Origin of the sequence: Nocardia sp. Root136, assembly GCF_001427185.1 — a bacterium.
Classification (GTDB): domain Bacteria; phylum Actinomycetota; class Actinomycetes; order Mycobacteriales; family Mycobacteriaceae; genus Nocardia; species Nocardia salmonicida.
Map to the genome: position 1 here is coordinate 171,061 of NZ_LMFE01000014.1, position 52,141 is coordinate 223,201.

Genomic DNA, 52,141 nt, shown 5'->3' on the forward strand with positions numbered 1-52,141 from the left:
CGGCTATCCGCTCCAGGCCGTCGGTATCCAGACCTTCGTCGGCGAGCACTGGTCGCTGACCGACGGCGGCCTGATCGACACCAGCGGCAAGTAGTCGCCCCTCGACGTTGCGCAGCGCAGCCCAGCGTGCGCGGCTTTTCGAAATATCCGAACGATGAGGATCCGAATATGAAGTTGTCAACCACTCTGGCCACGGCGGCCATGACCGCGCTGGCGCTGTGCGTCAGCACCGGGACCGGTAACGCCGATCCGGCACCGCAGACCGAGGTGCGCTACGAGGTGAGCAGGCAGGGTGACTCCGCGGTGCTGTCCACCGACGGCAAACTGCACATCGTCGACGGCCAGCTGCTGCTCACCACCGGCGCCGACACCCCGGTCGCCGCCCTGCCGCTGACCTACCGCATGGACGACAAGGTGTTCCCGATCGCGGCCACCATCGACGGCGGCACCGCGACCCTGACACCGTCCAAGGAGAACGGCGCACCGGTGGCCGCGGCCACGAACGTGATCACCCAGGATGTGGCCGCGCAGCAGATCGCCGAGTCCTTCACCCCGCGTGATCAAGCCGCGCTCGGCGTGCTCAGCCAGCGCCTCGGCGTCGGCGGCGCCGTGGCGGCCATCGTCGGCGCGGTGGTCGGCGGCGGCATCGGCTGCCTGGTCGGCGGCGCCGCGGGTGCGGCCATCGCCAGCCCGGTGATCGTGCTGCTGGTGCCGTGGGTCGGCGCCACGGTGGCCGGTTGTGTGCTCGGCGCGGCCACGCTCGGCGCGGTCGGCACGATGCTCGGCCTGGTCACCGTCGGTGGCCCGCTGGCGGTCTTCTCCGCCTACCAGTACTTCTCCACCATTCTCGCGCCGTGCCCGGCCGAGCTCGGAGCGTACTGCAAGGACCCCGCGGTTCCCACGCCGCCGAAGTAGTCTCCCACCGCCGTTCTCGCCGGCCTGCCCGATGAACTCGTCGGGCGGGCCGGCTCGTGGCCGTTACCGGCCGGTTAGGAATCTCATGCGCAGAACAGTTTTCGATGCCGAGCACCGCGCCTTCCGGGCGTCGATGCGCGCGTTCATCGAGGACGAAGTCGTGCCGAGTTTCGGCAAGTGGTACGACGAGGGACGGGTGCCGCGCGAATTCTATTACCGGCTGGGCGAACTCGGGATCCTGGGCTTGGAGGTGCCCGTCGAGTACGGCGGCTCCGGCCTCGAGTCGATCCGCTACCGCGCGGTGCTCGCCGAGGAGATCGCGCGTGCCGCAGTATCTTTCGGTGGTTCGAGCGCCCATGTGTCGCGCTGTCTGCCGCTGCTCGACGAGCTGGCGACCGCCGAACAGCGGCAGCGCTGGCTGCCGGGATTCGTCACCGGTGAAATGATGTTCGCGCTCGCGGTCGCCGAACCGGGGACCGACACGGAGCCCGCCGGCATGCGCACCACCGCGCCGTTGTCGCTGGACGGCACCGAATACCTGCTCAATGGTTCGAAGACCTTCGTCATCGGTGGGGTACACGCCGACCGCGTCATCGTGTGCGCGCGCACCGCGTCCCCGAATTCCGCGGACCCCTCCTACGGCCTGTCGCTGCTGGTCGTCGATGCCACGGCGCCCGGTTACCGGGTGGGCCGCGCGCTCGACACCCTCGGCCGAAAGGTCTCCGACACAGCCGAACTCACCTTCACCGATGTGCGGGTGCCGGTGAGTGATCGCCTAGGCCAGGCGCACCGCGGCCAGGCCCATCTCGCCGCGCAGCTGCCACGGGAACGTCTGACCATCGCCGTCGGTGCCCACGCGCAAGCTAGGGCGGCAGTGCGATTCGCCCACCGCTTCACCACCGAGCGCACCGCGTCAGCGCATTCGGTGGCGAGTTTCCAGAACACCGGGTTCGAACTGGCCGCCTGCCGCGCCGAGGTCGATGCCGTCGAGTCGGTCGTCGACCGTGCGCTGGCCGCCCACGACCGCGGCGACCTGACTCCCGCCGACGCGGCCTCGGCCAAACTGTTCTGCACCGAGTCGGCGGGGCGGGTGATCGACCGTTGCCTCCAATTGCACGGCGGCATCGGCTATCTCGCGGACTCCCCCATCGCCCGCCTCTACGCCGACCACCGGATCGACCGCATCATGGGCGGCACCAGCGACGTCCTTCGCACGATCATCGCCGCCGAGATGGGCCTGTGAGGCCGGGTCAGCGGGCGCGGTTCAGCTCACCGAGCGGCCGCCAGGTGCGCCGCTGGTCTTCGGGCGTGGTCAGCTCGGTCTGCGAGAACACCACATCGGTGGCGCCCGCGGCGAAGTAGTCGGCCACCCGTGCGGCGACCGTCTCCTCGTCGCCGATCACCACCAGTTCGGCGGCCCGCTGCGCGCCCGAGAGCGCGACCACACGCTGATAGGACGGAATCGTGTCGTAGAAGGCGGTTTTCGCCGCGGCGATGTCGCGCGCCTCGGCGACGTCGGCGGTGACGACACCGGGAACCGTCGACATCGCGAGTCATCGCGATCGACGCACAGTGATTCCAGCGTCGGAAGAGTCTCGGCGTCCGGCGAATTCGGCCGGAGCTCGCGTCAGCGAACGGTGATGCCGTCCGCGCGCATCGCGTCCTTCACCTGACCGATGGTGAGGTCGCCGAAGTGGAACACGCTCGCGGCCAGCACCGCGTCGGCGCCGGCGTGCACGGCGGGCGGAAAGTGTTCGACCGCGCCCGCCCCGCCGCTGGCGATCACCGGCACCCGCACCGCCGCGCGCACCGCCGTGATCATCGGCAGATCGAAACCGGCCTTGGTGCCGTCGGCGTCCATCGAGTTCAGCAGGATCTCGCCCACGCCGAGTTCGGCGCCGCGGATGGCCCATTCGACGGCGTCGATACCGGTGCCGCGTTTGCCGCCGTGGGTGGTGACCTCCCAGCCGGACGGGGTGTCGGGCGCACCGTCGGGCACGGTGCGCGCGTCGACCGAGAGCACGATGCACTGGGCGCCGAAGCGCTGCGACATCTCGAACAGCACTTCCGGGCGCGCGATGGCGGCGGTGTTCACCGACACCTTGTCCGCGCCGGCGCGCAGCAGCCGGTCGACGTCTTCGACCGTGCGCACGCCGCCGCCGACGGTGAGCGGGATGAAGATCTGTTCGGCGGTGCGGGTCACCACGTCGAGCATGGTGCCGCGGTCGCCGGTGGAGGCGGTGACGTCGAGGAAGGTCAGCTCGTCGGCGCCCTGGGCGTCGTAGGTCGCGGCCAGTTCCACCGGATCGCCCGCGTCGCGCAGGTTCTGGAAGTTCACGCCCTTGACCACACGGCCCGCGTCGACGTCAAGGCACGGGATCACGCGGACCGCCAGGGTGCTCGGCGCCGTGGTGCTCGCTCGTTCGTCGGTGCGCGGTGTCATGCGGTTCACCCTCGTTCTTCTTCGCTGACGGTGCAAATCATTTCCAGCAGTTCCTCGTGCACGCCCGGCGCGGCGGCCAGCACCGAACCGGAGGTGATGGTCCACGGCGCGCCGGCGAGGTCGGTGACCACGCCACCCGCGGCGCGCACCAGCGCGACCCCGGCCGCGTTGTCCCACGGATGGTGCCCGAACACGACCGCGCCGCCGAGCGCCCCGGACGCGGTGAACGCCAGGTCGATGCCGGTCGCGCCGTGCATCCGCACCCGCGAGGACAACCGGCTCAGCGCACCGAGCAGGTCGAACCGGAACTGGCCGGGGATGCGGCCCGCCGAGTCGAGGTTGAAGGCGCCGAAGCCGATCATCGCGTCGGCGAGCCTGCCCGGCGCCAGCGGCGGCAACGCCACACCGTCGAGGTACACCGGCCCACCGGTCACCGCGGCGTAGCGGCGGCCGAGCATGGGCAGCCAGGTCAGGCCGATCACCGGTTCGCCCTCGTGCACCAGTGCCAGCAGCGTGCCCGACATGGGATGGCCGGAGGAGTAGTTGAAGGTGCCGTCGATCGGATCGAGCACCCAGGCCGTGCCCGAGGTGAGCGCGGGCCCGCCGAATTCCTCGCCGTGCACCGCGATCCCGGTGCGTTGCTGGAGTTCGGCGGAGATGGTGCGTTCCAGCTCGAGATCGAGTTCGGTGGCGAAGTCGTTGCGGCCCTTGGTCACCGCGCTCGGCGCGCCGAGTCCTTCGACGAAACGCGGCACCACGCCGTCCAGGATCTGGGTGGCGACGGTCAGCAGGTCGGTCAGTTCGGCAGTGCTCGGCGTGGCGGTCATCAGTGGTGTCAGCGCACCGCGGCCAGCGCTTGCGGCAGCGTGAACCGGCCCGCGTACAACGCCTTGCCGATGATCGCGCCCTCCACACCGTCGTCGGCCAGGCCCGCGATGGCGACGAGGTCGTCGAGCACCGAGATACCGCCGGAGGCGACCACCGGCGCCTCGGCGGCGTTGGCGACCTCGCTCAGCAGTTCCAGGTTCGGCCCGGTCAGCGTGCCGTCCTTGGAAACGTCGGTGACGACATAGCGCGCGCACCCGTCACGCTCGAGGCGTTCGAGCACCTCCCACAGGTCGCCGCCGTCGGTGACCCAGCCGCGGCCGCGCAGGCGCCACTGCCCGTCGATCTGCTTGACGTCGAGCCCGACCGCGATCCGGTCGCCGTATTCGCCGAGTACCCGGGCACACCACTGCGGGTTCTCGATCGCCGCGGTGCCGATGTTCACCCGCGCGCACCCGGTCGCCAGCGCCGCCTTCAGCGAGTCGTCGTCACGGATACCACCGGACAGTTCGACCTTCACATCGAGCTCGCCGACGACCTGGGCGATCAGTTCGCGATTGCTTCCCTTGCCGAAGGCCGCGTCCAGATCGACCAGATGCACCCATTCGGCCCCCGCTTGCTGCCACGCCAACGCCGCGTCCCGAGGCGACCCATAGCTCGTTTCGCTACCGGCCTCCCCTTGCACAAGGCGCACGGCCTCACCATTGGCGACATCGACAGCGGGCAACAGCACAAGACTCACCCATTCAGACTAGTAGGTCTGTGTCCGCGTTCCCGCAACGGTCCGCGGCGGTGAGGCCCGTGTCACGCGAACCCCGCCGTGCGCGCTCAGTCGGCCGCGGCGTCGAACATGCCGGGCCCATAGGAGCCGCCCTGCTGACGCAGGATCACCCCGAGCCGGTTGGCCGCGTTGATCTGCGCCGCGATGACCGTCGAACCGGCCCAGCACAACGGCCACCCGGCCCTGATCCTGCGACTCGACGGCACGATCGACACGGTGTTCGCGGTGCGCGTCGACGACGGTCTGATCACCGGGCTCTACTCCGTGCGCAATCCCGACAAGCTGTCGCGGACTGATACAGCGATCACGCTGCGCCGTTGACCTGGCCGGCCTTCGCCACAACGCCGCTGCTGCACCGAATCCTGTTGAGCGGGCGTCGATTACAGCTCATGTCGGTGGTCCTGGATACAGTTCGTTGCGACGCGCGGATCCGCGTCGGCTGGACCGATCAGAGGAAAATTGTGTTCCGTACAGGTGTAGTGGGCAGTTTGCTGGGTTCGATCGCGATTGCGGCGGTGATCGTAGCGCCGAATGCGGCAGCGGACGCCCCGGATGCGGCGCGGCTCGCGGGCTGCGATTTCGGCCGTGAAGTGTCGACCTACGACCACGCACACGACCTCGATGGCTACTTCGAGCGTGTCCTCGCCCGGAGCACGGGCGCATTCCATGCCGAGTTCACCGAGTCCAGGGGCGCGCTGGCAGCAGCCATGCGTCAAGCGGAGGTTCGCTCCACCGTAGAAAACATCACCTGCGGCGTGGTGAGCGGCGACTTCCTCAACGCGGACGTTCTGGTGACGATGACACAGGTCCGTTCCAACGCGAACACTCCCGAACCCGAGCGCCTGAACATGGTCATCAACGTCAAGCTGACCAATGTATGGGGCCGTTGGCTCGCGCACGAACTCGATTCCCCGCTGCTGAAGTAGTCAGTCGAGGCGGCGGCGGAGTTCGAGGAGTCCGTCGCCGGTGAGATCGTCGAGCGCGACGGTGCGGCCGACCACGGCCAGGGCGATGGCCTCGCCTGGGCCGCGCACTTCCGGGCCCTTGCCCGAGGACCACGACACGTCGGTGGCGACGAAACGCAGGCCCTTGGTGAATCTGCCGGGGAAGGCGAAGGGATCGGGGTAGGACAGGACCGCGATGAGGCGGTCGGCGGGAATGGTGCGAGGACGACCCAGCGGGCGTCGGATGTCCTGGTGATGGACCACGAGGTCGGAGAGCATGAGCCGGGGCGAATACTTCGACAGCCGACCCGACTCCCTGTCGAGTTTGTCCACCAACTGCTCGGTCGAGAGCTCCGAGAACGACTGCGCGAGAGCATTATTGGTGCGATTCACCGAGCCGCGACTCTTCAGCACCACCCCCGCGTAGCTCAGCGGACTCAGCGTGTCCTGCATCAGGTGTCCCACAACATCGCGAACCCGCCACCCCGCGCACAGCGACGGCGTCTCCCATTCCTGCTCGGTCAGACCCCGCAGCAGTTCGACCAGTTCGGCCCGTTCGTCGACCAGCATCCCCCGATAACTCATACCGCCACCTTAATCGGGCCGACCGTCTCGGCGAATCCTTCCACGGTCGGATTCTCCTGGGTGAGGAGGGATTACGATCCGTGATCCGTCCAGGGCGGCTGACCTGGACCGACGCGTCGAAGCCGACCGTGCGGCGATGCGCGACAATGAACGCCGCGAACTTCTCCTCCGCTGTCCGCTTTCACCTCCACGAACAGGATCGGCGCATACCTTGGCCAAGCAGAATCGTCGGCGCCGGACCGGTCGTAAGCCGACAGCCGCTCCCGGACTCCCGATCGATGCCGCGTTGTCGGGCGATCCGTCGCAGGTCGCCGACGCGATCGCGACCGTCGCCTTCCTCGCCGCGCAGGGCGACAAGATCGCGATCACGAGGTTCGTCGAACAGGTAGCGGGCGCGGAGTCGGCCGCCGGGGTCCAGCTCGCCGCGCGACGAATCATCGCCCGCGCCTTCGAGTTCGGCTGGTTGCCCAGGGATGTGCACGAGGCCGCGCGCAGGCGGGTCGACGAGTTCGCGGTCGGCTATCTGACCGATCTGCTGGCCGACCACCGGGTCGGCTTCACGCCCGAGTCGGTCGACGAGATCTGGCAGTCCCAACTGGACGAACTGGACGCCACGGTGTGGTGGACAGCCGAGCGCCCCCACCTCCACCAGTGGGCCGACCGTGCACTGCTCACCGACGACGAGGCCCTCGAGTCGGCCCTCACCGCCCTGTCCCTGCTCATCCAACTCCCGAAACTCGAGCAGATCGTTCCCCTCCCCGGCACCCGCGGGCAGACCGTCACCCACCACCATGTCGACGAGAGAACCCTCGGCCGAGTCCGCGGTCTCCTGGCCAAAGCCGAGTCGACGTCCTTCGCCGAGGAAGCCGAAACCCTGTCCGCCAAGGCGCAGGAACTCATGACCAAGTACGCGATCGACCGTGCCCTGATCGATTCCCAGCGCACCGACCCCGACCTCCCCGCCGCCCGCCGTATCTGGCTCGAAACCCCCTACACCGACGCCAAAGCCCTGCTCATCGATATGGTCACCCGAGCCAACCGCTCCCGCGCGATCTTCGTCGCCGACTGGGGTTTCGTCACGATCGTCGGCGACGATCCCGACCTCGACGCCGTGGAAATCCTGTCGACGTCCCTGCTCGTCCAAGCCACCCGCACCATGATCGACAACGCCGCCACCGAGGAATCCCGCTCCCGCCACTACCGCAAGGCCTTCCTCACCGCCTACGCCACCCGCATCGGCGAACGCCTCGCCGAGGCCGCCGAAGCGACCATCGCCGACTCCCCCGACCCCACCCACCTACTCCCGGTCCTGGCCACCCACCAGCAACGAGTGGACAAAGCCTTCGACGCCTACTTCCCCACCGTCCGCACCCGCGGCATCACCATCCGCAGCGCCGAAGGCTGGACCGCGGGCACCGAAGCCGCCGACCGAGCCGACGTCGACAAACCCTGACCCGCTCGAGCTACAGCGAGCCGATCCAGTTGCGCAGCAGCTGCGCACCCGCGTCGCCGGACTTCTCCGGGTGGAACTGAGTAGCCGACAGCGGCCCGTTCTCTACCGCGGCGAGGAACGGCACGCCGTGCTCGGCCCAGGTGAGCTTCGGGGAGGCGATGTGTTCGTTCTCGGGCAGTTCCCACTGCTGGGCCGCGTAGGAGTGGACGAAATAGAAGCGGGTGTCGGCGTCCATGCCGGCGAACAGGGTGCTGTCGGCGGGGGCCTTCACCGTGTTCCAGCCCATGTGCGGCAGGACGGGGGCGTCCAGGCCCGCGACCGTGCCGGGCCATTCGCCGCAGCCTTCGGTCTCGACGCCGAACTCGACGCCGCGGTCGAACATGACCTGCATGCCGACGCAGATGCCGAGCACGGGACGCCCACCGGCGAGGCGCTGGCCGATGATCCGGTCACCGCGCACCGCGAGCAGCCCGGCCATGCAGGCCGCGTACGCGCCGACGCCGGGAACGACGAGTCCGTCGGCCGCCAACGCGGCCTGCGGATCGGCGGTGACCTCTACCTGCGCTCCCGCACGCACCAGCGCGCGTTCGGCGGAGTGCAGGTTGCCGGAACCGTAGTCGAGCAGAACAACGGATCTCACAGCACACCCTTCGTGGACGGCACACCGCTGACCCGCGGGTCGATCTCGACGGCGGCGCGCAGAGCCCGCGCGACAGCCTTGAATTCGGCCTCGGTGATGTGGTGCTGGTCGCGGCCGTAGAGCACCCGCACGTGCAGGGCGATACGGGCGTTCTGCGCGATCGACTCGAAGACGTGCTTGTTGAGCACGGTCGAGTACGAGGCGCCGGGGCCCGCGCTGGGAATGATGGTGTGCACCAGGTGTTCCGGCTCGCCGGTGAACACGCAGTAGGGGCGACCGGACACGTCGACGGCGGCGTGCGCGAGGGTCTCGTCCATCGGGATGAACGCGTCGCCGAAGCGGCGGATGCCCTTCTTGTCGCCCAGCGCCTGGCCGAGTGCCTGACCCAGCACGATCGCGGTGTCCTCGACCGTGTGGTGGGCTTCGATCTCGATGTCGCCCTCTGCCCGCACGACCAGGTCGAACCCGGCGTGCGCGCCCAGTGCGGTCAGCATGTGGTCGTAGAACGGCACCCCGGTGGAGATCTCGGTCTGCCCGGTGCCGTCGAGGTTCAGCTCCACCAGAATCGAGGACTCTTTGGTGACGCGTTCCACCCGCGCTGTTCTGCTCATGATGTGTTCCTCCACAGGTGGATTCAGTGAGTAAGGTCGGTGCCCGCGATATCGCGGCTCACGCGCAGGAATTCGTCGTTCTCGGCGGCCAGGCCGATGGTGGCGCGCAGGTAACCGGGGATACCGACGTCGCGGATCAGCACGCCCGCGTCGAGGTAGTGCTGCCACGCCGCGCCCGCATCGGTGAACCGGCCGAACAGCACGAAGTTGGCGTCGCTGGGGATCACGTCGAAGCCGACCGCCGCCAGCGCGGCGGCGACCCGGTCACGCTGAGCCGCCAGTTCCGCGACGCTGCCGAGGGTTTCGTCGGCATGGCGCAGCGCGGCGCGCGCCGCGGCCTGGGTGACGACCGACAGGTGATACGGCAACCGCACCAACAGAATCGCGTCGATCACCGCGGGCGAGGCGGCCAGGTAACCCAGGCGCCCACCCGCGAAGGCGAACGCCTTGCTCATGGTCCGAGTGACCACGAGCTTGGTCGGGAACCGGTCGATCAACGTGATCGCGCTCGGAGCCGCCGAGAACTCGCCATAGGCCTCGTCCACGACGACGATGCCGGGCGCGACATCGAGAATCCGCTCGAGCTCGTCGATCGGAATGCTGTGCCCGGTCGGGTTGTTCGGGCTCGTCACGAACACCACATCCGGGCGGCGTTCGACGATCTGGGCCACCGCGTAGTCGATGTCGAGCGAGAAGTCACCGCTGCGCTTGGCCTCGACCCACTCGGTGTCGATGCCCTCCGAGATGATCGGGTGCATCGAGTACGACGGCACGAAACCCAGCGCGCTGCGGCCGGGCCCGCCGAAGGCCTGCAACAGCTGCTGCAGAATCTCGTTGGAGCCGTTGGCCGCCCACACGTTCGCGGTGTCGACAGCGACGCCGGTCTGGCGGGTCAGGTACTCGGCCAGGTCGTGACGCAGTGCGACGGCGTCGCGATCCGGGTACCGGTGCAGGTCCGCGGCGGCGGCCCGCACCGATTCGGCGACATCATCGATCAGCGCCTTGCTCGGCGGGTGCGGGTTCTCGTTGGTATTGAGCTGGACGGGCACCGTCAATTGCGGTGCGCCATAAGGCGATTTGCCCCGCAGGTTGTCGCGCAGCGGCAGTTGGTCCAGGGTCGCCGAGGCGCCGGGCACGGTGGGAGTGCTCACGACAGCGCCTCGAAACGCGCCTGCACAGCCTGACCGTGCGCGGGCAGATCCTCCGCATTGGCCAGGGCGACAACGTGTCCGGCCACATCCTTCAACGCCGCCTCGGTGTACTCCACGATGTGGATGCCACGCAGGAACGTCTGCACGCTCAGCCCCGAGGAATGCCGCGCGCAACCCGCGGTCGGCAGCACGTGATTGGAGCCCGCACAGTAGTCACCCAGGCTGACGGGCGCCCACGGCCCGACGAAGATCGCGCCCGCGCTGCGCACCCGCGCGGCGACCGCGGCGGCGTCGACGGTCTGGATCTCGAGGTGCTCGGCGGCATAGGCGTCGACCACCCGAAGGCCCTGCGCGATGTCGTCGACGAGCACGGTCCCGGACTGCTTGCCGCTCAACGCTTCCCGCACGCGATCGTTGTGCTTGACCACGGCGAGTTGAGCATTCAGCGCGGCGTCGACCGCGTCGGCCAGCGCTACGGAATCGGTGACGAGCACACTGGCCGCGAGCACGTCGTGCTCGGCCTGGCTGATCAGATCAGCGGCCACATGCACCGGATCGGCCGTGGCGTCGGCCAGCACCGCGATCTCGGTCGGGCCCGCCTCGGCGTCGATGCCGACCAGCCCACGGCACAGTCGCTTGGCCGCGGTGACATAGATATTGCCGGGGCCGGTGATGAGATCGACGGGCTCGAGCGCCCCACCGTCGGTATCGACACCGCCGTACGACAGCAATGCCACCGCCTGCGCGCCACCGACAGCCCACACCTCGTCGACCCCGAGCAGCGCGGCGGCCGCCATGATCGTCGGGTGCGGCAGCCCGCCGAACTGCGCCTGCGGCGGCGAGGCCACCACCAGCGATTCGACACCGGCGGCCTGCGCGGGCACCACGTTCATCACGACCGAGGACGGATACACCGCGTTGCCGCCGGGCACATACAGCCCGACCCGCTCCACCGGCAGCCACTTCTCGGTGACGGTGCCGCCGGGCACGACCTCGGTCACCGTGTCGGTGCGCCGCTGATCAGCGTGTACCTTCCTGGTCCGCTCGATCGCCACCTCGAGTGCGGCGCGCACGGCCGGGTCCAACTCGGCCAGCGCCTTGGTCAGCTCGCCGACCGGCACCCGCACCACGGCGGGCCGCACACCGTCGAACTTCTCGCTGTAGTCCAGCGCCGCCGCGGCGCCCCGATCGCGGATGTCCTCGACGACCGGCCGCACGTGATGCAGCACCGAGTCCACGTCGACCCCTCCGCGCGGCAGCGCGGTGCGCAGCTCGGCAGCGGAAGGAGTACGACCGCGCAGATCGACGCGGGCGAGCTCGATGCGGGAAGTCATATCGGGGTACGGTCCTGTTCTGTGGTGGGGCTCAGGTCAGGTACCAGCCTAATGGTCGCCCGCCATCGCTTTTCCACCCACATCCCGCCGAGGCGACGGACCCGTCCTACGGATCCGTCGCACGTACCACCTAGCGGGTGTCTCCGTCGATGCGCAGACTGCCACCCGAGCTCACCACGCGCATGACCATGGCCTTCGTCGAGCCGTTGATGGTGATGCTGGCCAGGCGCATATTCGTGGAGCCGTCGGCATTGTTGCCGCTGACCGCGGTGATGCTGGCGAAGTTCTCGACAGTGCGGTCGTTCCAGTATTCGCGGAACGCGGACTCACTCCCGTACACCTCTTGTGCGGCGGGGGTGAGCAGCGACCACGAACCGCCCGGGTTGCTGAAGAAGTTCTCGACCAGCAGACCGGCCGAACCGATGTCCACCGTCCCGACATTGCCGGCCTGACCGAGCGGCGGAACCGCCGCGCTCGGCTTGGGAGCCGCCGAGGCCTGCACCGAGGTCGGCGGACTCGCCTGCACCCGCGGTGAATCGGAATCGGAGCTGCTCAGCGCGCTGACGGCGACGGCGATCGCAGCGACGAGCGCGCCGACACCGGATCCGATCAGCACCGCACGCCCCTTGCCTGCCTGCTTGCGCGGGGCGGGCATGGGATGAGCCTGGGTCTGCGGGTGCGCCGCGGTGTCCTGCCGGACCTGCGGACGCGGATTCGAGCGGATCTGGCGGGTCGTGGCCGTGGACGCGCCCGCGTGGGAGGCCCGGCGACCGGACTGCCGGATCACCTGGGTGGTCGCCGCGGAGTTGCGACGATTGAAAGCCTCACTGGCAGGCACGAATCCGGCGGGGACCGCGTTCTCGTCCTCGGCGAACGAGGCCAGCGCGTCGCGGGCTTCGGTCATCGTCGGACGGTCGAGGGGGTCCGGGCTGAGCAGGTCGAGCAGGAAGTCGGTGGCCGGGCCCGCGTTGTGGGGCTCGCGCACCTGTCCGTTGGCGGCGGCGTAGAGCACCGCGAGGGGGTTGGCGTTGGCGCCGTAGGGCGGTTCGCCTTCCAGCGCGTGGAAAAGCGTTGCGCCGAGGGCGAATACGTCGGCGGCGGGCGTGGGATCGGAGCCGCGCGCCACCTCGGGCGCCAGATAGGCGGCAGTACCGCAGATCAGCCCGGTCTCGGTGAGCGTCACGTCGCCGGCCGCACGGGAGATGCCGAAGTCGGTGATCTTCACCTCACCGTGGTCGCCGAGCAGGATATTGCCCGGTTTCACGTCGCGGTGCACCAGACCCGCCTGGTGGGCGGCGATCAGGGAGGAAGCCACCTTCTCACCGATGCGGGCGACCTCGAGCAGCGGCAGCGGGCCCTTCTGACCCAGCTCCCCCGCGAGGCTGACCGACTTGAGGTACTCCATCACCAGGCACGGATCACCGTTGTGCTCGGTGATGTCGAATACCACGATGGCATTGGGATGCTGGAAGCGCGCCGCATTGCGGGCCTCCCGAATCGCGCGCTGGCGCAACACATCCCGCTCGCCCTCGGGCAAGCTGGGTTTGATGTGGATCTGCTTCACTGCCACGGAGCGTTGGAGGCGTTCGTCGACAGCACGCCATACAACGCCTGTGCCGCCGCTACCAATACGCTCGACCAGGCGGTAATGCTCCGCGATCTTCTGACCGGTATCGATGGCGCCTACTCCGAACCTTCTCGAAATTGTGACATCCCGCGTATTGACCATGGGTATGGTCCGCCGCCGAGTGTAGCTGGCGCAGTGATGACCGCGTGCGGCAGCGGGGGGATTGCTCGCCTGCGGGGGGAAAGACGACTCATGGTGTCACACGTAGCATCCGTCCCGCTGCCTCGACCGCCGGTCCGGAGCTTCCGGCGTCCGCGACGAACACCGCGAACGCCAGATCACCCTCGATGCCGACGAACCAGCCGTGGGCGTGGGTGTCGTCGAGATACTCCGCGGTGCCGGTCTTGCCGAGCAGACCGGGGATGTCGCGCAGCGCGGTGGCTGTGCCCGCACTCACCGTCTCCCCCATCATGGTCTCTAGCTGCGACGTCACCGTCGCGGGCACCGGCGGCGAAGTCCGATCCGGGGTGCCGGGACGGCCGCGGATGAGGCTCGGCGCGGGCGCGGAACCGTGCACGAGGGAGGCCGCGACGAGCGCCATCCCGAACGGCGAGGCGGTCACCGTGCCCTGTCCGATGCTCGATTCGACCCGTTGCGCCGGATTTTCGGCGGGTGGAACTTTCCCTGTGACAGTCGTCAAGCCGGGTGTCACATAATCCACCCCGAGGCCCAACTGTTGGGCGGCCGCGGTCAATCCGTCGGCGGGCAATTGCACTCCCAACTCGGCCATCGTGGTGTTGCACGAACGCGCGAACGCGGTGTGCAGGGGCACCATACCCAGGTCGAAGCCGTTGTCGTTGGGAATCGTGCGGCCCTCGATGGTGGCGCGGCCCGGGCAGGGCAGCACGGTGTCGGGGGTGACGCCGCCCGCTTGCAGGGCCGCCGAGACCGTGACGGTCTTGAACGTGGAGCCCGGCGGGTAGAGCCCGGTCAGCGCGATCGGGCCCTGGGCGTCGGCGGGCGCGTTCTGCGCGACGGCCAGCACCTCGCCGGTCGAGGGCCGCAGCGCGACGATGGCGGACGGGGTGGCGATCGGGGTCAGCGCGTCCTCCGCCGCGTGCTGGAGGTCGATGTCGAGGGTGCTGGCGATGTCGGGGGTCGGCTTCGCGTCGGGTCCGGCGATGCGCTGGGTCCCCTCGGCGGTCTGCGCGCGGATCGCCCAGCCCGCGGCGGTGTCGGCTTGGTCCTGCCAGACCTCGGCGAGCCCGCCGATGGTGGGTCCGGCCAGCGTCTTGTCGACGGTGAGCAGCCGGGTCTGTGGCGCGAGCGTCACCCCACGCACGCCGGTGAGCCCCTGCTGCACCGGCGCGATGTCGGCATCGCGCAGAGCGACGGCGGTGATCGGTTTGCCCTGTGCCGCAGCCAGATCCGTCCGTAAGGTGGCCTCGCTGACGCCCTGCGGCGCGAGGAGCGCCGCGACGGCAGGCAGGTCGGCATCGGGTGCGACGTTCACCAGCGTGACCACCTGCTGGGTCATCAGGTCACCACCGGAGGCGTCGAGCACTCTGGCCGGTTTCGCGGCGACCGGGCTGTAGCTGAGCGCGCCGAGGTCGAGGCCGGGCGCGACCGTGGTCGGCTGCCAGGCGATCTTCCACCCGTCGGCGCCGGTGGTGGTTCCGGCACTCGAGTAGGTCCACGCGTTGCGGCCGTCGGGGCCGAATCTCCAGGTGGATTCCAGCGTGAACGACTTGTCGTCGGTGGACGACACCCGGACCGTGTCGTTCTTGCCGAGGTTGTCGAACAGCGCCGTCAGGACCGGGCGGGCTGCCTCGGGCGCGTCGGTGAGTTCGGCAGCGGCGGCAGCGTCTCCGCTGGTCAGCGCGGCGGCGAACGATTCGGCGACAGTCTGGGGTTGGTCGGGTCCGGACGAGCAGGCCAGGGGCAGCGCCGCGAGCGCGACGAGTAGGACCGATGCCTTCCGTGGAGTGCGCACGGGTCCGAGACTAGCTCGATCCGTGGTGCCGGTGGGGTTGTCGTTTCTGCTGTGACGAGCCCATCCCTTACCACCACCCGGTGATCGCCCCGATCTGGCGGCCGAGTTCGGGAGCGAGCGAGCGGGCATAACTGGCGGTCAGGTGGTGCTCGTCGCGATAGATGAGCACATTGCCCTCGACCACCCGGCAGCGCTGCGGTCGGCAGACGGCATCGGACAGGTCCAGCGGATGGATATTCGGGTAGCCGGCCGCCGGTTCCTCGGCGGGATCGTGCGGGTCGAGGACCTCGCCGCGATCGAGGCCGCAGCTGTCGGGGTCGCCGCGGTGGGCCAGGCAATCGGTGGCGCGGTAGAGGACGCCGTCGCGGCGCAGCCGTGGGGTGTCACGCAGCGCGAGCACGTTGAAGCCCCGATCCTGCATCGCCGTCCACACCTCGAGGTATTCGGCGGGCACCTCGTCGCCCACGCCGTTCATGCGGTATCGGGTGGACAGGGTCAGCACCCAGTCCGGCGGTTCGGCCGACAGCCGGTCGAGCACCTCCACCGACCATTCGTGACACTCCGGGAACGGCCACTCGGCATAGGACGGCTGATCGGCGAGGACCACCGGGCACCCTTCCTTGAGATAGGAGACCACCCGGAACCCGTGTTCGACGGCGAGCGGTTCCAGCGCGGGCAGCCAGTGCTCGGAGTGCGAGCCGCCGACCAGCGCGATCGAGCGGGTCGCGGTGGGGTCGCCGTAGGTACAGACGCGGACTTCGCGGTTGGGCGTGATACAGCCGTCGGTGGTCGGCGACGGGGTGTCGGCCTGGCCTTCGAAGACCGTGGGGCGCATGGGTTCCGGCGAGTACTCGGCGCCGGTGAACAGGGCGGCGGCGCCCGGATAGCGGTGGGTGTCCAGTGCCTGCGGCGGCACCGCCGGGTTGGCCACCAGCACCACCTGCCACCCCACCGAGGCGATCAGGACCGCCACCGCGGTGGCGGTGACCAGGGCGCCGGCCGCCTTGCGGGTTTCCGGCCGCTCGCCCCGAGGCGGCATGCGCAGCGGCGTCTCGATCAGCCGAGTGGTCGCGTAGGCCAGCGCCAGCGAGGCGCCGATCACCACCAGCCCGTCGACGATCCCGGCATTCGCGCGCCCGGTCTCGCCCAGATAGAAGATCAGGATCGGCCAGTGCCACAGGTACAGCGGGTAGGCCAGCGCGCCGAGTTCGGTACAGAACCGGCCGGCCAGCAGCCGATTCGGCCACGCCTGCGTTGCCGCCGCGAACCCCGAGGCGATCACCAGGCAGGCGGCCGCCACCGGCCACAGCGCCGCGACACCGGGGAACTGATTCGCGCCGTCGAACAGCGGCCCGCACGACAGCACCATCGCCAGCCCGAGCGCGGCCGCGAGCCCACGCAGCCGATTCGGCAACCGCAACCAGGGTGCCGCGACGGCCAGCATCGCACCGGCGAGCAACTCCCAGCCGCGCGCGACGCTGTCGTAGTAGGTCCACGCCTGGTGCTGCCCGGTCCCCGAAGCGGCGTACCAGAACGACAGCGACGCCAGCCCGCCCAGCACGATCACCAGGGTGAGCCGCCCGGCCGAACCGCGTCCGCGCAACCAGGCCCACCCCGCCAGCAGCGCGAGGATCACCAGGTAGAACTGCCCCTGCACCGACATCGACCACAGGTGCTGCAACGGGCTCACCGAGGGATCGGGTGAGAGGTAGTCGAGCTCGGCGGTGGCCAGATACCAGTTCTGGCCGTAGAACATCGAGGCCAACGTCTGCGCCGCGGCCTCACCCAGCTGGGTATACGGCCGCATCACCACCGTGGCGAGCAGAATCGCCCCTAACACCACGACCAACGATGGCATCAGCCTGCGCACGGTCCGTCGCGCCGTCTCCTTGGCCGACACCCCGCCGCTGCGCTCCACCCCGCGCACCACCGCGCCGGTGAAGAAGAATCCCGACAGCACGAGGAAAATGTCGACTCCGCCGGATACGCGGCCCGCCCACACGTGGAACGCCACCACGAGCGCGATCGCTACCCCGCGCAGTCCGTCCAGATCCTGGCGCCGTTCGACGGTGCCGCGAACCGCCGCACCCGGCACGAGCGGCGATGCGGTCCGGATATTCGGCACCAACGACCCCACAGAATCGGCCCCCACAACAGATTTGTTTCCCGGCAAGTAACCATCAATTTGCCGTAGGGACACCCAGGAAGCAAACCGCCGTGCCGCGCGGAGAGGGTGCTATCGGGTTCGCCAGGGCGTGGTCGCCAGGGTGGCCGCGTCGGCTTCGTCGAGGTCGATGTCGAACACTTCGGCCAGCACTTTGGTCAGCTCGCTGGGATCGAGGTCACGCGAAGTGGCGGTGCCGTCGGGGTATTCCGAGCTCAGCGTCAGGTCGTCGAGCACATGGTGGACCTCGGGCAGGAATCGCTGGAGGAAGGGGCGGGTGGTGAACGGCGAGCGTGGCGAGGTCGACACGAAGTGGTTGCCGACCGCGTAGTCGATGCGGAACTGTGGGTTCTCGGTGAAGGTATAGCGGTCCGTCCAGCCGTCGCGGCTGAACTGGTACAGCACCCACAGGCCACCGGCCCGGTGCTCCAGCCGGTAGCGCCAGTCGCCGAGCGCGAATTCGCCGCCGCTGTCGACCAGTTCGAACGGTTCCAGCGGTCCGAAACCGAAACCGACATCGCAGATCCAGACGCGATCGTCGTCAGGGGTGCTCACGCGCAGCAGGGCGTGGGTCGCCGGCCGCAGCACGCCGGTATCGGCCACACCGTAGGTGACCCGCCCGCTGAGTCCGCTGACGCCGAAACCGAACCGTTCGAGCGCGGCGGCGAACACCCCGACGTTCTCGTAGCAGTAGCCACCGCGACGCTGACGGATCAGCTTGCTCTGCAGCGAGTCGATGTCGAGCGGGATGCCCCGTCCGAGGATGATCTCGAGATTCTCGAAGGGGATCGAGGTCGTGTGGGCGCGCACGAGTGCGCGCAGGGTGTCGACCGAGGCGGTGCGTGGCCCGGCATAGCCGATTCGGGCCAGGTAGGCGTCCAGGTCGAGCTCGGCGCCCCGCCAGCCGTGATCCTCGGGCACTGGGTCGGTCATCGCATCCTCGTTCCGGTCGGTGTCTTTCGCACAACCGCGGTCCGGCGAACGTTGTTCCCTGGCGCCTCAGGCCGCGCACTTCGCGCCCGCGGGCGCCGGGGGCGCGGTGACCAGGTCGTGCCCGACATCGACGACATAGTCGCTGACCTGCGGCGCGAGCGGCTCGGTCCCCGCGAGCAGCCGCAACACCACACACCCGCCCTCGAACAGCGCGGGCCCGACAGCGTGATCACCGGGGACGATCGCGCCGGTCAGATCGCGCCCGCTGACAACCGTGTAGAAGGAGAACGGTTTGCCCGCCGCGGTCAGCGCCGCGCGCAATTCCACACTGGTAGCGAAGGGCACGACGGCATCGGCGGTGCCGTGGATCAGGAAGGCCCTGCGCATGCTCATCCGGTCGGCGAGCAGCGCGGGCGAGCGCTCGATGTAGGCGAGCGGGCAGATCATCGGCGTGCAGCCGCCCGCGTCACGTTCGATCTGTCGCGGCAGCGCCGGGTTCACCGACCCGCTGGCCGCCCACATGGTGAAATCGTCGGAGGGACCGTAGTTGTCGACCCAGTAGTCGAACAGCCCGGGCGGACCGTGCGCCACCGCGAGCCCGCTGGTGATGCCGCCCTGACTCCATCCCCACAGGACGGTGGACGCGATATCGGGATGTTCGCCGCGATACCACTGCGTCGCCGCCACCAGGTCGTGCCAGCCCGCCCACAGATTCCAGTCACCGGTGCGCCACGGTCCGTCGGCGCTGCGCAGATCCATGAGCAGAATCGGCGACCCGCCCGTGCGGGCGAGCGCGGACATATACGGCGCGAAATCGGCCGAGGACCCGCCGTGACCGTGGACCGCGACCACCAACTTCGTGGCCGGGATATCACCGGGGACACAGCGATACGGCTCGTATACGCGCCCGGTCGCACGCTCACCGTCCACCGTGATCGCGACCTGTCGCAGATCGACGCCCGCCGTGCACGGCGGTTGCGCACGCAAGGCGGGTCCGACCGCGGCCGCCATCGCGAACAGCAACGCGCACACCGCCACGACGACTCCGACCCGCTTCATGCCGCGATTGTCCGCCACCGGTCGGCGGGGGTCCAGCACATCCTCGCGCGTTCCCGCGCTCACCTGACACGGTCCTCGCGACCTCTACCAGTCGTAGTGGTCGCGAGGACCGCCCGAACCCGCATGTCGGCGCGGGTCCGTCCGAGGTGACCTCAGCGCAGCGCGACCTCCGACCCGCGATGCAACTGCACCGGCGCGGTCTTGCTCGCGGTGTCGGCGTTGATCCCCTTGGCCGCCGGATTCGCTTGTTCCAGTTGGGGTTTGCGATCCAGCAACGTTGTCGTGAGCACGCAGGCCAGGTTCGCGTCGAGGTCCTCGCGCACCACCAGCAGGTTGGGCACCACGATGGTCGGCGTGTCGGCGGACAGGCCGTAGGTGGCGGCCGGGATCGAGCCCGTCTCGTAGACCGGGTTGATCTCCTTCAGTTTCGGCAGCACCCCGGTGATGTCGAGGAAGCGGACCTTGTCCTTGGCGGTGGTGAACAGGTCGGTGATGCCCGGCGTCGGCAATCCACCGGACCAGAACATGGCGTCGATGGACCCGTCCTTGAGCCCGTCGACGGTCTTGGTCAGGTCGAGGCGCTGGGCGGAGACATCGCTGTCCGGGTTGAGCCCCGCGGCTTGCAGCACGCGTTGGGCGATCACCTCCGTGCCCGATTTCGGCGAGCCGGTGGAGACCCGTTTGCCGCGCAGGTCGGCGAGGGAGTTGATGCCCGCGTCGGTGCGCACGATGACCTGGGTGTAATTGTCGTAGAGCCGGGCCAGTGCGCGAATCGGCTGCTCGCTGGTGAAGCTGCCCTTGCCCGCGACCGCGTCGGCCGCGGAGTCGGCGAGCGAGAAGCCGACCTGATAGGTGCCGCCGACGACCTGCTGGATGTTCTGTACCGAGGCGCCGGTCTCGGCCGCGGTCGCCTTCACGGTGCCGCCGGTGGCGGAGGAGATCTGCTCGGCATAGGCGTTGCCCAGCGCGAAGTACACCCCGGTCGCGTTGCCGGTGGCGATGCCGATCCTGGTGTCCTGCTTCACCTCACAGCTCACCTCACCACCCGCGTCGGCCGTCGGGGTGTCCTGGCGCCCACCGCAGCCGGTGAGTAACGCGGCGGCCGCGACCACGGCGACAATTGTTCTGACCATGAGGTCCCCTTTCGTCGACGGCGAGGCCGCCTGCCTGTTCCCGCGGTTCACGGTGTGTCCGCGGATGTTCTGTTCGCCCGTTCGACCAGGCCCGCCACCGCAGCGAGGACCAGCAGTCCGAGCCCGATCCCGGTGGCGACCGGATGCGGGTACAGCAATGTCAGACCCGCCGCGGCGGCGATCGCACGCGCGATCGGGCCGATCGCCCCGATCCCGAACAACCATCCGCCCGTCGCCGCGGCCAGCGCCGCGACACCCACGCAGGCGGCCGCGCTGACCCACAGCACGTCGAGCACCGCGCCGAGTCCGAGCAGATGCTGTCCGGAGTCGGTGAGCACGAACATCAGCGGCACCAGGAACGCGGGCAGCGCGTACCGCAGGGCGTGCCACATCGTCGGCATGGCCTTCGCGCCGGTCACGGCGGCCGCGCCGACGGCGGCGAGCGCGGTCGGCGGCGTCACCTCCGAGAGCACCGAGAAGTAGAAGACGAACATGGCGGCGGCGGGTGCGGCCACGTGCAGGTCGAGCAGCGCGGGCCCGATGATCACCCAGCCGATGACGAACGACGCCGTCACCGGCACCGCGAGGCCGAGCAGCGACAACGCGATCGCCGCCAGCACCGCGGTGGTCGCCAGCACCACGGCGGGATCGTCGGACAGTGCCGATCCGGCCTTGACCAGCAGCGCGGCCAGTTGCGCTCCGAGTCCGGTCTTGGTGGTCATCGCGGTGATCACGCCGGCGGCGGCACACACCGCGACCACGGGGAGCGCCGAGCGCATGCCATACGACAGCGCGCGCAATGCCTCGATCACGAACTGCCCCAAGCTCTTCCGTGACCAGCTGAACCCACCCACCTTCGGAGCCGAGCCACGGTCGGTGATCGCACTGTCAGCCGATTCCGCAACCCCCTGTCCGGCGGACGTTTTCGTCAGATCGGCGGGGCTCGCACTCTCGTCGGAGGCGGTCCGCAGCATCCGGTCCGGGATCGCGAGCAGCAGCGCGAGCACCGTCGCGTAGACGACGGCGCGGGTCGCGCTCACACCGGCCAGCAAGAGCACGACGATCACGAGCAGCGACGAGAAGTGATACCCGAAGCGCCCCAGCAGCTTCCACCACGGCGTCGGCAGCGGACCATCGGCCAGATCCGCGGGCGCGCGGCCGTCCGCGTGGATGCGGCGCGCGTCGATCTCGACCGACAGCAGGATGCCGAGGTAGTACAGCAGTGTCGGGATCAGTGCCCACCCGAGCACCGTCACATACGACACGTCGAGATACTCGGCGACGATGAACGCCGCGACGCCCAGCGTCGGCGGCGACAGAATCGCACCGACGCCCGCCGCGGCCAGCATCCCGCCCGCCTGCTCGGGCCGGTATCCGGCCTTGCGCAGAATCGGCCAGGTCACCGCGCCGGTACTCACCGCGGTCGCGGTCCCCGACCCCGAGACGGTCCCGAGCAGAAATCCCGACGCCACCGCTGTCCGCCCCGCCGCACTGTGCGAGCGACGGAACAACGACACCGAAAGATCGACGAAGAACCTCGCGGCACCGGAGAATTCGAGCACGGCCCCGTACAGCGTGAACAACACGATGTAACTGGCGGCCACGTCCAGCGGCGTGCCGTAGAAGCCACTGCCGGAGTTGTAGAGCGCGTCGACGATCTGATCGACATCGAGCCCCGCGTGCGCGATCGACCAGTCCTGCGGCAACAGCCCGCCGTAGTACCCGTACCCGAGGAACACCAGACACACGATCGGCAAGATCACCCCGGTGGTACGCCTGCACGCCTCGAGCACCAGCACCAGCAGCAGCCCGCCCATCACCACATCGAGCGGCGCCAGCATCCCCTGGCGATCGAGGAACGCGTCGTATCCCCCGCCCGCGTCACCGATCCGGATCGGCAGCACCGGATACAGACACACCACCACCGTGATTCCGGCCAGCACCCAGTCGAGCACCGAGGGCCCGTCCGCCCGATCGAGTGGACCCCACCACGACCGGTAGCTCAGATACACCAGCGGCAGCGCGACAGCCAGAAAAATGACCAGGTAGTACTGACTGCCCTGCGCCAACGGCCGAAACACCTGCCACACCGACAACAGCGCGAGCCCGAGCGCGACAACACCGACCAGCCGACCGGGAAATCCGGAGAGCACCCGCGCGGGCCGCTCGTCGTCGTCCACCCCCAGCTCAGCCGCAGTGACAACAGGTGGCGCCGCGTTCATGAGCGGACGATAGCAACGAGATTCCTGCCCGGTGACGAAATCGACAACCGCACAGTCTGTACAAAATGGACACTACGCACGGGTGGCGATCACCCTTGCCCCACAACACGTTCCACCTCCGTGCCCCGGCGCAGCGCGAAGGTGGCACCCACGAGGGCCGCGATCGCGACGACGGCCGCGAACACCTTTGTGGCCGTGGCCAGCCCGGTCGCGTCGCCGAGAAATCCGGCCGTTAGCGGCAATACCGCGGCGGGGAGGTATCCGCCCACGTTCTGCGCGGCGTTGGCCTCGGCCAACCGATCCGCCGGCACCGTCGACCCGATCGCGGTCAATCCGCCCAGCTGCCCGAGTCCCTGCCCCATCCCCGCCAGTACCGCGGCGACACCGAACACCGGCACCGACGCCGTCGCGACCGCACCGGCCAGCGCGACAGTGCTCGCTGTCGTCGCCACCGAGCTGCCGACCAAGATCGCGCGAACACCCCTGTGCCGCACCGCGAACTGAATCCCGGTCGCGGCCAGGAACATCACGAAGGCCGTCCCGCCCGCCACGACCCGATTCGCCGATCCGAGCAACCCGAGCACCGAGGGGCCGAGCGACAGGACGAAGGAAGTGGCAGTGATGCCAGGAGCGAAGGCAGCGATCCCGAACAGCACCGCTGTCCGGCCCTGCGCGGGCACCGCGGGCAACCGGATCCACGGGCCACGCCCGCCCGTGCCGCTCGGCAGATCCATCCGCAGTACCACCACGAAAGCGACGGCAAGCAGCACGATTTCGACGACGAACACCGTCACCGTCGCGCCGGGCGCCAGCTCCGACAGCACCCCGGACAGCAGCGGACCCAGCCCGGCGCCGAGCGCCATGGCCACCGAAGCCGCCAAGGCACCCTTCGCCGTCCGGCCCCGGCCGGCGATATCGGTTACCGCCGCCATACCGGCCGAGACCGCGCAGCCCACGGCGATGCCGGTGAGCAACCGCGCCAGGGCGAGCACGAGCACCGAACCAGCACAGGCGAACAGCACACACGCCACCATCGCCAGCACGATCGCGGGCAGCAGCACCGGTTTGCGCCCCACCCGGTCGGAGACCACCCCCGCGACGGTCAGCGCCCCGAGCAATCCCGCGATATAGCTGGCGAACACGAGAGTGAGCGTGCCGGAGGAGAATCCCATCTCCCGCTGCCACACGACATAGAGCGGGGTCGCCGCGTTCGAAAGTACGAACACCGCGAGCACCGGCCACGCCGCCGCCCATATCGCCCCATCGCGCACTCGTGGTGCCACGGCCTGAATCGTCATGCCCACTCCCTAGTTCGACTTCTCTCGTACTAGTACGAGAGAAGTCGAACATACTCAGTACGATAAGATTCGTACAACCCCCGACGTGGAAGGTGTCCGATGCAGGCAGCGATCGAAGCCGAACGACTCCCCGAGCCCGCGCGCGCAGACCTGCGCCTCGATGTCGTCCTGGGCGCACTCAGCGATCCACTCCGCCTCGGGATCGTGCACAAGCTCCTCATCGAATCCCCCGACCTCGACCGCCCCTGCAGCTGGTTCGGCATCGACCGCCCCAAGTCGACGCTCACCCACCACTTCCGCGCTCTCCGCGAAGCAGGCATCACCCGCCAGCACCGCTATGGCCTCGAACGCCGCAGCCAGGTCCGAGTCGCCGACCTCGACACCCGCTTCCCCGGCCTCCTCGACCTCGTCCGCAGCTGGCGCCCCGAATAACCCCTCGAACCCTGCCGAACCCGGGTGGATACTGTCGTGGTGGCTGGGATGCGACGAATCGTCGTGGTGGGGACATCGGGGTCGGGCAAGAGCACGCTGGCCCGGCAGATCTCGGCCCAGCTCGAGATCCCGCACATCGAACTGGACGCGATCCACCATCAACCGAACTGGACGCCGATGCCCGCGCCCGACTTCCGGGCCGCCGTCGCCGAGCGGATCACCGGGGATGCCTGGGTGGTCGACGGCGGCTACCGAAGCAAACTCGGCGATCTGGTGTGGCGACGGGCCGATACGGTGGCCTGGTTCGATCTGCCCCGGTCGCTGGTCATGCGCCAGATCGTCCGCCGGACGGTGGGCCGCGCACTGACCGGGCGCGAGCTGTGGAACGGCAATCGAGAACTCTGGAGCCAGATGTTCTCGCTCGACCCGCAACGATCGGTGATCGTGTGGGCCTGGACGACCCATGCGAGGAACCGGGCGAATTATCTTGCGGCACAATCCGACCCGGCATTTCAGAACCTCACCTTCGTTCGGCTCGGCTCGCATCGCGAGGCCGCGGCGTTCCTCGACGGTCTCACCCCCGCACCGCCGCCGAGCTGACGTGCCCTCACCGTCACTGCCGAGCCGAACCCGCTCCCGCCGCACATGCGCGTGGTTGTCGGTGTCCCCGCATACCATCCGCTCATGCTCTCGATCGATACCGCGCAGCGTCGCGCCAGATTGGCGGCCAGGCATCGCCTCGCGCCGTCGGCCCGCTCGAACGACCCGGTCGACATCGCGCGCTCGATGGTGGTTCTGCACGCCACCGACCCGGCGACGGTGTTCCTTTCGGTCGGCGCCCGTGGCATCGAACTCACCCCGGCCGATGTCGAGAAGGCCCTGTACGACGACCGCGCCCTGATTCGCATGCTCGCCATGCGCCGCACGATGTTCGTCGCGCCGACCGAGTTGCTCCCTGTTCTGCAGGCCTCCACCTGCGATGCGCTGGCCCACAAGCAACGCCGCACCTACGGTCGCTTCATCGAACAAGCCGGCGTGGTCGACGGCGACATCTCGACCTGGCTCGCCGAGGTGGAAGCCGAGACCCACGCGGCATTGCTGACCCGCGGCGCGGCGACCGGCGTCCAGCTGAGCAAAGATGTGCCACGCCTGCGCACCCAGATAGACACCGCGCCCGGCAAGTCCTATTCCAAACCGACCAGCATCACCACCTGGGTCCTGGTCGTCCTCGGCGCCGAAGGTCGCATCGTGCGCGGCCGCCCGAACGGCAGCTGGACCAGCAGCCAGTACACCTGGGCCCCCGTGGAAACCTGGCTACCCGAAGGGTTTTCACCGTTGCCCGCCGCACAGGCCCGCGTCGAACTGGTACGTCAGTGGTTGCGCACCTTCGGACCGGCCCCGGTCACCGACCTGAAATGGTGGACCGGCTGGACGCTCGGTGAAGTCCGGAAAACCTTGGCAGAACTCGACACAGTCGAGGTAGACCTCGACGGCACCCCCGGCATAATCCTCGCCGACGACCTCGCCCCCGTCCCCACCCCCGAACCCTGGGCAGCCCTACTCCCCGCCCTCGACCCGACCCCCATGGGCTGGCAATCCCGAGCATGGTTCCTCGGCCCCCACACCCCTGCACTTTTCGACACCAACGGCAATATCGGCCCCACCATCTGGGCCGACGGTCGCATAGTGGGCGGCTGGGCCCAACGCTCCGACGGCGAAGTAGTGACCCGTCTACTCGAAGATGTCGGCTCCGACACCGAAAAACTCATTGACGCCGAAATCGCCCGCACCACAACCTGGTTCGGCGAAGTCCGAGCCATCCCCCGCTTCCGCACCCCGTTGCAACGCGAGCTCACCGCCTGAGGGCGAATCAACCCACGACGAAGCTCGAACGGCGGAAAACTACGTGCAGCAGTTGGGATCGAGCACCGTGCACAGCGCGGACAGTGCGTCGCGGCGGGCGCGATGGATGGTGTTCATCCCCCGCCGTTCGGACTCCACCAGGCCCGCTTTGCGCAACTGGCCGAGATGGTGAGAGACCGTGGACTCGCTCAGACCGACCGCGGCGGCGAGGTCGCCGCCGTTCTCCTCACCGAGCGGGCTGGTCAGCAGCAGTGACAGCAATCTGACCCTGGCCGGGTCGGCGATCGCCTTGAGCCGCAACGCCACCTCCAGCGCGGCGGCGTCGTCGACGGGCCCCGCCGCCACGGGCGCGCAGCAGACGGGGGCGGACATATCGATCATCGGTAGCGCCTTCGGCATGACATCGACCTTACCCGCGGTATTGACATATGTCGAAAAGGTGGGCAGACTCGGCCTCACAAGTTCTTCGATATATGTCACACAAGTGGAGGTTCGATCATGTCTCGTATCCAGCTGGCCCTCAATGTCGACGACCTCGACACCGCCGTGCGGTTCTATTCCACTCTGTTCGCCACCGAACCGGCCAAGCGCAAGCCCGGCTACGCCAACTTCGCGATCGCCGAGCCCCCGCTCAAGCTCGTACTGATCGAGAACGCCGGCCAAGGCGGGTCCCTCAACCACCTCGGAGTCGAGGTCGAATCCTCCGAGCAGGTACACGGCGAGATCGCCCGACTCTCGCAAGCGGGCCTGTTCACCGAGGAGCAGATCGCGACCACCTGTTGCTTCGCCACCCAGGACAAGGTGTGGGTGACCGGGCCGGGCGCCGAACGGTGGGAGGTCTACACGGTGCTGTCCGACAGCGAAACCTTCGGCACCGCACCCGAACTCGGCCGCACCGACGCCGAAGCGGTCGACGTCTGCTGCGGCACCGCCGCCGAAGCCGAGGCCGAAGGCGCCTGCTGCGGCACCGAGGCCAAGGCGAAGGCGGTCGACTCCGGCGCGAGCTGCTGCGGCTGACCGGCCCCTACCGCGAGCAAGTTCACACAGTGTTCGCTTGCCTTCTTGATTAGACATCGATCAATATCGACGTATGTCGAATCAGGATCTGCCGCTGAGTGTGGCCGCACCCTCGTGTGCGGCCACACTCAGCACCCGCGCACCGATGACCGGCGAGACCGCCACCGAGCTGGCCGTGCTGTTCAAGGCGCTCGCCGACCCGGTTCGACTGCGGCTGCTCTCGGCGATCGCGTCCCGCGCCGGCGGCGAGGCCTGCGTCTGCGACCTGTCGACGGGGATCGACGTGACCCAACCGACCATCTCCCACCACCTGAAGGTGCTGCGCGAAGCCGGTCTGCTGACCAGCGAACGCCGCGCGTCCTGGGTGTACTACCGGGTCGTCCCGCACGCGTTGGCGCGGCTGTCGGAGGTACTCGCGACCGAGGCCGGAGCAGTGACCCTATGAGCACCGCGACCGAGCATCCCGCCGTCGTGGGCAAATTGTCCACGCTCGACCGCTTCCTTCCGGTCTGGATCGGGGTGGCGATGGCCGCCGGGTTGCTGCTCGGACGCATGATCCCCGGCCTCGGCGACGCGTTGAGCGCGGTCGAGATCGACGGCGTCTCCCTGCCGATCGCACTCGGCCTGCTGATCATGATGTACCCGGTGCTGGCCAAGGTGCGCTACGACCGCCTCGACTCGGTCACCGGCGACCGCAAGCTGCTGATCGGCTCGCTGGTCCTGAACTGGGTGCTCGGCCCCGCGCTGATGTTCGCCCTGGCCTGGTTGTTTCTGCCCGACCTGCCCGAATACCGCACCGGCCTGATCATCGTCGGCCTGGCCCGCTGCATCGCCATGGTGATCATCTGGAACGACCTGGCCTGCGGCGATCGCGAAGCCGCCGCCGTACTGGTCGCCCTGAACTCGGTCTTCCAGGTCCTCATGTTCGCCGTGCTCGGCTGGTTCTACCTGTCGGTCCTGCCCGGGTGGCTCGGCCTCGAGCAGACAACGATCGACGTCTCCCCCTGGCAGATCGCGAAATCGGTCCTGATCTTCCTCGGCATCCCGCTGCTCGCCGGTTTCCTCTCCCGCCGCCTGGGCGAACGCGCCAAGGGCCGCGACTGGTACGAGGAGAGATTCCTGCCCCGGATCGGCCCATGGGCGCTCTACGGCCTGCTGTTCACCATCGTGATCCTGTTCGCCCTGCAGGGCGAACAGATCACCGCCCATCCCGTCGACGTCGTGCGCATCGCCCTGCCCTTGCTGGTGTACTTCGCCGTGATGTGGGGCGGCGGCTACGCCCTCGGCGCCGCCATGGGCCTCGGCTACGCCCGCACCACCACCCTCGCCTTCACCGCCGCGGGCAACAACTTCGAACTCGCCATCGCGGTGGCGATCGCCACCTTCGGCGCTACCTCGGGCCAAGCACTTGCCGGAGTCGTCGGCCCTCTGATCGAGGTCCCCGTCCTCGTCGCGCTGGTCTATGTCTCACTGGCACTGCGTCGACGATTTCCCACCACCACGCCCTCGGCCTCCCCGGCCCACTGAAAGGCGTTGCCCCACATGACCACCAAGCCCAGCGTGTTGTTCGTCTGCGTCCACAACGCCGGTCGCTCCCAGATGGCCGCCGGTTTCCTCACCCACCTCGCCGGTGACGCCGTCGAGGTCAGGTCCGCGGGCAGCGCGCCCGCCGAGACGATCAACCCGGCCGCGGTCGCGGCGATGGCCGAACTCGGCATCGACATCGCCGACCAGACGCCGAAGATCCTCACCTACGACGCCGTGGAAACCTCCGACGTCGTCATCACCATGGGCTGCGGCGACACGTGTCCCGTATTCCCCGGCGTGAGTTATCGCGACTGGGTCCTGGAAGACCCGGCGGGCAAGGGCATGGAGTCGGTGCGCCCGATCCGCGACGAGATCAGGTCCCGCATCGAAGCCCTTGTCGCCGAATTGGTGCCGACCCGCGCCTGAGTCTCGCTCTCAGCCCGGTGGCCGTAGCGCGGCGAATTCGTCGGTGACGCGCAGGCCGGAGTCGGTGAAGCGGTACAGCGCCGCGGGCCGACCTCCCGCCCGCCCGGAGGGAGCGGTATCGCCGGTGGGCGTGATCACCTTGCGGCGGGTGAGAACTCGTTGGAGGTTGGTGGTATCGACGTCGTAGCCGAGTGCGGCGCAATAGATTTCGCGCAACGTCGACATGGTGAACGTGTCGGGAGCCAGTGCGTAGGCGATGTTGGTATAGGAGAGCTTGGCGGCCAGGCGGGTGCGGGCGTGGTCGACGACGGTGCGGTGATCGAAGGACATGTCGGGCAGGTTCGAGACCGGGTGCCAGGTGGTGTCGGAGGGGAGTTCGGGTTCGGTGGTGAGGGGGACGAGGCCGAGGTAGGCCGAGGCGATGCGGCGCGGAGCGGGGACCCGGTCGGGGTCGCTGAACACCGATACCTGCTCGAGGTGATGCAGATCGCGCACGTCGACCTTCTCGGCGAGCTGGCGCCGGGCGGAGGTGTCGAGGTCTTCGTCGTCGCGCAGGCGGCCGCCGGGTAGCGACCACGTGCCTTTCTGCGGATCGAGCGCACGTTCCCACAGCAGCACCGCCAACTCCGGGTGCTTGGCGCCTCTACCTGCGGAAATGCTCGGAGGGAAGCGGCGTACCTGGAACACCGCGGTGAGCGATTCGTGGATGGTGTTACTATGGGGCACGTTTTCGATTATAAGTCGAAAACCTGGTCAGGTGCGAATCGCGGCGATGGAGCCGCTCGCACGATGAAGGGAGCCACCATGGCGACGACGACTGCACAGCGGACGCTGATGGATTCCGTCTTCGACGGACCCACGGGCTACGCGGGTGTCGAGGCGACGCCGGAATGGGCGCAGGAGGTGCGCCGCCTGGCGCGCGAACGCAATGCGACCATCCTCGCGCACAACTACCAGCTGCCCGAGATCCAGGACGTGGCCGACCACGTCGGCGACTCGCTGGCGCTCTCGCGCATCGCGGCCGAGGCCGAAGAGGACACCATCGTGTTCTGCGGCGTGCACTTCATGGCCGAGACCGCCAAGATCCTGAGCCCGGCCAAGACCGTGCTCATCCCGGATCAGCGCGCGGGCTGCTCGCTGGCCGATTCGATCTCCGCCGAGGAACTGCGTGCCTGGAAGGCCGAGCACCCCGAGGCGATGGTGGTGTCGTACGTGAACACCACCGCCGAGGTGAAGGCGCTCACCGACATCTGCTGCACCTCCTCCAACGCCGTCGACGTGGTCGACTCGATCGACCGCGACCGTGAGGTGCTGTTCCTGCCCGACCAGTTCCTCGGCGCGCACGTCAAGCGCGAGACGGGCCGCGAGAACATGCACATCTGGGCGGGCGAATGCCACGTGCACGCCGGTATCAACGGCGACGAGCTCACCGAACAGGCCCGCACCCACCCCGATGCCGAGCTGTTCGTGCACCCGGAGTGCGGTTGCGCCACCTCGGCGCTGTACCTGGCCGGCGAGGGCGCGTTCCCGGCCGAGCGGGTGCACATCCTGTCGACCGGCGGGATGATCGACGCGGCGAAGGCCTCGCACTCCACCCAGGTACTGGTGGCGACCGAGATCGGCATGCTGCACCAGCTGCGCAAGGCGGCGCCCGGAATCGACTTCCAGGCCGTCAACGATCGCGCGTCCTGCAAGTACATGAAGATGATCACCCCGGCCGCGCTGCTGCGCTGCCTGGTCGAGGGCGCCGACGAGGTGCACGTCGACCTGGCGATGGCCGAGGCCGGTCGCGCCTCGGTGCAGCGCATGATCGCCATCGGCAACTCCGGCGGTGGCGAATGACCGCCGCCGCGGGGCCGAGCCGGTAACGACCATGACGGTTCCGGTTTCCTGGGAGGCCGAGGTCGACCTGGTCGTCATCGGCGGGGGCGTGGCCGGTCTCACCGCGGCACGGACGGCGTCGTTGCGTGGGCTGCGGGTGCTCATCCTCAGCAAGGGTGGCCCGACCGATACCTCGACCCAGTACGCGCAAGGCGGCATCGCTGTCGTCGCACCGCTCGGCGACTCGGTGGACTCGCACGTGCTCGACACGGTCGAGGCAGGCGCCGGGTTGTGCGAGGTCGACGCGGTGCGTTCGATCGTCGAGGGCGGCCAAGCCGCGGTGGCCGCGCTCACCGACCTCGGCGCGGTCTTCGACCTCGGTCGTGACGGGCAGATCTCGCGCACTCGCGAGGGCGGGCACAGCACACGTCGCATCATCCACGCCGGCGGCGACGCCACCGGCGCCGAGGTGCAGCGCGCGCTCAACGCGGCGGGACTGCCGGTGATCTTCGGCGCCGCCGCACTGCGCGTGGTGACCGGCGCCGACGGTGTGCAGGGCGTTATCGCGGTGTCGGACAACGGTTTCGGTGTCGTGCACACGCCCGCCGTCCTGCTGGCCACCGGCGGACTCGGGCAGCTCTACGCGCTCAGTACCAATCCGCCGGGAGCGACCGGTGACGGTGTGGCGCTGGCCTTGTGGGCCGGGGCGGCGGTGGCCGATCTCGAGTTCGTGCAGTTCCATCCGACCGTGCTCTACACCCCGGGCGGGGTGGGCAGGCGGCCGTTGATCAGCGAGGCGGTTCGTGGCGAAGGCGCGATACTCGTGGATTCCCACGGGCACTCGGTGACCGAAGGGGTGCATCCGCGAGGCGACCTGGCTCCCCGGGATGTGGTGTCGCGCGCGATCGCGGAGCGCATGCGGGCGTCGGGCACCGACCATGTCTTCCTCGACGCGCGCACCGTCGACGGATTCGCCCAGCGGTTCCCGACGATCACCGCGTCGTGCCTGGCGGCGGGGATCGACCCTGCGGCGCAACTGATCCCGGTCGCGCCCGCCGCGCACTACCAGTGCGGTGGCGTCGTCACCGATACGCACGGGCGCACCGGCGTCGCGGGGCTCTACGCCGCGGGCGAGGTCGCCAGAACGGGACTGCACGGCGCGAACCGACTGGCCTCCAACAGTTTGCTCGAAGGGCTGGTGGTGGGCGAGCGGGCAGGCGCGGCGGCGGCCGAACGTGTCGGGACGCGCGCTCGAGTCGACGAGATATCTTCGTGGACACTGGAATTCGCTGATCGCTCGGTGGTACAGCAGGCGATGACCGAACACGCTTCCGTCGTGCGTGACGGCGCCGGGCTCACCGAGGCGCGGACGCGTATCGATGCGGCGAGTTCGATCGTGCCGATGCTCGACACTGCCGAGGATTCGGTGACCGCGGCCCCGCACCTGCGCCGTATCGAGGACGCGGCGCTCACCGTGACGGCGCGCGCCCTGCTGCTCGCGGCGGCGGCACGTCAGGAGAGTCGCGGCTGCCACACCCGCTCGGAGTATCCGGGGCCCGTCGACGGGCAGCGGCACAGCATCGCGGTCGCTCTCGACGCGCGCGGCGCACTCGAGCTATCCACCGCGACAGTCGATTTCGCGCCCTTGCCGACCGGGGTGCGGTGACATCGCCCGCCCGGTCTGTTGTTCAAGAAATTCCGGCGGAGCGAGACTCGCCCCGCCCGATCGACGCGGCGCACAGTCGCCCGGAGAACAGGAGTGCAGTAATGGCTCTGGACGCCACCCTGGACCGTGATGAGCTGCTGACGCTGATCCGTACCGCTCTCGACGAGGACCTGCGCTACGGGCCCGACGTCACCACGGTCGCCACCGTCGCCGAAGACGCCGTGAGCAAGGCCTCGGTGGTCTCACGCCAGCACGGCACCGTCGCGGGCATCGACGTCGGGCTGCTCGTGCTCGACGAGGTGCTCGGCGCTGATGCCTACGAGATCACCGCGCGAGTCCCCGACGGCACCCGGGTGGAGCCGGGCACGTCGGTGCTGAGCGTCGTCGCGCCCACCCGCGGCCTGCTCACCGCCGAACGGACCATGCTCAACCTGGTCTGCCACCTCTCCGGCATCGCCACCGCGACCGCCTCCTGGGTCGACGCGGTCGACGGCACCGAGTGCAAGATCCGCGACAGCCGGAAAACGTTGCCCGGCCTGCGCGCCCTGCAGAAGTACGCGGTCCGCGTCGGTGGCGGCGTGAACCATCGGATGGGGCTCGGCGATGCCGCGCTGATCAAGGACAACCACGTGGTCGCCGCGGGTTCGGTCGTCAACGCCCTGCGCGCGGTCCGCGAATTGGCCCCTGAAATCGCCTGCGAGGTCGAGGTCGACAGCCTCGAACAACTCGACGCGGTACTCGCCGAGAACGTCGAACTGGTGCTGCTGGACAACTTCGCGCTCTGGCAGACGCAGGCCGCCGTCCAGCGCCGCAACGCAGCAGCTCCCGAGACGAAACTCGAGTCCTCCGGCGGACTTTCGCTCGATCAAGCCGCCGAGTACGCGGGCACCGGCGTCGACTACCTCGCCATCGGCGCCCTGACGCACTCCGTGCGCGTACTCGATCTCGGGCTCGATATGTGAGACCGAAGCCCAGTCCCGGCGGTCCGTACAGTCGGAACATGGCCTTGCAGTGCGACATCCAGCCCGCCCCGCCGTTGCAGCTGACACCGGGCTGCACCGTCTACACCGGCGTGGTGCGGCTCGCCGTCACGGGGAAGTTCCTCCAGTCTCTTCGTGCACCGGCCGACGAGTTCGGCGTCTTCGTCCCCGATGTGGCGCCCTTGCGCGATATCGCGGCCGAACCCCGGGTGTGGGCTGAGGCGTATGTCATGAGCACCGTGTCCTCCCCCGCCGGCGGATTCCCCGCCGGCGTCGACTACGTGCGTGCCGCGTTCCTGGCTGATCCGCGCGGCGGCACCGACCGTTGGCTCCACCTCGGCGGCGCCGCGTACATCGGCAAGGGGATCGGCCTCGGCTACCGGATCACCGTGCAGACCGCGTAGCCGTGGCGGCAGGACGAACCGGAAAAGCCCGGCCCCGTTCAGGAATCGTGGCGACGAGCGCGATGCTTCGACGAGCGCCGATAGGTGCGACCGCTGGGTACCGCGGTGGCGGCCGACGAACTGCGCAGGGCATGGCGGCGGCGCCAGGCGACCAGATCGGGTCGCTCGGCGGGCTGCGCTGCGACCTGCTCGGCTGCGGTCTTCATGGTCAAGGTCCTCCCCCGAAAATCACGATGCCGCCAGGATAGGGAGCGGGTACGACCACATTCCACTGGTTTTCCGGTGAACCGATAAACGGCGCCCGCTATTCCTTGTCCACCGCCGTCTCGGGCTGTGCGGGCTTGTCCGGTTTCTCGCGCGGCGCGGGCTTTTTCTCCATGGGCGCACCGAGCAACACGTCCGCCCATCGCGTTGTCGGATCGATGTCGAACAGCAGCGCCTTCACCAGCAACGTCAGCGGAATCGCCAGCAGCGCACCGAGCGCACCGAGCACCCATGCCCAGAACACCAACGACACGAACGTGATGGTCACCCCGAGGCCGACGGCATCACCGACGAACTTGGGTTGAATGATCGACTGGATCACGAAGTTGATCCCCGAATAGACCACGATCACCCAGATCATCAGCTCCGGCCCGCTGTCGAGCAGGGCGAGCAGCGCGGGCGGAATGACGCCGATGACGAACCCGACGTTCGGAATGTAGTTGGTGATGAACGATAGCAAGGCCCACAGGATCGGCAGCGGCACGCCCATCAACCACAGTGCGCCACCATCGATCACGGCCACGATGGCGCCGAACACCGTGGAGACGATGAGGTATTTGCGTGTCCCGGCAACGAAATCGCCCAGTGCCTGCGCGATCGCGGGCCGCTCGTGAGCCACCATCGCCAGCCGACGGTTCATCGTCATCCCGTCGACGGCCATGAACAGCAGCAGTGCCAGGACGAAGAACAGATTCGAGAAGACCCCGAGCACGCCGCCGAGTACCTCCTCGATCACACCGGCGGCCTTGCCCACATCGATCCCGCTCAGCGCCTTGTGGATCTGATCGGAACTCACCCCCGCACTCGACAGCCAGTCGCGCCCATGGTCGAGCAATCTGTTGAGTTCGTCGGCATAGTTGGGCAGCAGCGAGGCCAGCTGCGCCGCCGACAGTGCCAGCGCACCACCGATTCCGAACAGAATCGCGACCACCGCCACCAGCGCCGCCGCCATGCCGAGCCAGGCGGGCCAGCCCTTGCGCAGTGCCCAGGTCTGGATCGGCTGCACCGCGATGGTCAGCATGAGCGCGAGGAAGACCGGTCCGACCACGCCGGAGAAGGCCTCCAGTCCGGCGATGGTGACCACCATGGCCGCGAGCGACAACAGCACGATCAGTCCGCGCGGAATCGACCATTCGACAGGCGGGGCCGCGGTCGCGGGTTCGGTGCTCGGCTCGGACATGCGCCGAACGGTAGCCACGCGAAGGTGGGGCCGCCTCCCCCATTCCGGGTGAGATCCGGGCTCAGGCCGTTTTCATCTGGGGCTTCGGCGGGGGTGCCGCGGTACTGCGCGTGATCCGACCCAGGGCCCAGAACCCCAGCTCGACCACCCAGAACACCAGCAGCGCAGCGGTCACCACCAGTACCGGGACCGCGAGAAAGACCAGCGAGGGCACCGCGATCAGCAACCAGCCGAGCATGTCGACCGCACGCGCTCCGCGCAACCGGCTACCGAGGCGAACGGCCGTCCACATCATCCAGCGTCGCGGCACCGACACCCCGGCCTCGTGCAGGCTGCGCCGGAATATCCCGTCCGCGTCGGCGGGCCCGACTTCGGCTGTGCGGCACAGATAGTCGTGCAGGATCGCGGCTCTGGTGTAGGCGCCGTAGCGCGGGATCAGCCACACCAACGCGCGCGGCACCGAGGCGAAGTCGGTGCGGAATCCGGCAGGCACCGTGAAGGTTTCGACCGCGCCCTCATAGGTGAGCGGTTCGGTGAGCCGCCAGAATTTCGCGTCGAGTTCCTCGACGACCGGACCACCACCGATGAATGCCACGACCGTTCCTCTCGCACCGCAGCAAGGTATCTACCTGCTGTTATGCAGAAATGGTATCGCGCAATGATCGCTCAGCCGCGTGGTTGCGAACTCGGATCGAAATCGCCGCTGGGCCGATACTGTTCGACTCCGTACGGCAGGCGGTAGGCGTCGGGATCGTCGCCGAAATCGGCCGGGCGCAGGTCACCGAGCAGCCCGCCGGCACCGGAACCGAGATCGACGGACGGGTGCAGCGCGGCGAGAAACAACAGCACGAGGGCAGCGAGGAACGGCTGTACCAGCAGGGCGAGATCGGTGCCGACTTCCGCTGGCAGCGCGATGATCTGGCCGATCGCCGGATCGTCCGGACGCGGATGCCGCACGCCCGCAACCCATTCCCCGATCCACATCATCAGCGCCGCGCCGAGCCCCGAGGCGACCAGCATGCCGAGCACGAGAGCGGGCCCGCGGGTGATCCGGACCCGCCAGGCACCGACCGCACTCAGCACCGCGACCACCGCGCCGATGCACAGGAACATCCCGACCGCGTCGAACAGGTGCAGGCTCTCGCCGGTGAGCACGGCCGCGCGGCCGGGCTGGGTCACCCGCAACCGCTCGGTCGGCGCGAGCAGACCCCACACCACCCCGGCCGCCACGCTCGCGACCAGCACCGCCGCGAGGACGATGCCGACGCCGACGGCCTCACGACGCAATACCTCAGGGCGCTCCCCGCGGCCGAGCACTACCGACGTTCCAACCGTGCCGATTCGATGACACCGTGGCGCGAGCACTTGGCCCACCAGCCGTCGGGACTGATCTGCACGACCATCCGGCGACCGCACTGCTCGCAGAATCGCGGCGGTTCGAGACCGAGCGCGGCCGACACGGGCATCGCGTCGTCGAGCCCGGGCACGATCCGCTTACCCGTGAACGGGTTGTAGCGCTCGTCCAATGCTGTTACCGCCTCTGCGAAGTGCGACTCGACGGCCGCGACCTGGGTCGATACTCGATCGTACACAGCGTTTTACAGGGTGTCGTTGAGCGCCTTGATCGGCATGCTCAGCTCACCGAGCAGATCGAGATCGGACTCGGCGGGGCGGCCGAGAGTGGTGAGGTAGTTGCCGACGATGACGGCGTTGATCCCGCCGAGCATGCCCTGCTTGGCGCCCAGGTCGCCGAGGGTGATCTCACGACCACCGGCGAAACGCAGGATGGTGCGCGGCATCGCGAGCCGGAACGTGGCGATCGCACGCAGCGCGTCGGCGGCGGGCAGCACCTCGAGGTCGCCGAACGGGGTGCCGGGCCGCGGGTTGAGGAAGTTCAACGGAACCTCGTCGGGGTTCAGCGAGGCCAGCTGCGCGGCGAACTCGGCGCGCTGCTCGATGGTCTCGCCCATACCGAGGATGCCGCCGCAGCACACCTCCATGCCCGCTTCGCGCACCATCCGCAGGGTTTCGAAGCGCTCCTCGTAGGAGTGGGTGGTGACCACCTTGGGGAAGTGCGACTTGGCGGTCTCGAGATTGTGGTTGTAGCGGTGCACGCCCATCGCCGCGAGCTGGTCGACCTGCTCCTGGTTCAGCATGCCCAGCGAGCACGCGACCTGGATGTCCACCTCGTTGCGGATGGCCTCCACACCGGCGGCGACCTGCGCCATCAGGCGCTCGTCGGGACCACGCACCGCGGCGACGATGCAGAACTCGGTGGCGCCGGTCTTTGCGGTCTGCTTGGCCGCCTCGACCAGGCTGGGGATGTCGAGCCAGGCCGCGCGCACGGGCGACTGGAACAGGCCCGACTGTGAGCAGAAGTGGCAGTCCTCGGGGCAACCGCCGGTCTTGAGGCTGATGATGCCCTCCACCTCGACCTCGGGGCCGCACCACTTCATCCGCACGTCGTGGGCCAGCTCGAGCAGCGCTTCCAGGTGCTCGTCACCCAGGCGCAGCACCTCGACGGCCTGCTGCTCGGTGAGGCCCTCGCCGCGCTCGAGCACCTGCTCACGGGCGATGGCCAGAATATCGGTCTGGACGGGTGCCTGCGTCACGACGTGATGTCCCTTCGACGGGGGTGTGCGCACGAGCCGTGGGTGTGATCCACCCGGCGTGGCCGTGCAACTTGAACGGTGTTCAGGATAGGGTAGCGGCTGCGAGTGAGTCACGACACTCGGGTCGGAAAATCGGACGGAAGGACGCGCGTGCAACTGCGGAAGACGGATGTGGTCGATGCCGCCGTCGCGATTCTCGATCAGTACGGGCTCGCCGACCTGACGATGCGCCGGCTCGCCGGCTCGCTGCAGGTGCAGCCGGGGGCGCTGTACTGGCACGTCAAGGACAAGCAGTCCCTGCTCGGCGCGGTGGCCGACCGGATTCTCGCTCCGATGGACGAGCCGATCACGGCCACCGAATGGCCCGCGCAGCTCACCGAGCTCGCCCACCGACTGCGCGACTGTCTGCTCGCCTATCGCGACGGCGCCGAACTGGTCTCGGCCACCTACGCCTCGCGTCTGACCACGAGCAAGGCGCGTGAACGCCTGGCGGGCATTGTCATCCGTGCCGGAATGACCAGGGAGGAAGCCGATCTCACGGCCTACACCCTGCTCTACTACGTGCTCGGCCAGACCGTCGACGAACAGTCGCGCATGCAGATGGATTCCGTCGGCGCGCTGCCCGAGGACAACACCCCCTTGGTCGACACTCCCGACCCGACAGCTCGATTCGACTTCGGTTTGCAACTGTTCATCGCGGGCGTGCGCACCATCCTCGGAGCCCGCGTGCGCTGATCAGGGCGGATCATTGCGATTGGCCTCCTGATAGCGGCGCACGAACGGCAGTACCTGCGCTTCGATGACCTCGTTGTATTCACGCGGTCGCTGAATCGGATTCGCGTGCTCGGTCCGAGTCGGCCGCACCACCGAGAGAGTGCCGTTGACGCCGCCGGACTGTTCGATCAGCACCCTGTGCGAATACTCCACGTCCACCACGTCATCGCGCGACGCCTCGCGGGGCCGGATGAACACGATCGCCGGGTTTCGCTTGTCCGGATGCGGCTTGCCGAGCGCCCGCAGATCCGCCGTGCCGCCGCCTGCCACGATCGCCAGGAACTGCGCCTCGATCAACCCGTTGCTGGCGGCATCACGAGAGAAGATCTTGTCGCGCAATACCTCTGAGGCCGCCTGCCCCATGGCGCGGTAGTCGATATCGAAGAACAGTCCGTCCCGCTGCGCGAAACGTTCACGCCGAGCCGACATCTCGACCACGAAGCGCAGGAGCCTGCTCTCCCGCGCCCCGGGCAACCAGCCCACCCACCGCACCAGATCGGCACCGCGGCTGCGACTCTCGGGTCGGACCGCGTCCAGGTCCATCGGCGTGCAGTCCAGCACGACGGCCACCAATCGCCGATCGCTGCCCAGGTGGATATGGCGCGCCACCTCGAGCGCGATGATCCCACCCATGCTGTGACCGACCAGCACGATATTGCGCACATTGCCGTACCGCGCGGCCCGCACGATCATCTCGGCGATGACCTTGGTGTCGATACCCGCGTTGTCGTAGCGCACCGCCCACACCACCCCGAGGCGACTGAGCGCGGGCAGGGCTTTGGCTGTCGGTGCCGCGTTGACTCCCCCGAGCCCCACCATGTCGACGACCGCGGTATCCCAATCCCGCGCGTCCGCGGGCAGATTCGCGGGCAGCAACTCCGGCGTGGTCTGTGCCAGCCGATCGCGTTCGGGAGCCACATCGTGCACCCAGTACTGCCCGAACACGATCATCGCGACCAGCAGCACCCCGAGAATTCGCAGCACCGCCAGCCTGGTCCGGCGCCAACCGCGCCACCCGTGTCCCAGCCTGGTTTCACGCAACCGATCCCGCCGACGCGCATCGTCGAAGTCCGCGACGGTGGACGGATGCCGATCGAATGACGACATCACTCCACTGTAGGGGCGCCCGCGCGGTGCCCCGCTCTACCTGTCGCGCCGGCTACCGCTCGTACCGCTGTGCGTAGCTGGTCGGTGGCTCACCGAAGATCTTGCGGAAATCGCGGCTGAGGTGCGGCTGGTCCGCGTACCCGAGGTCGGCGGCGAGTACCGCCCAATCGATGTCGACGCCGTCGGCGAGCCGCTCGGTGATCTCGTGCAGGCGGTAGCGGCGGATCACCCACTTGGGCCCGATGCCGACATGTTCGGCGAACAACCGCTGCACCCGGCGGACACTCGTCCCGCAGCGCCCCGCGAGCGCGTCGACCGTGGTGATGCCCGTGTCGTCGGCGATCATCGCCACCATCCGCCCCGCGCACTCGGCCTCCGGGTCGGCGACGGGCAGGTGCGCGCGAAGGTGACCCTCGACCGAGCCGACATCGACCGGGTCAGGCGATTCCGGGCCGAAAACCGTTGCCGCATCGATCGTTCGATCCCGCAGATCTGCCACCGGACCGTTCAGGAACGGGCGGAACGCCCCGGGCCGGAAGGCTACCCCGAATACCGAACCCGAGCCGGTGAGCTCGCGGTAGACGTGCGAGGACGAGGGACCGTGGAGTTCGGCGCGACCGTCGCGGAAGGTCAGGTGCACGTTCGGCAGCGGCACCACCAACTGCCGAAACGGATGCTCGTAATCCCAGGTGACGGCCCAGTACCGGTCGACATACCGCGCCAGGTCAGCCGAGGGTGCGATGAACCGGTGGCGCTGCGACATCTGCCAGGCACCGCCCAGTTCACGGGGGTCGCGTTCCACCCGGCGAGTCTATGTCGCGTTTGTTCAAGACAGCGCGGCGTCGCGGTGGTTACCTCGGTACATGTCCGAAACCGAACGCGTAGCGCACGCCGCGACACCGCTGTCGAAGCTCCTCCACACGGTCGATCCCGCCCGACTGTCCGACCCCACCCCCTGCGCCGAGTTCGATATCCGAGCCCTGCTCAACCACCTGCTCTTCTGGGGTCCGTCGCTGGTCGGCGCCGCACGCAAGGAGGCGGTCGCACCCCCGGCAGCCGCCGAAGCCGATATCGACCTGACCGCGGGCGACTGGGCCGCGGCCCTCGACGCGCACCTCGACGCACTCGCCACCGCGTGGACCGACCCCGCCGCGTGGCGGGGAGTCACCCACATGGGCGGGCCGACGGAACTGCCCGCACCGCTGGTCGGCGGGATGGTGGTCGGCGAACTGATCGTCCACGGCTGGGACCTCGCCCGTGCCGTCGGCGCCACGCCACACTGGGACGACGATTTCCTGCGCACCACCTACGACGAGACGGCCGCCACCGCCGAACAGGGTCGCCAGATGGGCATCTACGGCCCCGAAGTCCCCGTCGATGCCACCGCTCCCCTGCTCGACCGCATCCTCGGCCTCACCGGACGCGACCCCTCCTGGCCGTAGGCGACCGACCGGGCGTGCGAGGTCAGTTGCTGTCCACCGACTCCCGGGGCTCGCGTAGACCCGCGGTCTTCTGTTCGGGCACCGCGATCGGGGCCACCGGGCGTCCGGGGAACCAGCGATACATCGCGGCCGCTCCACCGAGACCCGCCACCGCGAGCGCGCCCGCCGCCGCGCCGAGCACCGTTACCGCGCTGATCGCGCCGACCGCGATCGGACCCGCGAACATGCCGATGTCATGGGTGAGCCGCCAGGCGCCGAGGAACTCCGCGCGCTGACCTGGCGGCGCGACATCGGCGCCGACAGTCATGATCACGCCGTTGCTCAACCCGTTGGCGAAGCCGAGCAGCACGGCGACAGCGGTCAGCCCGACCACCGACCCCGCCAACGGCAACAGGGCGTACCCCGCGGCGAAGGCGATCATCGCGGGAACGCCGATCGCCCTGCGACCGTAGCGATCCAGCCAGATTCCGGCCGGATACGACATCAGCACGTCCACCGCGCCCGCGATACCGAACACGATGCTGGTGGTCGCCGCGTCGGCACCGATGTGCACCGCCCACAACGGCAGCAGCGATTGTCGTGCCGCCCGTGCCGCGCCCATGAGCAGAGCGCCGAGCCCGAGCGTGCTGAGCAGTTTGCGATGCTCGACCACCACCGAGCGAATCGTGTTGTCGCTGACCACAGTCGGCGAACCCTCGGTCTCCGGCATGGCGAACACCAGCGCACCCGCGACGAGCATGGCGACGAGCTGGATCCACAGCCCACCGATCGGGCCGAGCCAGTGCACCGCGCCCGCCCCGAGGAAGGGTCCGGCGAAGAACCCGAACCGCATCCACCCGGCCAGCGCCGAAAAGGCCCGTCCCCGATCGGCACTCGGCACCACGGCCACGATGTAGGTCTGTCTGGCCAGCCCCCACACCGCGCCCGAGGCGCCGTTGATCAGCAGCCCGACCGCGAATACGCCGATATTCGGCGCGAGGATTGCCACGAGCAGACCTAAGGCGCAGGTGAAGGAACCGAGCGCGATCGCCTTGCGCTCCCCCGTGCGCGCCACCAGCCAGCCCGCGGGCAGATCTCCGAGGATGAGACCGAAGCCCATCATGGCGACGACCACGCCCGCGGTTCCGACCGACGCGCCGAGTTCGAGTGCGCGCAGCGGCAGCATGGGAGCAGCTGCGCCCGAACCGATTCCGTAGATGGCGGACGGAACGAAGACCGCCAGCGCCATGGATCGCAGCTGAGTCACGACGCCGCCACCGACCGGCGAGTGCCGTGCCGGCTGCTACAGCCCACCGTCATCCGGCTAGAGCGGCACTGCGGGCGAACTGACTCTCCGGGCGCGCGAGCCCGAAGTGGTCGCGCAACGTGGTCCCGGTGTACTCGGTGCGGAACAGCCCGCGCTCCTGCAGGATCGGCACCACCGTTTCGGCGAATACCTCGAGCCCACCGGGGTAGTACGGCGGCATCACGTTGAAGCCGTCCGCCGCGCCCTGGGTGAACCACTCTTCGATGGTGTCGGCCACTTGCTCGGGCGTTCCCGCGAACACCCGGTGTCCGCGCGCGCCTGCCAGCCGGTGCAGCAGCCCACGCAGGGTCGGCCGTTCCCGCTCGACGATGCCCGCCACCACCTGCAACCTGCTGCGCCCGTTGTCGGTGACATCGCCTGCCCCCGCGAACGTTTCGACGGGCACCAGCTCGTCGAGCGCGAGGCTGCGCAGCGAGGTACCGGTGATCGATTCCAGCTGCTTGAGCCCGTATTCGGGCACCGTCAGCTCGTTGAACTCGCGCTCCAACCGCAGAGCCGCGGCCTCGGTGTCGGCGATGAACGGGCTGATCCCGGGCAGGATCTTCACCTCGTCGGCGGTACGGCCGAACTCGGTGGCCTTGGACTTGATATCGGCGTAGAAGGACTGCGCGTCCGACAGTCGCTGATGGGCCGTGAAGATCGCCTCCGCGTACTTGCCCGCGAAGGCACGGCCCTCGTTCGACGCCCCGGCCTGCACCAGCACCGGACGTCCCTGCGGGGTCCGCGCCGAGTTGAACGGTCCACGCACACTGAGATGTTCGCCGACGAAGTCGATCGGATGGATCTTGTCCGGATCGGCGTACACACCGGCGGCGCGGTCGAGCACGATCGCGTCGTCCTCCCAGCTGTCCCACAGCCCGACCACCGCGTCGACGAATTCCCGTGCGCGGGCATAGCGTTCGGCGTGGTCCGGGTGGCGTTCGAGCCCGAAGTTGGCCGCGGCCAGATCGGTGCCGGTGGTGACGATGTTCCAGCCCGCGCGTCCACCGGAGATGTGGTCGAGCGAGGAGAACAACCGCGCCAGGTTGTAGGGCTCGTAGTAGGTGGTCGACGCGGTCGCGATCAGGCCGAGATGTGTTGTCGCCGCGGCGATCGCGGTGAGCAGCGTGATCGGCTCCAAGCCGGGCGCGGCGTTGTGACGAACATCGGTGCGCAGGGCGGGCCCGTCGGCGAAGAACACCGCGTCGAGCTTCGCCGCCTCCGCGGTACGCCCGATCTCCTGGTAGTAGGAGACGTCGTAGATGCGGTCGGGCCTGCTGTCGGGATGCCGCCAGGCGGCCTCATGGTGCCCGGACGGGTAGATGAACGCGTTCAGACTCAATTGACGCGGTGCACTCATGACGCCTGTTTCACTTTCTCTGAATCTGTTGTGTCGACGCCGAGCCCGTTCAACAGCACTTCCCGCAGCCGGACGAACTCCGGGTGCGCGTGCCTGCGCGGGCGCGGGGTCTCGATGCGCTGATCGATAGTGATCCGGCCCTCGTCGAGGACCAGCACCCGATCGGCGAGCAGCACGGCCTCGTCCACATCGTGGGTCACCAGCAGCACGGCGGGCCGATGCCGCGCGCACAGAGCCTGGAGCAGGGCGTGCATCCGAATCCGGGTCAGCGCGTCGAGCGCGCCGAACGGCTCGTCGGCCAGGAGCAGTTCCGGCTCACGCACCAGCGACCTGGCCAAGGCCACCCGCTGCTGTTCACCGCCGGAAAGTTCTCGCGGCCAAGCCTTCTCGCGTCCGGCCAACCCGACCTCGGCCAGTGCGGAACGCCCGCGCTGCTGCGCGTCGCGCCCGGTCAGCCCGAGCACCACATTGTCGAGGACGCGCGACCACGGCAGCAGCCGCGAATCCTGGAACACCACCGCGCGTTGTGTCGGCACCGTCAGCTCGCCGGATCCCGGTACCTCGGAATCGAGTTCGGCCAGCGCCCGCAGCAGCGTGCTCTTACCGGACCCGCTGCGCCCGAGCAGCGCGACGAACTCACCGCGCCGGATCTCGATATCGATGCCGTTCAAGACGATTCGCTCGCCGAAGCCGCGGGTCAGAGCGCGGGTGCGTACGACGACCCGCTCGTCGGAGCTCAGTCGCCCAGTGTCTGTCGCCATGCCAGCACCTTTCGTTCCGTTGCCCGCACGGCGAGATCACCGAACAGTCCGAGCAGCCCGTAGATCACCAGACCGACGACGATCACGTCGATCTGGCCGTAGGTGCGCGCCTGGGTCATCAGGTAGCCGATGCCGCTGGTCGCGTTGACCTGTTCGACCACCACCAGCGCCAACCAGGAAATGGTCACCGCCAGCCGCAGCCCCAGGAAGAAGCCCGGCAACGAGCCCGGCAACGCGATGCGACGCAGAAATCCCCACCGCGACAGCCCGACGGTCTCGGCCAGTTCCACATAGCGCGCGTCGACACTGCGCAGGTAAGCGTGGGTATTGATGTAGATCGGAATGAGCACGCTGGTGGTGATCACGATCAGCTTCATCTGCTCGCCGATCCCGAACCAGACGATGAACAACGGGATCAGCGCCAGCGTCGGGATCGCCCGCTTGATCTGCACGGGACCGTCGACCACCGCCTCACCGATCCGGCTCAGCCCCGCGACCAGCGCGAGCACCACGCCGATCGCCACACCGAGAACGAGGCCGATCACGGCACGCTGCAACGAGGTCAGCAGGTTCGACTGCAACCGCCCGTCGGCGATCAGGTCGCCCGCGGTCTGCGCGACCGTCCACGGCGCGGGCAGGGTCTCCGGGTCGATGGCACCGATCGCGGAACCGATCACCCAGGTGCCGATGAGCAGCACCGGACCGAGAGCGAAACCGAACGGGATCGGCTTGCCCGGTCCCAGTTTGCGCCGACCCCGCCCACGCGGGGCGAGCGCCTCGACCGGGGCGGTGCTGTTCCTGAGCTTGCGCAGTGCCCCCGCGTCGATGGTGGCCATCAGCTCACCGCCGGTGCGAACGCGGCCCCGCTGGCAGTGACGGCCTCGGTGACCGCGGCATCGAAGCGCAGGTCGAAACCGTCCACAGCCTTGATCTTCTTCGGCAGCTCGCCCACGGCGTCGATCGCGTCGATCGTGGTCTGCTGCCGGGCGATCAACTGCTGGTCGAGGTGCGGGAAGGTGTAGGTGCCCAGCGATTCGACGATCCGCTTGGCGTCGTCGGCGCTGACCTTCTGGCTTCCGACGTAGTAGCGGGTGGCCCATTCCTCGCGGTGGGTGTTGGTCCACTGCCAGGCCCGCACGAACGCGCCGACCAGAGCACGGGTCGCGGCGGCCTTCGCCGGATCCTGGACCACCGCCCGGCGCGCGTACACGTAGGCGAGGCCGCTGTAGATGCCCGTGGTCTCCGAGTCCGGGATCAGCGAGGCGCCCTCGGTGCGGAGGAACCGGGTCACGTTGGGTTCGATCAGCGGCGCGACATCGACCTGAGCGGTGCGGACCGCGTCAGGGAACTCGGCCAGCTGCAGCCGGACCAGCTCCACATCGGTGGGCTTCAGACCCGCCTTGGTGAGCGCCTTCAACACCGCCGCCTGCTGGGCGGTGCCCTCGGCGTAGGCGATCTTCTTGCCCTTCAGATCCGCGAGCTTGCTGATCGAACGGCCCGGCGCCACAGCGAGTTTCAGGGCTTGGGGGTTGGTCTGGTAGGAGCCGACGATCGGCACGTCCTGGCCCGCGGCCAGCGCATGGATCGGTGGCACATCGCCGACCTGACCCACGTCGGCCGCGCCCGCCCGGAAGGCCTCGAGGATGGCCGGGCCACCGACGAAGTTCGCGAACTCGATCTTGAACGGCAGCTTGTCCAGTTCGCCGGACAGCCGCAGCGCCGATTGCAGACGTTCCGACTGATCGGCGACGACGAGCGTGGTCCCCGGTGGAACCTCGGTGGGTAGTGGCGCGTCGGGGGTGCCGACCGGTGTGTCGTTGCCTTGCGCGCAGCCGGTCAGGCCGAGCGTCGCAACGGTTGCCATCGCGAGAAGTGCGGCGGTGGCGCGGCCACGCAGGCCGGGTCGAAAGGTGTTCGGTCGGTGCATAGAAGGATTCAAGCAACCGCGATCACCCCCGAACACCATTAGCCTTGCCATGATTTGAAGTGCTCGGCTACTTCTCGGCATCGAGTACCGCGTCGGAGTCGGGCGTCATCCCCGGCGGGTACGGGAGCCGGTGCGGCTCCGAACGGCGCCACGCAAGCTGCCAGCAGCGGTGGTTCGGCACCAGTCGTTGCGGCGCACCGTGTTTCAGTCGATCGTGCCCCGCTCCGCCAGCGAGGCCAGCTTGGTCAACGCTATCTGCCAGGTCCCCTCGTTGTCGGCGAGACCGAGTCCCGGCGGAACCCCTTCGTGCAGGACATCGAGGAGGGTGCCACCGTCAACGTCGGTCAGTGTGAAGGTGACCGACTGTGCGCCGGTCATCTCCGGCCGCACCGTGACGAACTCCAGCACCTCGACCACCTGTTCGTCCGGAACCAGCGATCGGAACGTCCCGAAGTAGGCATCGTGCTGCAGATCTGTATCGCCCGCGTCGGTGGAGGCGTCGTAGGTGATGGTGATCGAGAACGATCCGCCCTCGACCGGCTCGAACCGATGCACCTCGCTGGTCATCCCGTCGGGCACCATCCAGGCACCTACCGCGTCGCCGTCGAGCAACAGGCGGTAGACGGTGGAGCGAGGCGCATTGATGTGCGTACCGATCCTGGTGGTCGCCATGACTTCACGATAGTCGCCACACCGGCGCCGATCGATCAACTGCCGCAGGCGCGTGCCAGTGTCTGCAGCGGGTCGGTCAGCACGTCGACGAACGCCAGTTCCGCGGCCCCGATGAGCGGGGCGTCGTCGGCCAGCGCGGAGGTCCGGAGCCGGACGCGCTCACGGACCGCCAACAGCCCGTTCACAACCAACCGGCTCCGGACCTGCGCGGCCGAGGCGAGGTAGATCTCGCGCAGTACCCCGCCGAACACGACCATCGTCGGGTTGAAGATATTGACCAGGTTGGCCACCCCGAACCCGAGCCAGTCGCCGACCTGGTGCAGCGCATCGCGGGCGGTCGCGTCACCGCGGGCCGCCGCGTCGACGATCGCCTCGACCGCAGCCCGGCCGGTGAGGTCGGCCCGGCCCACCAGCGCGATCAGCGCCAACTCCCCCGCCTCTGCCTCCAGGCAACCGTGCGAACCACACCTGCACGCCCGTCCGCCCGGGTTCACGATCATGTGCCCGACCTCGCCGCCGTAGCCGCCCTCGCCGCCGAGCAGCTCGCCGCCCATGATGACGCCACCACCGATGCCGACTTCACCGTGCAGATAGATCAGATCCGACACCCCGGCGCCGACACCGCGCTCACGCTCTGCCAGCGCACCCAGGTTGGCATTGTTGCCGACCACGACCCGGACACCGAGCCGCTCGGACAGTTTCGCACCGACCGGCACATCCACCCAGCCGATATTCGGCCCGTACCGCACCACGCCGTCGCCCTCGCGCACCATTCCACAGAACGCGAGCCCGACACCCACACAGACACTGTCGGACCCGGCCGAGCCGATCATCGTCTCGGCCATCACCGCCAGTGATTCGATCACCTCGTCGGGATCGAATGCCGTACTGTCACGCGGTGTTTCGCGCCGGTCGAGAATCACGCCGCCGAGACCCACCCGCGCCACCGCGAGCCGGTCGGCACCGACATCCAACGCGAGCACATACACCCGTTCCGATTCGGGCCGCACCACCAGCGACGGTCGTCCGGCCCGGCCCGTCTGGCGTGGCAGTTCCTCACTCACCAGCCCGGCAGCGGCGAGATCGGTGGTCAGGGCCAGAATCGTGCTGCGGTTCAAGCCCATTCGCTCGGCCAGCTCCGCCCGCGAGACCGGGCCACTCACATGGACGTGGCGCAGCAGCGCGGCGAGATTGCGGGTTCGGATCTCGTCCGGGGCGGGTGCAGCCCTCATTCGGCCCAGCCTTCCCGGTCGATGGTCAACTTCCTGGCAGCGAACGCTTGCGCGACAGTGCGTCCACCCCCGCCGCGAGCAGCAGGACAAATCCTGTCACAACGAATTTCGTGCCCGCGCTGTAGCCCATCAGCCCCATCCCGTTGTTGATCACCGCGACCACCGCGGCGCCGAGCACCGCGTCGAGCATCCGGCCGCGACCACCGAACAGGCTGGTGCCACCGATCACCGCCGCACCGACCGCGGTGAGCAACACATCGGAACCGCCGGTGTTCGGATCCACGGAGTTGGCCCGCGAGGCCGCGATCAACCCGCCGACGGCGGCCATCGTCGAACAGAGCACGAACGCGCTGATCTTGATCCGATCGACCGGAATGCCCGCGCGCCGAGCGGCTTCCACACTGCCGCCGACCGCGTAGACATGCCTGCCGAACGAGGTGCGATTGAGCACGAAGGTCCACAGCAGCAGCAGCGCGATGATGATCGGCACCACGATCGGCATGCCCTGCAGCGAGTTGACCTCCGGGTTACGGCTGCGCTCGTCATTGAGCACCAGCACCGCCACCCCCGCGACGAACGCGACCGCCGCGATCCGCACCGCGACCACCGGCGCCGTCTCGCCGGTCAGCCCGAGTGTGTTGCGCGCCCGCAACTTTCGGTACTGCACGAACGAGAACCCGCCGAGCAACACCAGATACATCACCCAGCCGAGCAGGGGCGGCACATTCTTGTTGGCGATCGCCAGGATCGTCTCGTCGTGGATGGAGATATTGCGGCCGTTGTCCATGATCTTCAGTGCGACACCCTGCAGCGCGAGGAACGCGGCCAGCGTCACCACGAACGACGGGACACCGATCTTCACCACGATCGCACCGATGGTCAGCCCGATCACGACCCCGGTGAGCAGCGACACGAGTACCGCCGCGTACCAGGGCCACCCCTTGTCGGTGAGCAGCACTGCGAGCACCGCCGCGCACACACCACTGGTGAAGCCGGCCGAGAGGTCGATCTCCCCGAGCAACAGCACGAAGATCAACCCCATCGCGATCACCGCGATGGCGGCGCCCTGGGTGAGCAGGTTCGCGATATTGCCCTGGGTCATGAACACCGGCCGCGCGATCCAGAACACGACCGACAGCACGACCAGCGCGATGACCGAGGGCAGCGCACCCATGTTGCCGCTGCGAATCCGCCCGACATAGCCGGTGACCAATTCGGTCATCGGCGCGGCGGGCTCGGCGGCCTTGTCCGTCACGACCACACTCATGCCCGCACTCCGATTCCGAGACTCCCGCTGCGGCCGGAGGTGATCAGTTCCACGACCTGCGAATGGGTCACATCGGCGGTCCGCACCTGCGCGGCCATCCGGCCCAGATACAGTGCCGCGATGCGGTCCGATACCGCGAACACGTCGTTCATGTTGTGCGAGATCAGCACCACCGCAAGACCTTTGTCGGCCAGGCGGCGCACCAGTTCGAGGACCTGCTGGGTCTGGGCGACACCGAGCGCCGCGGTCGGCTCGTCTAGAACCACCACCTTGCTGTTCCACAGCACGGCCTTGGCGATGGCGACGGTCTGGCGTTGTCCGCCCGACAGGCTCGCCACCTTCTGCCGCACGGACTTCACCGTCCGCACCGACAGACCGGCCAGCGTCGCGCCCGCGAGTTCCTCCATGCCGTACTCGTCGAGCACGATGCCGTGCTTCTTCTCGCGGCCGAGGAACATGTTCTGCACGATGTCGAGGTTGTCGCAGAGCGCGAGATCCTGATAGACGATCTCGATCCCCAGTTCGGCCGCGTCCCTCGGATTGCCGATCTGCACCGGCTCACCGTCGAACAGCACCTCACCCGCGTCGATGGCATGGGTGCCGCCGATGCACTTGACCAGCGTGGACTTGCCTGCGCCGTTGTCGCCGACCAGCGCTGTCACCTCACCGCGGTAGGCGGAGAAGTCGATGTCGTGCAGGACGTGAACCGGGCCGAAACTCTTCTCTAATCCGCGCAATTCGATGAGCGGGGTCTCGGTCATCAGCGCACGCCGTTATCCGCGCAGAGCTTCGCGAATTCACCGGTGCACAGCTCGGCCTTGTCGACGAAACCGTCCGCCACGACGTCGTTCACGTTGCTTTTGAAGATCGCCTTCGGCTCGAGCAGCACCGCGGGCACCTTCGTCTTCGCCTCGGGGTCGTCGACGGTGCTCGGCGCCTCGCCCTTCTCGCCATTGGCCAGCGCGATCGCCAGCTTCGCGCCGGCGGCGGCCTCGAGGTTGATCGCCTTGTACACGGTCATGCACTGGTCACCGGCCAGGACGTTCTGCAGACCCTGCACCGTGGCGTCCTGACCCGTCACCGGAATCTGCCCGTTGAGCTTCTGCTTCTTCAGCACGGCGATGGCGGCATTGGCCAGACCGTCGTTGGCCGCCACGGCGCCACCAAGGTTCGGCGTGCCGGTGAGCATCTGTTCGAAGATGGTGCCCGCCTTGGTGTTGTCCCACTCCGGGACGGCCTGATCCGGGCCCTTCACGTATTCGCCCGCGTCGAACTTCGGCTTCAGCGCGCCGTCGTAACCGCTCTTGAACAGGGCGGCGTTGTTGTCGGTGGGGCCGCCGTTGAGGTAGGCGACCACCGGCTTGGCGGCCTGCTTGTCGGCCAGGCACTTCGCGAGACCGTCGCCCATGAGCTGTCCGACCTTCACGTTGTCGAACGACACGTAGTACGGCGCACCGCCGCCGAGGGTCAGCCGGTCGTAGTCGATCACGGTGACGCCCTGCGCTTTTGCCTTCTGGATGACGGCCTTGCCGGTGCCGCTGTCGAGGTTGGTGATCATCAGCACCGAGGCGCCGTTGGTGATCATCTGATCGGCGATGGTCTGGAAGGCGTTCTTGTCGCCCTGGGCGTTCTGGATGTCTGCCTTGATCCCCGCGGCGTCGAACGCCTGCTGAAGATACTTGCGGTCCGCTGTCTCCCACCTCGCCGAGGTCTTGCTGTCGGGCAGGATCACGCCGATCTTGGCGCCACCCCCCGAGGAGTTCGTAGTGTCGTCACCGCAGGCGGTGAGCGAAGTGAGAAGTGCGATCGAGACGGCCGCGATGCCGAAGATCCCCTGACGCATGAGCGTGGGCCTTTCGTGGAACCACCGCCTGTGGGCGGTCGAGCTGGAGCGAATGTTGTTCTCGACAACATACTCCAGAGTGACCTGGCCCACTCGTGATTCGGACATAGCGGTCCGACGAGGTTCCCCGGGAACGCAAAAAGGCCCTCCAACCGAAGTTGGAGGGCCTTTCGCAATGATGTTCCGGCAGTGTCCTACTCTCCCACACCCTGTCGAGTGCAGTACCAT

The 52,141-nt window shown here is 68.5% G+C and carries 56 protein-coding genes (1 of these 56 cut by a window edge); 19 read left to right on the forward strand and 37 right to left on the reverse strand.

All coding sequences use genetic code 11. The features are described 5' to 3' along the window. The 3 genes from ASD42_RS33095 to ASD42_RS33105 form a co-directional block, all read left to right on the forward strand. Positions 1-94, forward strand: partial view of an ABC transporter substrate-binding protein gene (locus ASD42_RS33095; RefSeq protein ID WP_056824680.1) — the 3' portion only. 1,163 nt of this gene lie to the left of the window's left edge; only the last 94 of its 1,257 coding nucleotides appear in the window; the start codon falls outside the window, past its left edge; it ends in the stop codon at positions 92-94. Positions 95-168: 74 nt separating this feature from the next. Further along, entirely contained in the window at positions 169-915 is a 747-nt protein-coding gene (locus ASD42_RS33100) for a hypothetical protein (RefSeq protein ID WP_056824683.1), read from the forward strand. Positions 916-1,000: 85 nt separating this feature from the next. Then, positions 1,001-2,158 carry an acyl-CoA dehydrogenase family protein gene (locus tag ASD42_RS33105; RefSeq protein ID WP_056824687.1) on the forward strand — a complete coding sequence of 386 codons (1,158 nt, stop codon included), beginning with the start codon at positions 1,001-1,003 and terminating at the stop codon, positions 2,156-2,158. 7 nt (positions 2,159-2,165) lie between these two features. Here the strand turns inward: ASD42_RS33105 and ASD42_RS33110 are convergent, their stop codons facing one another. From ASD42_RS33110 to priA, 4 genes are all read right to left on the reverse strand, one after another. Continuing rightward, positions 2,166-2,462 carry a hypothetical protein gene (locus tag ASD42_RS33110; RefSeq protein WP_056824690.1) on the reverse strand — a complete coding sequence of 99 codons (297 nt, stop codon included), beginning with the start codon at positions 2,460-2,462 and terminating at the stop codon, positions 2,166-2,168. A gap of 80 nt (positions 2,463-2,542) precedes the next feature. Continuing rightward, the gene (gene hisF, locus ASD42_RS33115; protein WP_056824868.1) at positions 2,543-3,358 is read right to left on the reverse strand and encodes an imidazole glycerol phosphate synthase subunit HisF; all 816 of its coding nucleotides are present in this window, start codon (positions 3,356-3,358) and stop codon (positions 2,543-2,545) included. 5 nt (positions 3,359-3,363) lie between these two features. Then, positions 3,364-4,185 (reverse strand): inositol monophosphatase family protein, encoded by an 822-nt coding sequence (locus tag ASD42_RS33120; RefSeq protein WP_056824693.1) that lies wholly within the window; start codon positions 4,183-4,185, stop codon positions 3,364-3,366. 8 nt (positions 4,186-4,193) lie between these two features. After that, positions 4,194-4,925, reverse strand: coding sequence for a bifunctional 1-(5-phosphoribosyl)-5-((5-phosphoribosylamino)methylideneamino)imidazole-4-carboxamide isomerase/phosphoribosylanthranilate isomerase PriA (priA, locus tag ASD42_RS33125; protein ID WP_056824696.1), 732 nt, complete (start codon positions 4,923-4,925; stop codon positions 4,194-4,196). Between the two features lie 183 nt (positions 4,926-5,108). On the opposite strand from priA, the gene ASD42_RS34730 reads away from it, so the two are divergent. Both ASD42_RS34730 and ASD42_RS33130 read left to right on the forward strand, forming a co-directional pair. Next, positions 5,109-5,285: a hypothetical protein gene (locus tag ASD42_RS34730; protein WP_235569921.1), complete on the forward strand. Its 177-nt coding sequence runs from the start codon at positions 5,109-5,111 to the stop codon at positions 5,283-5,285. Continuing rightward, the gene (locus ASD42_RS33130; RefSeq protein WP_156677666.1) at positions 5,282-5,890 is read left to right on the forward strand and encodes a hypothetical protein; all 609 of its coding nucleotides are present in this window, start codon (positions 5,282-5,284) and stop codon (positions 5,888-5,890) included. The genes ASD42_RS34730 and ASD42_RS33130 overlap by 4 nt, the downstream gene beginning before the upstream one ends. Here ASD42_RS33130 and ASD42_RS33135 read toward each other — a convergent pair whose 3' ends face one another. Next, entirely contained in the window at positions 5,891-6,493 is a 603-nt protein-coding gene (locus tag ASD42_RS33135) for a maleylpyruvate isomerase family mycothiol-dependent enzyme (protein WP_056824702.1), read from the reverse strand. It abuts the gene before it with no gap. Between the two features lie 211 nt (positions 6,494-6,704). On the opposite strand from ASD42_RS33135, the gene ASD42_RS33140 reads away from it, so the two are divergent. Continuing rightward, the gene (locus ASD42_RS33140; protein WP_056824705.1) at positions 6,705-7,946 is read left to right on the forward strand and encodes a DUF2786 domain-containing protein; all 1,242 of its coding nucleotides are present in this window, start codon (positions 6,705-6,707) and stop codon (positions 7,944-7,946) included. A 10-nt stretch (positions 7,947-7,956) separates the two neighbouring features. Here the strand turns inward: ASD42_RS33140 and hisH are convergent, their stop codons facing one another. The 12 genes from hisH to ASD42_RS33200 all read right to left on the reverse strand — a co-directional run bounded on the left by hisH (position 7,957) and on the right by ASD42_RS33200 (position 24,051). Beyond that, positions 7,957-8,586 (reverse strand): imidazole glycerol phosphate synthase subunit HisH, encoded by a 630-nt coding sequence (gene hisH / locus ASD42_RS33145; protein ID WP_056824708.1) that lies wholly within the window; start codon positions 8,584-8,586, stop codon positions 7,957-7,959. Then, positions 8,583-9,197: an imidazoleglycerol-phosphate dehydratase HisB gene (hisB, locus tag ASD42_RS33150; protein ID WP_056824871.1), complete on the reverse strand. Its 615-nt coding sequence runs from the start codon at positions 9,195-9,197 to the stop codon at positions 8,583-8,585. The genes hisH and hisB overlap by 4 nt, the downstream gene beginning before the upstream one ends. A gap of 23 nt (positions 9,198-9,220) precedes the next feature. Continuing rightward, entirely contained in the window at positions 9,221-10,348 is a 1,128-nt protein-coding gene (locus tag ASD42_RS33155) for a histidinol-phosphate transaminase (protein ID WP_056824711.1), read from the reverse strand. Next, positions 10,345-11,682 (reverse strand): histidinol dehydrogenase, encoded by a 1,338-nt coding sequence (gene hisD, locus ASD42_RS33160; RefSeq protein ID WP_056824713.1) that lies wholly within the window; start codon positions 11,680-11,682, stop codon positions 10,345-10,347. Before hisD ends, ASD42_RS33155 begins: the two co-directional genes overlap by 4 nt. A gap of 130 nt (positions 11,683-11,812) precedes the next feature. Next, positions 11,813-13,387 carry a serine/threonine-protein kinase gene (locus ASD42_RS33165; RefSeq protein WP_435831792.1) on the reverse strand — a complete coding sequence of 525 codons (1,575 nt, stop codon included), beginning with the start codon at positions 13,385-13,387 and terminating at the stop codon, positions 11,813-11,815. A 112-nt stretch (positions 13,388-13,499) separates the two neighbouring features. Next, complete coding sequence (locus ASD42_RS33170) at positions 13,500-15,242, reverse strand: penicillin-binding transpeptidase domain-containing protein (RefSeq protein ID WP_056824716.1); 1,743 nt, start codon at positions 15,240-15,242, stop codon at positions 13,500-13,502. Between the two features lie 67 nt (positions 15,243-15,309). Further along, positions 15,310-17,358, reverse strand: coding sequence for an acyltransferase family protein (locus tag ASD42_RS33175; protein ID WP_056824876.1), 2,049 nt, complete (start codon positions 17,356-17,358; stop codon positions 15,310-15,312). Positions 17,359-17,478: 120 nt separating this feature from the next. Then, positions 17,479-18,339, reverse strand: a complete 861-nt coding sequence (locus ASD42_RS33180) for an arylamine N-acetyltransferase family protein (RefSeq protein WP_056824721.1) — start codon at positions 18,337-18,339, stop codon at positions 17,479-17,481. Positions 18,340-18,405: 66 nt separating this feature from the next. Continuing rightward, entirely contained in the window at positions 18,406-19,461 is a 1,056-nt protein-coding gene (locus tag ASD42_RS33185; RefSeq protein WP_235569923.1) for an alpha/beta hydrolase family protein, read from the reverse strand. 89 nt (positions 19,462-19,550) lie between these two features. Continuing rightward, positions 19,551-20,531 carry a TAXI family TRAP transporter solute-binding subunit gene (locus tag ASD42_RS33190; RefSeq protein WP_056824724.1) on the reverse strand — a complete coding sequence of 327 codons (981 nt, stop codon included), beginning with the start codon at positions 20,529-20,531 and terminating at the stop codon, positions 19,551-19,553. 47 nt (positions 20,532-20,578) lie between these two features. Continuing rightward, positions 20,579-22,753, reverse strand: a complete 2,175-nt coding sequence (locus ASD42_RS33195) for a TRAP transporter permease (RefSeq protein ID WP_056824727.1) — start codon at positions 22,751-22,753, stop codon at positions 20,579-20,581. An 89-nt stretch (positions 22,754-22,842) separates the two neighbouring features. Beyond that, the gene (locus tag ASD42_RS33200; RefSeq protein ID WP_056824730.1) at positions 22,843-24,051 is read right to left on the reverse strand and encodes an MFS transporter; all 1,209 of its coding nucleotides are present in this window, start codon (positions 24,049-24,051) and stop codon (positions 22,843-22,845) included. Between the two features lie 99 nt (positions 24,052-24,150). On the opposite strand from ASD42_RS33200, the gene ASD42_RS33205 reads away from it, so the two are divergent. The 3 genes from ASD42_RS33205 (at position 24,151) to ASD42_RS33215 (ending at position 26,346) form a co-directional block, all read left to right on the forward strand. Then, a complete protein-coding gene (locus ASD42_RS33205; RefSeq protein WP_056824733.1) occupies positions 24,151-24,483 on the forward strand; it encodes an ArsR/SmtB family transcription factor in 333 nt (110 codons plus the stop codon). Between the two features lie 48 nt (positions 24,484-24,531). Next, the gene (locus ASD42_RS33210; protein ID WP_056824736.1) at positions 24,532-25,083 is read left to right on the forward strand and encodes a hypothetical protein; all 552 of its coding nucleotides are present in this window, start codon (positions 24,532-24,534) and stop codon (positions 25,081-25,083) included. 84 nt (positions 25,084-25,167) lie between these two features. After that, the gene (locus ASD42_RS33215; protein WP_056824882.1) at positions 25,168-26,346 is read left to right on the forward strand and encodes a winged helix DNA-binding domain-containing protein; all 1,179 of its coding nucleotides are present in this window, start codon (positions 25,168-25,170) and stop codon (positions 26,344-26,346) included. A 39-nt stretch (positions 26,347-26,385) separates the two neighbouring features. Here ASD42_RS33215 and ASD42_RS33220 read toward each other — a convergent pair whose 3' ends face one another. Next, entirely contained in the window at positions 26,386-26,745 is a 360-nt protein-coding gene (locus ASD42_RS33220) for an Rv2640c family ArsR-like transcriptional regulator (protein ID WP_056824741.1), read from the reverse strand. A 99-nt stretch (positions 26,746-26,844) separates the two neighbouring features. Between ASD42_RS33220 and ASD42_RS33225 the strand changes: the two genes are divergently transcribed. The 4 genes from ASD42_RS33225 (at position 26,845) to ASD42_RS33240 (ending at position 29,316) form a co-directional block, all read left to right on the forward strand. Next, positions 26,845-27,363 carry an ArsI/CadI family heavy metal resistance metalloenzyme gene (locus tag ASD42_RS33225; protein WP_056824744.1) on the forward strand — a complete coding sequence of 173 codons (519 nt, stop codon included), beginning with the start codon at positions 26,845-26,847 and terminating at the stop codon, positions 27,361-27,363. Between the two features lie 73 nt (positions 27,364-27,436). Further along, entirely contained in the window at positions 27,437-27,808 is a 372-nt protein-coding gene (locus tag ASD42_RS33230; protein WP_056824747.1) for an ArsR/SmtB family transcription factor, read from the forward strand. Next, positions 27,805-28,890 carry an ACR3 family arsenite efflux transporter gene (gene arsB, locus ASD42_RS33235; protein ID WP_056824750.1) on the forward strand — a complete coding sequence of 362 codons (1,086 nt, stop codon included), beginning with the start codon at positions 27,805-27,807 and terminating at the stop codon, positions 28,888-28,890. The genes ASD42_RS33230 and arsB overlap by 4 nt, the downstream gene beginning before the upstream one ends. A gap of 15 nt (positions 28,891-28,905) precedes the next feature. Continuing rightward, complete coding sequence (locus ASD42_RS33240; RefSeq protein ID WP_056824754.1) at positions 28,906-29,316, forward strand: arsenate reductase ArsC; 411 nt, start codon at positions 28,906-28,908, stop codon at positions 29,314-29,316. Between the two features lie 9 nt (positions 29,317-29,325). On the opposite strand, the gene ASD42_RS33245 is transcribed toward ASD42_RS33240, so the two are convergent. Continuing rightward, on the reverse strand, positions 29,326-30,042 hold the full coding sequence (locus tag ASD42_RS33245) for an NUDIX hydrolase (RefSeq protein WP_056824756.1): 717 nt from the start codon (positions 30,040-30,042) through the stop codon (positions 29,326-29,328). A 78-nt stretch (positions 30,043-30,120) separates the two neighbouring features. Here ASD42_RS33245 and nadA point away from each other — a divergent pair, with 78 nt between their 5' ends. The 4 genes from nadA (at position 30,121) to ASD42_RS33265 (ending at position 34,187) form a co-directional block, all read left to right on the forward strand. Next, entirely contained in the window at positions 30,121-31,158 is a 1,038-nt protein-coding gene (gene nadA, locus ASD42_RS33250) for a quinolinate synthase NadA (RefSeq protein WP_056824884.1), read from the forward strand. Between the two features lie 31 nt (positions 31,159-31,189). Further along, positions 31,190-32,803, forward strand: a complete 1,614-nt coding sequence (locus tag ASD42_RS33255; protein ID WP_056824758.1) for an L-aspartate oxidase — start codon at positions 31,190-31,192, stop codon at positions 32,801-32,803. A gap of 101 nt (positions 32,804-32,904) precedes the next feature. Beyond that, a complete protein-coding gene (gene nadC / locus ASD42_RS33260) occupies positions 32,905-33,765 on the forward strand; it encodes a carboxylating nicotinate-nucleotide diphosphorylase (RefSeq protein WP_056824761.1) in 861 nt (286 codons plus the stop codon). A gap of 38 nt (positions 33,766-33,803) precedes the next feature. Next, complete coding sequence (locus ASD42_RS33265) at positions 33,804-34,187, forward strand: hypothetical protein (RefSeq protein WP_056824764.1); 384 nt, start codon at positions 33,804-33,806, stop codon at positions 34,185-34,187. A gap of 38 nt (positions 34,188-34,225) precedes the next feature. On the opposite strand, the gene ASD42_RS35035 is transcribed toward ASD42_RS33265, so the two are convergent. From ASD42_RS35035 to bioB, 6 genes are all read right to left on the reverse strand, one after another. After that, positions 34,226-34,393: a hypothetical protein gene (locus ASD42_RS35035; protein WP_200950554.1), complete on the reverse strand. Its 168-nt coding sequence runs from the start codon at positions 34,391-34,393 to the stop codon at positions 34,226-34,228. Between the two features lie 98 nt (positions 34,394-34,491). After that, positions 34,492-35,631, reverse strand: coding sequence for an AI-2E family transporter (locus ASD42_RS33270; RefSeq protein ID WP_056824767.1), 1,140 nt, complete (start codon positions 35,629-35,631; stop codon positions 34,492-34,494). 61 nt (positions 35,632-35,692) lie between these two features. Next, the gene (locus ASD42_RS33275) at positions 35,693-36,226 is read right to left on the reverse strand and encodes a DUF1353 domain-containing protein (protein ID WP_056824769.1); all 534 of its coding nucleotides are present in this window, start codon (positions 36,224-36,226) and stop codon (positions 35,693-35,695) included. Between the two features lie 71 nt (positions 36,227-36,297). After that, on the reverse strand, positions 36,298-36,948 hold the full coding sequence (locus tag ASD42_RS33280) for a DUF2567 domain-containing protein (protein WP_056824772.1): 651 nt from the start codon (positions 36,946-36,948) through the stop codon (positions 36,298-36,300). Then, complete coding sequence (gene bsaP, locus ASD42_RS33285; protein ID WP_056824887.1) at positions 36,948-37,157, reverse strand: biotin synthase auxiliary protein BsaP; 210 nt, start codon at positions 37,155-37,157, stop codon at positions 36,948-36,950. Before bsaP ends, ASD42_RS33280 begins: the two co-directional genes overlap by 1 nt. A gap of 72 nt (positions 37,158-37,229) precedes the next feature. Next, complete coding sequence (gene bioB / locus ASD42_RS33290) at positions 37,230-38,243, reverse strand: biotin synthase BioB (RefSeq protein ID WP_056824775.1); 1,014 nt, start codon at positions 38,241-38,243, stop codon at positions 37,230-37,232. A gap of 150 nt (positions 38,244-38,393) precedes the next feature. Between bioB and ASD42_RS33295 the strand changes: the two genes are divergently transcribed. Continuing rightward, a complete protein-coding gene (locus ASD42_RS33295) occupies positions 38,394-38,978 on the forward strand; it encodes a TetR/AcrR family transcriptional regulator C-terminal domain-containing protein (protein WP_056824778.1) in 585 nt (194 codons plus the stop codon). Here ASD42_RS33295 and ASD42_RS33300 read toward each other — a convergent pair whose 3' ends face one another. Together ASD42_RS33300 and ASD42_RS33305 are read right to left on the reverse strand one after the other, a co-directional pair. Further along, on the reverse strand, positions 38,979-40,124 hold the full coding sequence (locus tag ASD42_RS33300) for an alpha/beta fold hydrolase (RefSeq protein WP_056824780.1): 1,146 nt from the start codon (positions 40,122-40,124) through the stop codon (positions 38,979-38,981). A 52-nt stretch (positions 40,125-40,176) separates the two neighbouring features. Next, positions 40,177-40,926 carry a helix-turn-helix domain-containing protein gene (locus tag ASD42_RS33305; RefSeq protein WP_156677667.1) on the reverse strand — a complete coding sequence of 250 codons (750 nt, stop codon included), beginning with the start codon at positions 40,924-40,926 and terminating at the stop codon, positions 40,177-40,179. A gap of 61 nt (positions 40,927-40,987) precedes the next feature. Between ASD42_RS33305 and ASD42_RS33310 the strand changes: the two genes are divergently transcribed. Beyond that, the gene (locus tag ASD42_RS33310) at positions 40,988-41,566 is read left to right on the forward strand and encodes a TIGR03086 family metal-binding protein (RefSeq protein ID WP_056824784.1); all 579 of its coding nucleotides are present in this window, start codon (positions 40,988-40,990) and stop codon (positions 41,564-41,566) included. A 22-nt stretch (positions 41,567-41,588) separates the two neighbouring features. Here the strand turns inward: ASD42_RS33310 and ASD42_RS33315 are convergent, their stop codons facing one another. From ASD42_RS33315 to ASD42_RS33360, 10 genes are all read right to left on the reverse strand, one after another. Beyond that, positions 41,589-42,812 (reverse strand): MFS transporter, encoded by a 1,224-nt coding sequence (locus ASD42_RS33315; RefSeq protein ID WP_235569924.1) that lies wholly within the window; start codon positions 42,810-42,812, stop codon positions 41,589-41,591. 49 nt (positions 42,813-42,861) lie between these two features. Beyond that, on the reverse strand, positions 42,862-44,211 hold the full coding sequence (locus ASD42_RS33320; protein ID WP_056824790.1) for an LLM class flavin-dependent oxidoreductase: 1,350 nt from the start codon (positions 44,209-44,211) through the stop codon (positions 42,862-42,864). After that, positions 44,208-44,972 (reverse strand): ABC transporter ATP-binding protein, encoded by a 765-nt coding sequence (locus tag ASD42_RS33325; RefSeq protein WP_056824792.1) that lies wholly within the window; start codon positions 44,970-44,972, stop codon positions 44,208-44,210. Before ASD42_RS33325 ends, ASD42_RS33320 begins: the two co-directional genes overlap by 4 nt. Further along, positions 44,948-45,808 carry an ABC transporter permease gene (locus ASD42_RS33330; RefSeq protein ID WP_056824796.1) on the reverse strand — a complete coding sequence of 287 codons (861 nt, stop codon included), beginning with the start codon at positions 45,806-45,808 and terminating at the stop codon, positions 44,948-44,950. The genes ASD42_RS33325 and ASD42_RS33330 overlap by 25 nt, the downstream gene beginning before the upstream one ends. Further along, positions 45,808-46,899, reverse strand: coding sequence for an ABC transporter substrate-binding protein (locus ASD42_RS33335; protein ID WP_056824798.1), 1,092 nt, complete (start codon positions 46,897-46,899; stop codon positions 45,808-45,810). The genes ASD42_RS33330 and ASD42_RS33335 overlap by 1 nt, the downstream gene beginning before the upstream one ends. A 204-nt stretch (positions 46,900-47,103) precedes the next feature. After that, entirely contained in the window at positions 47,104-47,571 is a 468-nt protein-coding gene (locus tag ASD42_RS33340) for an SRPBCC domain-containing protein (protein WP_056824801.1), read from the reverse strand. A gap of 35 nt (positions 47,572-47,606) precedes the next feature. Then, entirely contained in the window at positions 47,607-48,803 is a 1,197-nt protein-coding gene (locus tag ASD42_RS33345; protein ID WP_056824805.1) for an ROK family transcriptional regulator, read from the reverse strand. 25 nt (positions 48,804-48,828) lie between these two features. Then, complete coding sequence (locus tag ASD42_RS33350; RefSeq protein WP_056824807.1) at positions 48,829-50,070, reverse strand: sugar ABC transporter permease; 1,242 nt, start codon at positions 50,068-50,070, stop codon at positions 48,829-48,831. Next, positions 50,067-50,831, reverse strand: coding sequence for an ATP-binding cassette domain-containing protein (locus tag ASD42_RS33355; protein ID WP_056824810.1), 765 nt, complete (start codon positions 50,829-50,831; stop codon positions 50,067-50,069). Before ASD42_RS33355 ends, ASD42_RS33350 begins: the two co-directional genes overlap by 4 nt. Then, complete coding sequence (locus ASD42_RS33360; protein WP_056824892.1) at positions 50,831-51,913, reverse strand: sugar ABC transporter substrate-binding protein; 1,083 nt, start codon at positions 51,911-51,913, stop codon at positions 50,831-50,833. Before ASD42_RS33360 ends, ASD42_RS33355 begins: the two co-directional genes overlap by 1 nt. Positions 51,914-52,141: the final 228 nt, after the last annotated feature.

Bases quoted from the DNA above. Each gene is read 5' to 3' on its own strand.
- ASD42_RS33100 (WP_056824683.1), top strand. From the start codon at position 169: ATGAAGTTGTCAACCACTCTGGCCACGGCGGCCATGACCGCGCTGGCG.
- ASD42_RS33105 (WP_056824687.1), top strand. From the start codon at position 1,001: ATGCGCAGAACAGTTTTCGATGCCGAGCACCGCGCCTTCCGGGCGTCG.
- ASD42_RS33110 (WP_056824690.1), bottom strand. From the start codon at position 2,462: ATGTCGACGGTTCCCGGTGTCGTCACCGCCGACGTCGCCGAGGCGCGC.
- hisF (WP_056824868.1), bottom strand. From the start codon at position 3,358: ATGACACCGCGCACCGACGAACGAGCGAGCACCACGGCGCCGAGCACC.
- ASD42_RS33120 (WP_056824693.1), bottom strand. From the start codon at position 4,185: ATGACCGCCACGCCGAGCACTGCCGAACTGACCGACCTGCTGACCGTC.
- ASD42_RS34730 (WP_235569921.1), top strand. From the start codon at position 5,109: ATGACCGTCGAACCGGCCCAGCACAACGGCCACCCGGCCCTGATCCTG.
- ASD42_RS33135 (WP_056824702.1), bottom strand. From the start codon at position 6,493: ATGAGTTATCGGGGGATGCTGGTCGACGAACGGGCCGAACTGGTCGAA.
- hisB (WP_056824871.1), bottom strand. From the start codon at position 9,197: ATGAGCAGAACAGCGCGGGTGGAACGCGTCACCAAAGAGTCCTCGATT.
- hisD (WP_056824713.1), bottom strand. From the start codon at position 11,682: ATGACTTCCCGCATCGAGCTCGCCCGCGTCGATCTGCGCGGTCGTACT.
- ASD42_RS33180 (WP_056824721.1), bottom strand. From the start codon at position 18,339: ATGACCGACCCAGTGCCCGAGGATCACGGCTGGCGGGGCGCCGAGCTC.
- ASD42_RS33190 (WP_056824724.1), bottom strand. From the start codon at position 20,531: ATGGTCAGAACAATTGTCGCCGTGGTCGCGGCCGCCGCGTTACTCACC.
- ASD42_RS33195 (WP_056824727.1), bottom strand. From the start codon at position 22,753: ATGAACGCGGCGCCACCTGTTGTCACTGCGGCTGAGCTGGGGGTGGAC.
- ASD42_RS33200 (WP_056824730.1), bottom strand. From the start codon at position 24,051: ATGACGATTCAGGCCGTGGCACCACGAGTGCGCGATGGGGCGATATGG.
- ASD42_RS33205 (WP_056824733.1), top strand. From the start codon at position 24,151: ATGCAGGCAGCGATCGAAGCCGAACGACTCCCCGAGCCCGCGCGCGCA.
- ASD42_RS33210 (WP_056824736.1), top strand. From the start codon at position 24,532: ATGCGACGAATCGTCGTGGTGGGGACATCGGGGTCGGGCAAGAGCACG.
- ASD42_RS33215 (WP_056824882.1), top strand. From the start codon at position 25,168: ATGCTCTCGATCGATACCGCGCAGCGTCGCGCCAGATTGGCGGCCAGG.
- ASD42_RS33220 (WP_056824741.1), bottom strand. From the start codon at position 26,745: ATGCCGAAGGCGCTACCGATGATCGATATGTCCGCCCCCGTCTGCTGC.
- ASD42_RS33225 (WP_056824744.1), top strand. From the start codon at position 26,845: ATGTCTCGTATCCAGCTGGCCCTCAATGTCGACGACCTCGACACCGCC.
- ASD42_RS33230 (WP_056824747.1), top strand. From the start codon at position 27,437: ATGTCGAATCAGGATCTGCCGCTGAGTGTGGCCGCACCCTCGTGTGCG.
- arsB (WP_056824750.1), top strand. From the start codon at position 27,805: ATGAGCACCGCGACCGAGCATCCCGCCGTCGTGGGCAAATTGTCCACG.
- ASD42_RS33240 (WP_056824754.1), top strand. From the start codon at position 28,906: ATGACCACCAAGCCCAGCGTGTTGTTCGTCTGCGTCCACAACGCCGGT.
- nadA (WP_056824884.1), top strand. From the start codon at position 30,121: ATGGCGACGACGACTGCACAGCGGACGCTGATGGATTCCGTCTTCGAC.
- ASD42_RS33255 (WP_056824758.1), top strand. From the start codon at position 31,190: ATGACGGTTCCGGTTTCCTGGGAGGCCGAGGTCGACCTGGTCGTCATC.
- nadC (WP_056824761.1), top strand. From the start codon at position 32,905: ATGGCTCTGGACGCCACCCTGGACCGTGATGAGCTGCTGACGCTGATC.
- ASD42_RS33265 (WP_056824764.1), top strand. From the start codon at position 33,804: ATGGCCTTGCAGTGCGACATCCAGCCCGCCCCGCCGTTGCAGCTGACA.
- ASD42_RS35035 (WP_200950554.1), bottom strand. From the start codon at position 34,393: ATGAAGACCGCAGCCGAGCAGGTCGCAGCGCAGCCCGCCGAGCGACCC.
- ASD42_RS33270 (WP_056824767.1), bottom strand. From the start codon at position 35,631: ATGTCCGAGCCGAGCACCGAACCCGCGACCGCGGCCCCGCCTGTCGAA.
- ASD42_RS33300 (WP_056824780.1), bottom strand. From the start codon at position 40,124: ATGTCGTCATTCGATCGGCATCCGTCCACCGTCGCGGACTTCGACGAT.
- ASD42_RS33310 (WP_056824784.1), top strand. From the start codon at position 40,988: ATGTCCGAAACCGAACGCGTAGCGCACGCCGCGACACCGCTGTCGAAG.
- ASD42_RS33320 (WP_056824790.1), bottom strand. From the start codon at position 44,211: ATGAGTGCACCGCGTCAATTGAGTCTGAACGCGTTCATCTACCCGTCC.
- ASD42_RS33325 (WP_056824792.1), bottom strand. From the start codon at position 44,972: ATGGCGACAGACACTGGGCGACTGAGCTCCGACGAGCGGGTCGTCGTA.
- ASD42_RS33330 (WP_056824796.1), bottom strand. From the start codon at position 45,808: ATGGCCACCATCGACGCGGGGGCACTGCGCAAGCTCAGGAACAGCACC.
- ASD42_RS33335 (WP_056824798.1), bottom strand. From the start codon at position 46,899: ATGCACCGACCGAACACCTTTCGACCCGGCCTGCGTGGCCGCGCCACC.
- ASD42_RS33340 (WP_056824801.1), bottom strand. From the start codon at position 47,571: ATGGCGACCACCAGGATCGGTACGCACATCAATGCGCCTCGCTCCACC.
- ASD42_RS33345 (WP_056824805.1), bottom strand. From the start codon at position 48,803: ATGAGGGCTGCACCCGCCCCGGACGAGATCCGAACCCGCAATCTCGCC.
- ASD42_RS33350 (WP_056824807.1), bottom strand. From the start codon at position 50,070: ATGAGTGTGGTCGTGACGGACAAGGCCGCCGAGCCCGCCGCGCCGATG.
- ASD42_RS33355 (WP_056824810.1), bottom strand. From the start codon at position 50,831: ATGACCGAGACCCCGCTCATCGAATTGCGCGGATTAGAGAAGAGTTTC.
- ASD42_RS33360 (WP_056824892.1), bottom strand. From the start codon at position 51,913: ATGCGTCAGGGGATCTTCGGCATCGCGGCCGTCTCGATCGCACTTCTC.